Genomic DNA, 57,671 nt, shown 5'->3' on the forward strand with positions numbered 1-57,671 from the left:
CCCCCACTCACGCTGCGATCCGCCGCCCAAAAAGCAAAACGGCGATGTGGCTTCTTTCGAAGCTCACACCGCCGTTCTGGCTATGCGGAAAAAGCGTGCTTAGTGCAGCTTCTTCGGCAGCATCTGGCTGCGCAGGCGCTTGTGCAGGCGCTTCACAGCAGCAGCCTTCTTGCGCTTACGTGCCGTGGTCGGCTTTTCATACGATTGGCGCTCACGCAGTTCAGCGATCAGGCCATTCTTTTCGATCGCGCGACGAAAGCGGCGAATCGCCACTTCGAACGGCTCGTTTTCCTTCAGAAGAATCGTCGTCATGTAATTCCTAACTCAATCACTTGATACGGGTTAATTGCGTGGCGGGAGACCGCTCACGCGCCGGCCCTCCGGTCGTGTCGATTCATGGCCAGTAACAGGCAAACGCGGGCAGAACCCGGCCAAACCACGAATGAAACGAGAGGCAAAGCGGCCACGGAGGCCGGAAAAGAGAGGTGTGGAGCTCACCGCGGAACGCGGACAGACGTACCGAAAAGCCGCGCCTGCTGCCGTTTCGCCAACCTTTCATCAACAATAAAACATTGACGAAACAGGCAAAGATCTCAATTCACTCCCGATCATATCAGGAAACTCTCCATGCTACCAGGGGTTTAGGGATTGCGCCAGGCCCTCCGGCGGCGTTCAGGCGCTGGCGTCGTCGAGCTCGCGGATGTCGGCGCTCGTCAGCGTCAAACGAACGGCGGCCACGAGACTCTCGAGCTGCTCGAGCGACGTGGCGCTGGCAATTGGAGCCGTCACGCTCGGCCGCGCGATGAGCCATGCCAGCGCGACGGTCGCCGGCGTGCTCCCGTGCCGCGCCGAAACCCGATCGAGCGCCCCGAGAATCCCCAAGCCGCGCGCGTTCAGATATTTTTCGACCCGGCTGCCCCGCGTTTTATTGGCGAGATCCTCCCGCGAACGGTACTTTCCGGACAGAAATCCGCTCGCGAGACTCCAGTACACGACGACGCCGAGCTGATGGGCGAGCGCCACAGGTTCGATGTCGGTCTCATATTCCGCGCGGTCATACAGGTTGTACTCCGGCTGCAGCACCTGATACTCGGGCAAGCCATGCTGGCGCGACACAGCGAGCGCTTCCTCGACGCGCGCGCCGCTGTAGTTCGACGCGCCGATCATCCGCACTTTGCCCGCTTCGATCAGCCTCTGATATGCCCCGAGCGTCTCGGCGAGCGGCGTCTGTGCGTCGTCGTCGTGGGAAAAGTAGACGTCAATGTAATCGGTTTGCAAGCGCCGCAGCGAGTCTTCGACTGCCGCCTCAATGTTCGCAGCCGACAGCCCCTTGCGCTGCGGATGCTTCGACACCTTCGTGGCGAGCACGATCCTGTCGCGCTTGCCGCTGCGCCGGAACCACTTGCCGATGACGGTCTCCGACTCGCCGCCCTGATTGCCGGACGCCCAGGCGGAATAGACGTCGGCGGTATCGATAAAGTCGAGACCGGCGTCGACGAAGGCATCGAGAATCGAAAATGAAGTGGCTTCATCGACGGTCCAGCCGAATACATTGCCGCCGAACATAAGCGGTGCGACCTGCAATTGCGAGCGTCCAATACGGCGCTTTTGCATGACTTCTCCCGCTTTTCCTCAAGAGAAAAAGAGCATACGCCGCCTTTTCGAATCCCGCAGCGCATGCGCCAGGCAAGGCTGCAAGCCGTTCAGCGCCGGCGCCCGCGTGGCTCGTCAGGCAAAACAATTGGGTCGCAATGACAGAAAGTCCCTCAAGTTTTTTTTAGGAGGGCCGTCAACCTTCACTGAGGCGGCCAGCAATGAACGAGTGCTTCCGCCGATGCCAACGTGGCGTATTGGGCTCAGGCTTATTTAGGAGATTTTCCATGCTCGGAATCAATAGCAATATCAACTCGCTGGTTGCACAGCAAAACCTCAGCGGCTCGCAAAGCGCCCTGTCGCAAGCCATCACCCGCCTGTCGTCGGGCAAGCGCATCAACAGCGCAGCTGACGACGCAGCCGGTCTGGCAATCTCGACCCGTATGCAAACTCAGATCAACGGTCTGAATCAAGGCGTGTCGAATGCGAATGACGGCGTGTCGATGATCCAAACCGCGTCGAGCGCCCTGTCGTCACTGACCTCGAGCCTGCAACGTATCCGTCAATTGGCCGTGCAGGCATCGACTGGTTCCCTGTCGTCGAGCGACCAGGCCGCTTTGCAGAAGGAAGTTTCGGCACAGATCTCGGAAGTGAACCGTATCGCGTCGCAAACGACGTACAACGGCACTAACATTCTGGACGGTTCTGCAGGCAGCATCTCGTTCCAGGTCGGCGCGAACGTCGGTCAGACGATCAGCCTGGATCTCAGCCAGTCGATGTCGGCTGCGAAGATCGGTGGCGGCCTCGTGCAGACGGGTGCAACGGTCGGCACTATCGCCGTGAGCCTCACCTCGGCGGGCGCTTACACGGCAACCGGCGCGGCCATCACGTCGATCAACGTTCTGTCGGACGGCAAGGGCGGTTACACCTTCACCGACCAGAACAATCAGGCAATTTCGTCGGCCGCGACAAGCGCGATCTTCAGCGCAGGTACGGCAGCAGGCTCAGGCACCGCTATCACCACGCTCGCACTGAGCAGTGCCGCACTTCCGACGACTGGCGCAGCGTCCGCAGCAGCCATCGCGTCTGTCAACCAGATCAACGCGATCAACAGCCCGCCGGCAGTATCGGGCCTCGACATCAGCACGGTCACCGGCGCAAACCAGGCAATGGTTTCGATCGACAACGCACTGCAGACCGTCAACACGCTGCAAGCATCACTCGGTGCGGCGCAAAACCGCTTCACCGCGATCGCGACGTCGCAGCAAGCTGAATCGACCGATCTGTCGTCGGCACAGTCGCAAATCACGGACGCCAACTTCGCACAAGAAACGGCGAGCCTGAGCAAGGCGCAAGTGCTGCAACAAGCCGGTATCTCGGTCTTGGCGCAAGCTAACTCCAACCCGCAGCAAGTTCTGAAGCTCCTGCAATAAGAGCTCACGCAGTAACGGCTGTGCGCTTCGCGCAAGCAGGCGCACAGCCGCATTTCAAGCAACGGGAGGCATGCCTCCCGCTGTGCATTTGCCTCATCCGGTGATGTAGCATCGCGCAATACCTAATACAGAATCCCAGACGCCTGGAGCCTCCGCATGTCCACGATCTCAACCACGTCTTCCACTGCGAGCGCGAATGCCGCGCTTCAGTCAGCCGCTCAGTCGATTATCAGCGGCTCGACGGGCAACTCGTCGATGGATGTGTCGACGCTCGTCTCGGCGCTGGTGAACGCGAAGACGGCAGGACAAACCGCGGCCCTTGCGGCACAACAAACCAAAGACAGCACCACGCTGTCCGCCTACGGCGCATTGAGCTCCGCGCTCAGCGCTTTGCAGTCGGGCATTGCGGGCCTCGCTAACGGCACCACGCTGTCCACCTTCGCCGCGACTGCCAGCGGCAAGGGCTTGACCGCGACAGCAGGCGCGGGTGCCGTCGCTGGCAGCTATTCGGTCAACGTCACGCAGATTGCCGGTTCCCAGGCTTTGTCTTCTGCTGCGTTCGGTGCCAGCACCAAACTCGGCACTGGCACGCTCACGATATCGCTCGGCGGCACGCCAATGAGCGTCAATCTCGACGACACCAACAACACGCTGGCCGGCATCGCGTCGGCCATCAATTCGAACGGCAGCAACCCTGGCGTCACGGCCACCGTCGTAACCGGCACGGACGGCGCTCACCTGGTGCTGCGCTCGTCGAACACCGGGGCGGCCAACGTCATCGATGTTTCCACCAGCAACATCACGACCGATAACGGTCTATCCAGCCTGGGTGTGACATCGACCGCAAGCACGACCGGCGGCGTTTCGACAATCGTCTCGTCAGATACGAGCAACGCCTGGACGCAAAGCGGCGTGGCACAAGACGCGTCGTTCTCGGTCGGCGGCATTGCGGCGACAAGTGCGAGCAACACTGTGACGACAGCGATTGCCGGTGTCACGATGAACCTGACGGCCGACTCCGTCGGCACAACGCAAACGCTGACGGTCTCACAGGACACGACAGCGCAAAACACCGCCATCACCAATTTCGTCAGCCTGTACAACACCGTTGTGACGACGATGGCCTCGCTGAGCTCGTTTACCGCCGGCTCCAGTTCGCAAGGCCCACTGCTGGGCGATTCGACACTTCAGACAATCAGGAATCAACTGGCAACGATTGTCGGCGGCTCGGTCGGCTCCGGCAGCACCGGCAGCACCTTGGCCGCGATCGGTATCAAGCTGAAGGACGACCCGGCGGACGGCACGATGGTCGTCGACAACAACGCGCTGAACGCGGCGCTTCAAAGCAGTCCGGCCACCGTCGCATCGCTGTTTAATTCGACCAACGGTATCGCTCAGCAGTTGAACACCGCCATCACGAGCTTCACGCAGACCGGCGGCATTATCGACACGCGCAACACCGCATTGAATGCCGACCTGAAGAGCATTACAACCCAGCAGACTTCGCTTGCCGACTACACGACGCAATTGACGAACCAATATCAGGCGCAGTTCACCGCACTGAATACCCTGATGGCGACGATGAACAACAACTCGCAATATCTGACGGCCCTATTCGGCGGCACCAACAGCGCGGGCGCGCTGGCCACCAACAAGAGCTAGGTAAAAGGAGCCGCCCAATATGAACCAGACGGAATTGGTCGAACAGTTGCTCGCCATGACAGAGGCAATCAAGCAAGCAGCCTCGCTCGCCGACTGGCCGCAAGCGGCTCGTCTGACCGAGGAACGCGTGCCGCTGCTGATGTCGCTCAGTGCGGACCAGCAACCGGGCGCGCTCGACATGATTCGCCGGATTCAGGCAATCGACGCCGGGCTGATTGCCGATGCACATACCTTCCGCACCGAGCTCGAGTCGGAGTACAACGCCGCGATGACTCGTACGAAGGCTGCCGGCGCCTATCAGCAAGTCGCCCGCTTATAGAGGCGCGCGCGCGAGCCGCCCGACCCGTCGGCCGCTTGACCGAACAATAAGAACTACGTGCCAGATGCAATGGCACACTCGTTCTCTCAGCCCGCCTTGCGCGGGCTTTTTTCTTGCCGCCCGGTCCTCGGCTCCTGCGCCATACGCTAAACAGGCGGGCTTTTCACCGTCATCTCCGCGCATCGGAAACCCCTGCCCGGTCGCACAATTTCTTCCATAGACCATTCCGCGTTGAGACCATGACTTTCCTGTACGAACAGCCGACCGTTGAATTTTCGACGCCCGAGCAGCAACTCGAGCAGGACATTGCCCTCGTGTTGCAAACCGCACTGGCTCATCATCACAAGGGGGAATTCAGCGACGCGGAAGCGCTTTATCAAGCGATCCTGGAGGCGAAGCCGCAGCACGCGGACGTTCTCTACAACCTCGGCGTGCTGCTGGGTCAGACAGGCCGTTCGAAAGACGCATTGGCCCACTTCGAATTGATTCTCGGCCTGCAGCCGAATAACGGCCAGTACTGGGCGGCGTACATCAGCGCGCTCATCGACGCGGGTGAGACCGCCGCCGCCTGGCTCGCGCTGGAAATGGGCCAGAAGCAAGGGCTGAGAGGTCCGGCGGTGGACGGGCTGATTGTTCGGATGTCGAACCCGGGCAGGGTCATCGCGACGCGTCCCATCTCGCCAGAACCCGAACAGGCGAAGAACGGCGCGAACGCCGGAACAGACGCTGACACGGTGAACGCAGCGTCAGAGCAGGGAAAGTCCACCATTGCAGCGGGGCGGCGGATAAGCCAGCAGGAAACCAGCCGATTCACCTCGCTGTATAACAAAGGACAAATCGCCGAGGCCGTCAAGCTCGCAAGCACCTTTACCCAGCGCTTCCCTCTCGACGGTAACGCCTGGCGTTGGTTAGGAATCGCGCTGCACCGTCTTGGCAAGTACGACGAGGCGCTGGTCCCGTTGCGCAAGGTTGCTGAACTGCTGCCCGACGAACTGGAAAGCCGCACGGTCCTCGCTGACATACTTCGTTTGAAGGGACTTCCTAAGGACGCTGAAGAGGTCTGTCGCGCGATCCTTGCAATCAACGTTGACCATGCCGAAGCACATCGAATCATCGGTATGTCGCTGCTGCAACAGGGGCGTGTGGCCGAGGGCCTGGCCGCCTCGCGGCGCGCAATCGAATTGGCGCCGGATAATTCCAGCATGCTCAACACGCTCGGTGTGCTACTGCTCGATCTCGGCCTGGTGACAGAGGCTGAGCAAAGTTTTCGGGTTGCGCTGGAGAAGGACCCGAAAGATGCCATCGCGGCCAACAACTTTCTATTCGCGTTGACTCATGATCCTGAAGTCGATCACGAGACGCTTTTCGCGGAACACCGCAACTTCGCCAAACAGCACGAAACACCATTGCGCCCGCAATGGCCGCGCCATGCCAACAAGAAAACGCCGGACCGAAAGCTGAAGATCGGCCTGGTCTCAGGCGACCTGTTCCGGCACGCCGTCGCATCCTATTTGCTGCCCATCATGGAGCTTCTGGCGAAAGACCCGAGCGTGTCGCTTCATGTGTACAACAATCACATTGCTGAAGACGACTACACTCACTTGCTTCGAAACTGCGCCGATGAATGGCACCAGATCACTGGCATGCCGGACGCCCGGTTGGCCAACAAGATTCGCGACGAGCGCATCGACATTCTGATCGACCTGTCCGGCCACACTGGCCGCAATCGGCTCCTTACGTTCGTGCGCAAGCCCGCGCCAATCCAGGTGAGCTGGCTGGGCTATCCCGCCACGACCGGCCTTAGCTCGATGGACTATTACCTTGCGGACAGGTTCGGCGTGCCGTTCGGTGCTGCCGAGCGCCTGTTCTCGGAAAAGATTGTCCACTTGCCGGCGAACGCCACGTTCCTGCCGGAAAAGAGCGCACCACCGGTCAATATCCTGCCGGCCATGCACAACGGCTATGTGACTTTCGGCAGCTTCAACCGGTTGAACAAATTGCGCGCTGACGTGATCGCGCTCTGGGCCCAGTTGCTTCACGCCCAACCGACGTCGCGCATGTTGCTGGGCGCCATTACAACCGACGAAGATGAACAGCTTCTGATCAAATGGTTTGCCAATGCAGGCATCGGTCCTGAGCGTCTCATGTTCCGCCGCCGCTCGAGTATTCCGGTCTACCTGCAACAGCACTTTCACGTTGACATCTGCCTCGACACCTTCCCTTACACGGGTTCGACCACGGTGCTGAACTCGCTGTGGATGGGCGTGCCGACGTTGACCATTGCGGGAGACACATTGCCCAGCCGCGCCGGCACCACGTGGATGTCGCACGTCGGGCTAGAACAGTTTCTTGCCGCGGATAAAGAAGATTTCGTCAGGAGGGGCGTTGCATTATCTTCGGACCTCCCCGCACTCGCCGCGCTTAGAACTGGCTTGAGAGAGCGCTGCAACGCGTCGGCTGCATTCCGGCCAGAGGTGGTCGCCTCGGGACTCTCGCAGGCGTTGCGAATTATGTGGAAACGGTGGTGTGAAGGCCTGCCGGCCGTCGCTTTCCAGGTGTCCACGGAAGAGGCTATTGCCGCCACCGCCACGGTCGGCGTGAACGCGCCGTGCGAAACAGGGGAAAACAAGTGAACGCTGCCTTACCGCACGGCGCCATAGTGCCACGCATCGACGAGCGCATTTACGTCACCCAGCCACATCTTGCGCCGCTAGAAGAGTTCATTCCCTATCTCCAGCAGATCTGGGACAGCAAGGTGCTGACCAATGGCGGTCCGTTTCATCAACAGTTCGAAGCGGCGCTGTGCAAATATCTCGGCGTCCGTCATCTCGCGCTGTTCACAAACGGCACGCTTGCACTGCTCACCGCTCTCCAGGCGCTACGCATAACCGGCGAAGTGATAACAACGCCTTACTCGTTTGTGGCTACCGCTCACTCGCTGGTTTGGAACGGCATCAAGCCTGTCTTCGTAGACGTCGATCCCCAGACGCTCAACCTCGATCCAGCCAAAATCGAGGCAGCGATCACCCCGCAAACCACCGCTATCATGCCTGTGCACTGCTATGGGAAGCCGTGCGACGTCGACGCGATTCAGAAGATCGCGGACAACTATAACCTCAAGGTGATTTACGACGCGGCTCACGCTTTCGGCGTGCAGACGGAAAGCGGCAGTGTGCTGGAGCATGGCGACCTCGCCGTGCTGAGTTTCCATGCAACGAAGGTCTTCAATACGTTCGAAGGCGGCGCAATCATCTGCCAGGACGCCAAGACAAAACAGCGCATTGATCACCTGAAGAACTTCGGATTTGTGGACGAGGTGACCGTTGTGGCGTCCGGCATCAACGGCAAGATGAGCGAAATCAACGCTGCTTTCGGCCTGTTGCAACTGCAACATATTGACGAGGCACTGGCACGGCGCGCCCAGATCGACGCGATCTATCGCGAACGGCTGCGTGACATACCAGGCATTCGCTGCCTGCCTAAGGCCGGAGAAAAAGTGGCGAACCACTCATACTTCCCGATTCTCGTCGGCCCGGAATTTCCTCTCAGCCGTGACGCGCTGTATCAGAAGTTTCGCGACCACGATATCTTTGCGCGCCGCTATTTTTATCCGCTGATTTCGGACTTTCCAATCTATCGCGGCCTGCCTTCCGCGAGCCGCGATAACTTGCCTGCCGCTCATGCCGCGGCACAACAGGTACTGTGCTTGCCGATTTTTCCAGCGCTGACAGACGGCATGCTCGACCGCATTATCGGACTCATAGCGGATTGCTGAACGTCATGAAGCTTGCAATCATGCAGCCCTATCTGTTCCCGTACATTGGATATTTTCAGTTGGCGGCGGCAGCCGACAAGTTCGTCTTTTACGACGACGTCAACTTCATCAAGAACGGGTGGATTAACCGCAACAGGGTGTTGCTGGGCGATGAAGTCCGTTATCTGACCGTGCCGCTTAGCGGCGCAAGCCCTTTGCTGAAGATAAACGAAGTCAGGATCGAGCCACATGAGCGCTGGTTGCGCAAGTTGCTCGAATCCATCCGCCACGCCTATGCGAAAGCGCCTCAATATCCAGCGGTTAGCGCATTGATCGAGCGGATCCTTACGACGCCTTTTGAGACTATCGCTGCACTCGCCTCGCAGACGGTCGTGGAAATCTGCAAGTACTTGGGCGTCGGCCCCGAATTCGTGCCCTCATCGGCAAAGTACTGCAACGCAGAACTGAAGGGAATTGATCGGGTACTCGACATCTGTGAAATAGAACAGGCGACCACATACATCAACCTTCCTGGAGGCCGAGCGCTTTACGACAACCACGCGTTTTCCGCGCGCGGCATCGAGCTCGCTTTTATCGAACCGAACCTCCGCCCATATGCACAATTCAACCACGACTTTCGTCCCGCACTTTCGATTCTCGATGTACTGATGTTCAATAGCGCACAGCGCGTCAGAGACATGCTGCCGGTAGCGGTGGACGCATGAATCCACGCGAGCCGCGCGCCATCGGCGGATATTTTGAGCTGGAGCTGGCCCCGTCCGCGGCCACTCTTCACGCCGGATCGCTGCGCTTTCAGTCGTCCCGCGCAGCATTTCTAGCGCTGCTTCGTTCCATGCGTCCCACTGCCGTCTGGATGCCTTGGTACATTTGCGATGCAATGCTCGAACCCCTCCGCATGAGCGGCACACCGATCAAACGCTACGGACTCGATTCGACGCTGCGCCCGCAACCGGTCGAACTTGCGCGCGACGAGTGGTTCGTCTACGTCAATTATTTTGGCCTATGCGGGCACCAGGTCAGCGACGTACTCAGTCGGTTCCCGAGGGAGCGCGTCGTGATCGACAATGCTCAGGCGTTGTTCGCACAGCCGACCGATTGCCTCGCCACGCTTTACTCGCCGCGAAAATTCCTCGGCGTTCCAGACGGGGGATACCTCGTGACGCAGCAGCAGATTGAAATGCCAACCGCGATTGACGATGCCTCGCTGCTGCGTTGCAACCATCTGCTGACCCGACTCGCGAAAGATGCCGAAGCGGGTTACATCGACTACGCGGCGGCCGAAGAGAGCCTGAAACACCAGGAGCCGCTGCGAATGTCGGCATTGACTCGTCGCCTGCTCGCCGGCATCGACTACGAAGCCGTGCGCGCACGCCGAGTCGCCAATTTCGCTTTTCTGCACGAAACGCTGCAACGCTATAACTCCTTCAAGTTTCCGTACGACCCCGAGGCAGTACCGCTCTGCTATCCGTATTTCGGAGCGCCGTCCGGACTGCGCGAAGAACTGCAGGCCGAGCGCGTCTACACGCCCACGTATTGGCCGGACGTTGCATCCGCAACAGGGGTGCCGGCGTTCGAACGCGATCTGCCGGGTTCCGCGCTGTTTCTGCCGTGTGATCAACGCCTCTCTCGCGAAGATCTCTTCCCAATAGCACGACGCTTGCTGAGTCGAGTAGCATGAGCAACGACATGATTTTTTTGCGCGAAATCGAGCGCGGCGACTTGCCGACTATCAATGCGTGGCGCGCAGATAAAGCACTGGTCGGTCTGTTAGGCGGCGCCTTCCGTTACGTAGGCGCCGAGGTCGACAGTAAATGGTTCGACACTTATCTCTGTTCCCGCGCAGGTAATGTTCGACTTGCAGTGTGTCTTGCGTCCACAAAAGAAGTGGTTGGCGTGACGTATTTGCTGGGGATCGACTGGGTGAACCGTTGTGCGGAATTCTCTATTCAGATCGGTTCGCAGCCTGCGTGGGGGCGCGGGATTGGCGAGGCCGCGACGCGCCTGACGCTCGAGCACGCATTCGACGACCTCAATCTTCGCCGCATCTCGTTGACGGTGCTGGCGTCCAACACTCGTGCTATCGCTCTGTACGAGAAAGTGGGTTTTCGTACTGAGGGTCTGCTTCGCGAGGCTGTCTTTAAGGGCGGCAAGTACGTCGACGTCATTCCGATGGCCATACTGGCCACCGATGTATCGTGACTCCTTCACTTTGTCCGCTGCCGCGCCTAATTCATGAATACCACTGACGCCCAACACGACATCGAGCTTGCCACCGCAGGCTGGACAATTATTCCCCGGCTGATCGCCATTACGCTGATTGATTCGTTGATCGGCGCGCTTCCTTCTTCGCTGGCGCTGCGCGACGAAATCAGGCAGCGCAATGGCGTGCTGGAAAATAGTGCGGGCACCCTGCACCACCTGCTGATGGACGATGAGTGTTACGTCGAATTGCTAGCGCAACTGGCGGTGCTGCAACCAATTTTTCGGCATTTTTTCGCGGGCAACTTTGTTCTTAATTCATATGGCGGCGTCATCAATGAGCGCGAGTCCCGGTCCTACGTGCAAAGCGTGCATCGCGACATCCGCTTTGGCTCCGACTCGCGGCGCTTCATGCTGAACGCGTTGATCATGCTCGACGATTTCACGTTGGAAAATGGCGCGACGCACGTTCTCTCGCACTCTCAAAACGTTCAACAGCAGCCGGCCGACGAAGACTTTTATGCCAATGCCTCGCGCGCCATCGGCGAACGCGGCTCAGTTCTACTATTTGATTCGCGGATGTGGCACGCCACCGGACGCAACATGACAAGCGCGCCTCGCCGCGCGCTCACATTGACGTTCACGAGCCCATTTTTTAAACCGCAGTTGGACTACGCTCGCTTATTTGGCTATAACAATCTCGATCGCTGCGACCCTTGGATGCGTCAGGTACTTGGCTTCAACGCTCGTGTGCCGACGTCGCTCGATGAGTTCTATGTTCCGTTGGAGCAGCGTTTCTATCAACGTGGACAGGATTGATTACATGGCCAGGGACTACAACGCGGAAGCACGGAATCATCCAGACCATCGCTACGCTTACGAATTCGACTATCTGATGCACGAGTACATGCTTCGGACATTGTCTCCGTTTTTCGTTGAGGGCAACGCGCTGGAACTAGGGTGCTTCGAGGGCCATTTTTCTCATCTTCTGGCACAGCGTTTTGCTTCCGTGGAAGTCGTCGAAGCATCAGCGGACTGCATACCGGTCGCCTCAGAGAAGGTCAAACGGTCGGTCAAATTCCATCACTCGACGTTCGAGAAGTTCGAACCGACGCGACGATATGACAATATTTTCCTGATCCACACGCTCGAACATCTCGATCATCCGGTAGAGGTCTTGCGCAGGATCGCCGGCTGGTTATCCGAAGGCGGCCGCCTGTTTGTCGCAGCGCCGAATGCGCGCGCCGGATCGAGGCAAATCGCTGTCAAGATGGGGCTGATCGACCATCCGGCTGCAGTGACAGCAGCGGAAGCGGCACACGGTCACAGGGTGACATATTCAATCGACACGCTGTGCGCCGATCTACGCGCCGCCAAGTTGCGCCTGGTTACGGAAGGTGGCGTTTTTTTTAAGGGTCTTGCCAACTTTCAGATTGATGCCGCATTGCGTGCCGACATCATATCCAAGGAGTATCTTGACGGCTGTTTTGAGCTAGGGCGCGTTTATCCCGACCTGTGCTCCAGTGTGTACGCGATCTGCGAACGCGATATTCTCAAGTGATCCGCATGCGGGAACATACGTCCGGTTCGACTGGCGATGACCCGGGATGGAAGCTCGCCTACTTGATCAGCGGCTCAACGTAATCGCCAGATAAGTGGCGTAAAGCACACCACAGACGAGCAGCGCCCACACCGGCACCCCGCGCTCACGCGCGTTGGTCCGAAGCCATGCGGCCGCCGCGAGCGTAATGACGATACCCGTCACGACCTCGATGCGCGGCGTCCACGGCGTGAGCAGAATGCCGATCGCAGGGAGCAGCGTGCCCTGAAACACCATCGCGCCGGTGATGTTGCCGAACGCCAGCGTGTCCTTGCCACGGCGAATCCACAGGATGCTGTTCACCTTCTCCGGCAGCTCGGTGGCAATCGGGATGATCAGCAACGACAGCAGCAGCGGAGACACACCGAACACCTGCGACACGCCCCGCACGCCATGGATGAAGCCTTCGGCGCCCCACACCAGCAAGGCGACCGCGAGCGCGAGCTGGATCGCGATAGTCGCGAGATTGGTCGGCACCCCAAGGCGCGCCAGCATCATCTTGCCGGGGGCCTCAGTCCCGTGGCCCGCGTCCACCAGATCGTTCGAAGCACGGAAGGTCGCCACGACATACGCGACGTACACGCCGACGAGCGCGACGCTGAACAGCGCGCGGACGATTCTCTGCTCATGCGGCACGTACATGGCGGCGGCGGCCAGCAGGAACGCGAAGAGGAAATAGTTGAGGTCGCGCGTGAAACCCGAGCGCTCGGGCGCGACGCGCCCGCCGATGCCGCGTGAGCGCAGAACGGCGAGTGTCATCAGAAAGGTGGACAGCGTGGAAAGCATCAGCGGTGCGCCGAGGATTGCGCCGACGCCGATTTCCTCGTTGACGGCATGATCAGCCGTGCCGCCGATGATCGCGATCAGCGGCACCAGCGTCTCGGGCAACGCGGTGCCGACCGCTGCAAATAGTGAGCCGGTCACGCCTTCGGAGATATGGAGGCGCTCGCCAAGATGTTCGAGCGCGTTAGTAAAAAGCTCGGCCGCCACCAGAATGACGACCAGCATGACGGCCAGTTCGAAGAGAAGACTCGTCATGCGCGGCTCCCGGCATCGACGGGAAAGGCGCGGCGCGGCAGATGGCGCGGGATGAAGCTGGGCAGGGGACAACGTGATTTCACAGTGGCTCCGCGGTCGGACGTAAGACGAACCAATGACGCACCGCGACTCGTCCGACCCGAACGAAGCAGTACGCCAATGGTCTCGCCAAACCGACCGGTCGAACGCGCCATGACCTGCAGGCCAAGTATGTTGACGCGCTCTCCTTCATGCGTTGCGTGAAGGAAGGCTACTCCCCAGTGACCCGGGGGATTCTAACGGGAGTGGGCGTGGGCAACAAGCTTGTGGGGGGCAGAAGCGGGGCTGAGTCGTGCTGAAAATGAAAAAGGGCTTAGGCGCACAGACCTGAATAAACCCTTGATGCTGAACCAACGTTTGTTGGTGCGCCCGGCTGGGATCGAACCAGCAACCCCTGCCTTCGGAGGGCAGTACTCTATCCATTGAGCTACGGGCGCTTCAACACGAAAGCGCGGCAACCTGAGCGGATGCGGCGCCAAAGCGAGACCGAAAGGATACCCGGTTTCGGCCATACCGTCCACCGGACGGCCCCGGCGGCCATTTCCGGCGCTTTTCCGCGCCTTCCCGCCACTTCGCGCGATGCGGGTAAACGCCTGCTGAACGCCTCGCCGCGCCCCTCGCCGCCGTCGAAAGCTTGCGTCTATAATCGTCCCTGGCTGATTAAGAAGAAGAAGTTGCCGTCGCGCTGTACCGCTCACATACCCACGGAGACGAGACAAGCATGAGCGAAGCACCACACGGAGCCCCGATCAAAACCCCAGGACAGCTCATCGCCGCGGTCATCGCCGGGTTTGCTGTGCCGATCGTCATCATTGTTCTGCTGGCTTACTACGTCGACAATTCGACCCGCACAGGCGCCGGCACAGACAGTCTCTCCGAAGCCGAGGTCACGGCTCGCATCAAACCCCTCGCCCAGGTCGACATTCGCGACGCCAACGCGCCGCGCGTCTACAAGACGGGCGAAGAAGTCTACAAGGCGGTCTGCGCGGCCTGTCATGCGTCGGGTGCGGCAGGCGCGCCCAAATTCACCAATACCGCCGACTGGGCGCCGCGCATCTCGCAGGGCTTCGATACGCTGTTGCACACGGCGCTCACCGGCAAAGGCGCCATGCCCCCGCGCGGCGGCACCAGCCCGGACGATTACAGCGACTTTGAAATCGCCCGCGCAGTGACCTACATGGCGAACAATTCGGGCGCGAGCTTCCCGGAACCGGCGCAACCGGCCTCGGGCGCAGCAGCGGCATCGGGCGCAGCGGCATCTGGCGGGGCTGCGGCGTCTGGTGCTGCTGCAGCAGGTGCATCGGATGCTGGCGCGGCTCAAGCCGCCGCTGCAATCGCAGCCATGGCAAGCGTGCCGCAAGCCGCCGCGCCGGCAGCCGGCGCGACGCAAAGCGCGGATGCATCGCAGGCAGGCAAGGCCTTGTATCAGCAGGTTTGCCAGGCATGTCACGCGGCCGGCGTGCTGAACGCGCCGAAGTTCGGTGACAAGGAAGCCTGGGCCCCGCGTCTGAAGGAGCCGATGGACACGGTCTACAACTACGCGTTGCACGGCAAGGGCGCCATGCCACCCAAAGGCGGCTCGACCGCCTCAGACGCGGACGTGAAAGCCGCTGTCGATTACATGGTCAGCGCGGTGAAGTAACGCCCGTTCACTACCCACGCATAGACATCGGCGGCGCTTGCCGCACAGCAAAATCCCTGCAACGCAGTCATGCGATGCAGGGATTTTTTCATGGGCGATGAATTCAGGCGCGTGACTGTCCGCTCTCAGGCGCGTCGGCGGGACAACTGAATGCTTCGACAAACGTGAGCGCCGGCGTACTGCGCGCATGCTCGGTGAAACGCGTCTGCAAGTCGGCCGGCGCGAGCCACGGATAGCTCAAGCCGCCCTGCAACGCGTGAAGCAAAGCGCCATCGGCGTCGGGCACCACGTCCATGCGAGCAATGTGAATGTGAAAACGGCTGACGGCGGGCGTGTCATCGAAAGCCCATCGATACACGCCGTGGCCCACGCGTAATGCACCGGTCGCCGGTTCGCGCATCATTACGAGCCACGGCAGCGGGTCGATCGCGCCCTCGCGTACCGTGATCGAATCGCACACGTAATACGTGCGGCAACGCGTGTACGTCGCGCCGAAATCGGTGACAAGCGTCTTCGTGATCGCGTCGATGCCGACCGTGCGCGCGGGAAACGCAATGTTCGACGTCGCCAGAGAAATGGTGAGCACGGCGTCAGAAGTGAACGCGTCGGACATGCGTTGCGCGCGCGTGTTGTCTTTTGCGTCGATGTAGGCTTCGAGGGCGCGGCGATACGGCGCGAGCGGCAGCGAGGTCATGCGGGCGGTCTCCGGTTGGCGTGCTCGAAGGTGCGGGAACGTGCGACCGACTAGCCGCGCCACTGTAGCGCGCACATCCACGGAAACAGCCGAAGCACCTGCCGCGCGCGGGGTCTTGTCGCTTGAACCAGGCGCGGCCGGATACGCGTCCTTCAAGGCTTCTGCAACAGCGCCTTCAAACTCGCGAGCCGGTCTTTCGGCGACATCGGCGCTTCCTCGGGCGTCGGCGGCGGCGCATCGTCGAGCAGCATTTCGGGGATGAACCGCGACGGCTCGCACACTACCGTCTCCCGCGCGCGCTTGCGCTTCTTGCACCAGTTGAGATGCAGGCTGCGCTGCGCGCGCGTGATCGCCACATACATCAGGCGGCGCTCTTCCTCGATGCGCGCGTCGTCGATCGGTTCGTCTTCGGCACCGCCCCGATGCGGCATGATCCCTTCTTCGACGCCCACAAGAAACACGTGCGGATACTCGAGTCCCTTCGACGCATGCACGGTCGAAAGCCGCACCGCGTCCGGATCTTCTTCGCGGCCTTCGAGCATTGACATCAGCGCCACCGTCTGGATTAGGCCCAGGAGATTCTTGCCGGTATCGCCGAAACCGTCGGCGGTGTCGTAACCGGTTGCCTCGCTGTTCGCCGAACCAGCCGAGCCCGCCGAACCCTCGGGCTCAGCCTTGGTGCCCTTGCGCTTTAACCATTCGATGAACTCCAGCACGTTCTGCCACTTCGATTGCGCCTGACGTTCGTCGAAGGCGTCATAGAGATACGCTTCGTAGTGGATCGCGTCCATCAACTCGTCGAGCAGCGTGCCGGCCGCGTCTTTTTCGGCGCGATCGGTGAGGCGCTGCATGAAGTCGCAGAACACGCGCATCGGTTCGATCTGCCGCGGCGACAAACGCGCTTCAATGCCGCCCATATACACCGCTTCGAACAACGACACCTTCGCCTGCCCCGCGAACGAGCCGAGCGCTTCGAGCGTCGTGTTACCCACGCCACGTCGCGGCGTCGTGATCGCGCGGATGAACGCGGGGTCGTCGTTCGCGTTGGCGATCAGGCGCAGGTATGCGCAGATGTCCTTGATCTCGGCTTTGTCGAAGAACGACTGGCCGCCCGACAGCACATACGGAATCCGCTCACGGCGCAGCACCTGTTCGAAAATGCGCGCCTGGAAGTTGCCGCGATACAGAATCGCGTAATCGCGGAAATTCGCGCGACGCTCGAACTTGTGCGCGGACAGACGAAACACGACCGATTCCGCTTCGTGCTCTTCGTCGTTGCACCCCGTGACGGTGATCGAGTCACCCATGCCGTGCTCGGACCACAGCTTCTTTTCGAAGAGCTTCGGGTTGTTCGCGATCACGTTGTTCGCGGCCGTGAGAATGCGCACTGTCGAACGATAGTTCTGCTCGAGCTTGATGAGATGCAGCTTCGGGAAATCCTTGCTGAGTTGCCCGAGATTTTCCAGCGTCGCGCCGCGCCAGCCGTAAATCGCCTGATCGTCGTCACCGACCGCTGTGAACGCCGCGCGCTTGCCGGCCAGCAGCTTCACCAGTTCATACTGGCACGCGTTGGTGTCCTGATACTCGTCGATCAGCAGATAGCGCAGCTTGTTTTGCCAGCGGTCTCGCACCTGTTCGTTCTTCGCAAAGAGTTCGGCGGGCAAGCGGATCAGATCGTCGAAATCGACCGCCTGGTACGCGTGGAGCGTCGCCACATAATTGCGATACACGATCGCCGCCTGATGCTCGTCCTCGTTCGCGGCAATCGCAATCGCCTCTTCGGGCATGATGAGCCCGTTCTTCCACAGCGAAATGATCGACTGGATCTTGCGGATGAAACCCTTGTCCGTCGAGCCGACCTGCTCCTGGATCATGCCGAAGCAGTCGTCGGAATCCATGATCGAGAACTGCGGCTTGAGCCCGACGTGCTCCGCTTCCTGCCGCAAAATCTGCACGCCGAGCGAGTGGAACGTGCAGACCGTCAACTGGTTGACGGGCACTTTGCGGCCTTCCTTGCCGGGCGTCGTCAGCGTCTTGCCTTCGAGCAGTTTGCCCACGCGCTCGCGCATTTCCGCCGCGGCTTTGTTCGTGAACGTGACGGCGGCGATATGGCGCGGCTCGAAACCCTTGGCCTCGATCAGGTGCGCGATTTTCTGCGTGATCACGCGCGTCTTGCCGCTCCCTGCGCCGGCGAGCACGAGACATGGACCGTCAAGATAACGGACCGCTTCATTTTGAGCGGGATTCAGGCCTGCGGACATCGTCTGTGGATGGGATGCTGTTGAAAAACGGCGGTTGAAAAACGGCTGTAAAAGCGGCAGTTGAAAGCGGCGCTTGAGGGCGCTGCGGTGCGCAGCTTGCTGGCGGTGAACCCGGCGGTAAACCGCGCGGCGCGCGCTGCGAGAACGCCTGGCCCGCACGGTGCGAGGCCCGTCCAGCCCGCCGCGGTTCGCGCGAGAGGAGCGATGTTAACACGAGCAGGCGACGGAGGAATCGGCGGATAAAATCCGCGCATCAATTCGGCGGATGAAGCCGCTCGATCAACAGCGCTGCCACGACGTCGCGCGAAAAACCGACGCGTGGCGCCGCCGCAGTTCGCGTGCAACACATGCCACAATGACGGCGTTGCGCGCCGCCGCCGCGGTGGCAAAGCGGCGCGCCGTTTTTGCAGGAAGACACGCATGTCCGCATCGCTGAAAATTGGATTGATGGGCTACGGATTCGCCGGCGCGACGTTCCATGCGCCAGTGATCGAGCACTGCGGGCGCGCGAGCGTCGCCGCCATCGCGACCGGCAAGCCCGAACTCGCGCTTGCCGATTATCCGCACACCAAGGTGGTGGCCGACCTGGACGCGCTGCTAGCGCTCGACGACCTCGACTGCGTGGTGATCGCCACGCCCAACGACACGCACTTCGACCTCGCGCGCCGTACGCTGGAAGCGGGCAAGCACGTCGTGGTCGACAAGCCGGTGACGCTCACCGCCGCCGAGGCTCACACGCTTGCCAACATCGCACTCGCGCGGGGCAAGCTCTTCGTGCCGTTTCACAACCGTCGCTGGGACGGCGATTTCCTGACCGTGCGCGATCTGCTCGCGAGCGGCGAGTTGGGGCGCGTCACGCACTATGAATCGCATTTCGACCGATTCCGGCCCGAAGTGCGTCAGCGTTGGCGGGAGGAAGCTTCGCGCGGCGGCGGCTTGCTGTTCGATCTTGGGCCGCATCTGATCGACCAGGCGCTCGCGTTGTTCGGCGCGCCGCAGACCGTGTCGGCGTCCGTGCGCACGCATCGCGATCAGGCGAGCGCTCCTGACTACGTGCATATCCAGTTGGGCTACGGCGAATTCGAAGTAGTGCTGCACGCGAGCGCGCTGACGGCGATCGTCGCGCCGAGGTTTGCCATTCACGGCACGCGCGGCAGTTACGTGAAGTACGGGCTCGACACGCAGGAAGATCAGTTGAAAGCCGGCCTGCGTCCCGGCGACGATGGCTTCGCCGCCGGCAATGCCGCGGGCGTGCTGCGCGTGCTGGACGGCGATCAGGAAGTGGAGCGCGAATTGCCGACGCGCAATGGCGACTATGTGAGCTTCTACGTCGCCCTCGCCGATGCGATTCAACACGGCGTGAAGTTCCCCGTCAGCCCGCAAGACGCCGTCGACGTGATGACGATTATCGAGCTCGCCGCGCGCAGTTCCGACGAAGGCATTCGCTTGCCGTTCGAGCGGATTCGCTAAACGGCGTTGCGGTTTTGCGGTTTTGCCGGCGTAACGCGAAATGCCGCGTCGGCAAAACTGACAAACCCGAAAGCAATATAACGTTACAAATGAGCCGGCCTTCCGGGTCAGCGTTCCTCCTCCGTGATCCGTTGCTACGCCTGAAGCACCGCAAAACCACAACGACTTCACGGAGAGTCCATGCCACATCCCATCCGCGCCCTCGCCGCATGCGCGTTGCTCAGCTCGCTCGCCGCCTGTGTGGTCGCACCGCAGTCCGCGCCGACGCCGCGCCCAAACCCGCAGCAAATCGCCGATAAACGTCTGCATCAGGTCGACGGCCGCATCGACAATCTCAGCCGCCGTATCGACAATCGCGTGAATCAAGGCTATTACCCACCACCGCAAGGCGACGCGTTGCATCATCGGCTGGATGTGATCCATCGCGAGGCACACGACATGGCCGGACAACACGGCGGAGGCTTATCCGCCGACGAACAGCGCGTGCTGAACCAGGAACTGGACAGCGCGGCGCATGCTATCGGTGAATAACGACAAGTAAGCCCTTTATTTGACAAGCCCCCGGGCCTCGCGTAAATTCGCCGCACGCGTCGGGAGAGCGCGCTGGCTGCTGAATTGGCAGGCCGCGCCGCCGAAGGGGCACACCCGCAAACTCTCAGGCAAAAGGACCGAACGCGTCGAAAAACCCGCGCCCACGTAGTACTCGCAACATCAAGGCGCAGTTTTTCGCACTCTGGAGAGCGGCAGTAGCCGTCTGCATCGCATATGTCGTGCAGATTCTGGCAAGCTGCCCACCGAAGGGGCGCGCGTTTCACCGTGACCAATCATCGTCACGGCAGCGCAATCTCTCAGGTATCGAGGACAGAGGGGCCATGCAGAACCACGCTCGCAGCCAGTAGGCCGCGAGGCGCGGCGCCGCATGGCCTTTTTTGTTTCGCGAGACGCCCGAGGCCCCATGACCGAACTCAAACACACTCCGCTCAACGCCACCCATCGCGCGCTCAACGCCCGCATGGTCGATTTCGGCGGCTGGGACATGCCCGTCAACTACGGCTCGCAGATCGACGAACACCGCGCCGTACGCACCGACGCGGGCATGTTCGACGTCTCGCACATGTGCGTCGTCGATTTCACCGGCGAGCGCGTGCGCGCCTTCTTTGAATACGCGCTGGCCAATAATGTGGCGAAGCTACAAACGCCGGGCCGCGCGCTGTACTCGTGCCTACTGAACCCGAACGGCGGCGTGATCGACGATCTCATCGTCTATTACTTCGGGGAAGAACATTTCCGCGTGGTGGTCAACGCGGGCACCGCCGATAAAGACATCGCGTGGTTCAACCAGCTCAACGAAGGTGGCTTCGGCCTGACCATCACGCCGCGCCGCGATTTCGCGATCGTCGCCGTGCAAGGCCCGAACGCGCGCGAGAAAGTCTGGCAAACCGTGCCGGTCATCCGCGCCGCCACCGAAGCGCTCAAGCCCTTTAACGCCGCGCGCATTGAAGCGACGCCGTTTGGCGAACTGACAGTCGCCCGCACCGGCTACACCGGCGAAGACGGCTTCGAGGTCATCGTGCCGGCGGATCACGTCGTCGCGTTGTGGAATGCGCTGCAAGCGCAAGGCGTACGCCCGGCCGGTCTCGGCGCGCGCGACACGCTGCGTCTCGAAGCCGGCATGAACCTGTACGGCCAGGACATGGACGACAACATCTCGCCGCTCGACGCCGGCCTTGCGTGGACCGTCGACCTCACCTCCCCGCGCGAGTTCGTCGGCAAGAGCAAGCTGGAAGTGGACGGGTCGCGCGCGGCGTTCGTCGGTCTGATCCTGTTGAAGGAAAACGGCAAGGCCGCAGGCGTGCTGCGCGCGCATCAGAAGGTCGTCACGCCGCATGGCGAAGGCGAAATCACCAGCGGCACCTTTTCCCCGACGATGCAGGAATCGATCGCCTTCGCGCGCGTGCCGAAAGGCGTGCAACCGGGCGACACCGTTCACGTGCAGATTCGTGACAAATCCGTTCCTGCAAGCGTGGTAAAACTGCCGTTCGTGCGCAACGGCAAAGTGCTCGTGGCGAGTTGAACCACTGCAAGCAGCCGGCGCGTGCGTCTCATTCCAGTCTTTAGTCCATACCGAATTACACCGCATAGGAGCATCCGATGAGCATCCCGGCCGATCTGAAATACACCGAATCGCACGAGTGGGTCCGCACCGAAGCGGACGGCACGCTGACGGTCGGCATTACCGACCACGCGCAGGAAGCGCTCGGCGACATCGTCTTCTTCGAAGTCCAGGAACTGGGCAAGACCGTGACCGCCGGCGACACGGTCGCGGTGATCGAATCGGTGAAAGCCGCTTCGGACATTTACGCGCCGGTTTCGGGCGAGATCATCGAAGCGAATACCGCTGTCGCCGATACGCCTGATTCGGTCAACAGCGCGCCGTACGAAAGCTGGCTCTTCAAGATCAAGCCGGCCGCGGACTCTACGCAAGAGCGCCTGATCGACGCCGACGCGTATACCAAGTCCATCGGCGCCTGATTCACATCTCGTTTAACCGTCAGGTGCGGCGGCCGCGAACATCGCGCGCCGCACCGCCAGGAACACCATGAAGCTCGAACACCCGGATCGTCTGATGAACCGCACTCCTCTCTCGCTCGCCGCGCTCGAAGTGCATGACGCCTTCGCTGAACGGCACATCGGCCCCGATGCGGCCGACCAGCATGCGATGCTGGAAGCCCTCGGCTTCGCGTCGCGCGCCGCGCTGATCGACGCCGTCATTCCGAAGACGATCCGCCGCACCGAACCACTGCCGCTCGGACCCTTCACGCAACCGAAGAGCGAAGCGGAAGCGCTTGCCGCGTTGCGCGAACTCGCGGACAAAAACCAGGTGTTCCGCTCGTACATCGGACAGGGTTATTACAACGCGCACACGCCGACGGTGATCCTGCGTAACGTGCTCGAGAATCCCGCGTGGTACACGGCCTACACGCCGTATCAGCCGGAGATTTCGCAAGGCCGCCTGGAAGCGCTGCTCAACTTCCAGCAGATGATCGTGGATCTGACGGGTCTCGCGATCTCGAACGCGTCGCTGCTCGACGAAGCCACCGCCGCGGCCGAAGCAATGACGCTGCTGCAACGCGTTGGCAAGCCGAAGTCGAATGTGTTCTTCGTCGCCGACGACGTGCTTCCGCAAACCATCGAAGTCGTGAGAACGCGCGCCACGCCGGTCGGCATCGAAGTGAAAGTTGGCCCCGCGGCCGAAGCCGCAAACGCAAATGCGTTCGGCGTGCTGCTGCAATATCCGGGCGTGAACGGCGACGTGCGCGACTACCGCGCGCTCACCGAAGCGATCCACGCAGCGGGCGGCCACGTGGTGGTCGCCGCCGACCTGCTCGCGCTGACCGTTCTCACGCCGCCGGGCGAATGGGGGGCGGACGTGGCCGTCGGCAATACGCAGCGCTTCGGCGTGCCGGTCGGCTTCGGCGGCCCGCATGCGGCATATCTCGCGGTGCGCGACGAATTCAAGCGCCAGATGCCGGGCCGTCTCGTCGGCGTAACCGTCGACGCGCAAGGCAACCCCGCACTGCGTCTCGCGCTGCAAACGCGCGAACAGCACATTCGCCGCGAAAAGGCGACGTCGAACGTGTGTACCGCGCAAGCGCTGCTCGCGATCATGGCCAGCATGTATGCGGTCTATCACGGCCCGCGCGGTCTGAAGACAATAGCGCTGCGTGTGAACCGTATCGCCGCGTTGCTGGCCGAGGGCGCGAAGCAGCTGGGCTACTCGCTCGTCAACGAAACCTTTTTCGATACGCTGACGTTCGACGCCGGCACGCGCACGCAAGCGCTGCACGACGCAGCGAAAGCGAAGCGCATCAACCTGCGCCGCGTGAGCGATACGCAAGTGGGCGTGTCGATCGACGAAACCACCTCGCGTCGCGATCTTTCCGATCTGCTGGCCGTGTTCGCCGAAGCCGCCGGCGCGAAAGGCGTGCCGCAGGTTGACACGCTCGACGCCGCCATCACGGCTTCGAATACGGCCTCGGTGCCCGCCGCGCTTGAACGCACGAGCGCGTATCTCACGCACCATGTGTTCAACCGTCATCATTCGGAAACGGAAATGCTGCGCTATCTGCGCAGCCTGTCGGACAAGGATCTCGCGCTTGACCGTTCGATGATCCCGCTCGGCTCGTGCACGATGAAGCTGAACGCGACCTCCGAAATGCTGCCGGTCACGTGGCCTGAGTTCGGCCAGATTCATCCGTTCGCGCCGGCTGAGCAAACCGTCGGCTACCGTGAAATGATCGATCAGCTCGAAGCGATGCTGGTCGCCGCAACCGGCTACGCAGCGGTGTCGCTACAACCGAATGCGGGCTCGCAGGGCGAATACGCGGGTCTGTTGATCATCCACGCATACCATGCGTCGCGCGGCGAAGCGCATCGCAACGTCTGCCTGATTCCCGCTTCGGCGCACGGCACGAACCCGGCGTCCGCGCAAATGGCCGGCATGCAGGTCGTGGTGGTGGCCTGCGACGCGCAAGGCAACGTCGATATTGAAGACCTGAAGAAGAAGGCCGATCAGCACGCCGACAAGCTCGCGGCGATCATGATCACGTATCCGTCCACGCATGGCGTGTTCGAGCAGAACGTCCGCGAAATTTGCGAGATCGTGCATGCGCGCGGCGGCCAGGTCTATGTGGACGGCGCGAACATGAACGCGATGGTCGGCCTGACCGCGCCGGGCCAGTTCGGCGGCGACGTCTCGCACCTGAACCTGCACAAGACCTTCTGTATTCCGCACGGCGGCGGCGGACCGGGCGTCGGTCCGGTCGCGGTCGGCGCGCATCTCGCACCGTTTCTGCCGAATCAGCTTTCGTCGGGCTATGAGCGCGCGCCGAACGGCATCGGTGCAGTGTCGGGCGCGCCGTATGGCTCCGCGTCGATCCTGCCAATCTCGTGGATGTATATCGCGATGATGGGCGCGAAGAACCTCACCGCTGCAACCGAAACCGCGATCCTCAATGCGAACTACGTCGCGAAGAAACTCGCGCCGCATTATCCGGTGCTGTACTCGGGCCCCGGCGGACTCGTCGCGCATGAGTGCATTCTCGATCTGCGTCCGATCAAGGACACGAGCGGCATCACCGTGGACGATGTCGCCAAGCGCCTCGCCGACTACGGCTTCCATGCGCCGACCATGAGCTTTCCGGTGCCGGGCACGCTGATGGTCGAGCCGACCGAATCGGAATCGAAGGAAGAACTCGACCGCTTCATCGAAGCGATGATTGCGATTCGCGAGGAAATTCGCGCTGTCGAAGAAGGCCGCTCGGACCGCGAGGACAATCCGCTGAAGCACGCGCCGCATACGGCAGCCGTCGTGATCGCGGATGAGTGGAAGCATGCGTACGCGCGCGAAACGGCTGCATATCCGCTGCCCACGTTGATCGCGAAGAAGTACTGGCCGCCGGTCGGTCGCGCGGACAACGTGTATGGCGACCGCAACCTGTTCTGTTCCTGCGTGCCGGTTGCCGATTACGAGTAATACCTGGCGTTGCCGCGCATCGCCCGCGCGTTGTAAGCGGGCGGTGCACGGTTCTGTCGCTTCACGCCGCAAACGGCTAACATCACACACCGAATCAGCCCAACGAGGAGTTTCGCATGGTGCGAAAGGTGCGATTGATGCAAAGCGCGGCCGAGGCAACGCGAGTACAGACGTGGCGGCAAGCCTGCGTGTTGCTGCTCGCCGGCGCAAGCGTGTTGCTGCCGATGCGGCAAGCTCAGGCCGCGATGAATTTTTGTGCGGCACCCGCATGGCAAACCAGCGAGCGCACGAACGCCGATCCGGGCGTCAAGGCATTGGTGAGCAATGTGCTGGCGCATCTGAACGACCAGCCGCACGCGCAGGTCAAACTGCACACCGAAGGCACGCTGCAGCACGAGGGCATCTACGATCAGAGCGTCGAAGCGGAGAAGGATCTCGCTTTGCTGCGCGACGCCGCGCTTGCCTGGCGTGCCACCAGCGACGACCGCTACCTGAAGCTGGTTGACCGCTTGCTGTATGCATGGGTCACGACCTATCAGCCGAGCTTCAATCCCATCGACGAAACGCATTTCGAAGGGCTGATTCTCGCGTACGACATGACCGCGAGCGCACTGCCCGTGAAAACGCGCAACGCGTCGATGGCGTTCCTCACGAAGCTCGCGAACGGCTATATCGCGGAGATCGACGATCAGCCGCGTCCTTTGAAAGGCACTTACCGGAACAATTGGCAGAGCCACCGGATCAAACTGATAGCGATGGCCGCCTTCACGCTCGACAACCGCAAGATGATCAACGCGGCGCAGCGTCTCTTTGTCGAGCATGTCGGCGACAACATCAAGCCGGATGGTTCGACGATCGATTTCACCGAACGTGACGCGCTGCACTACGTCACGTACGATCTCCAGCCGCTCGTCACGGCCGCGCTCGCCGCGCGCCGCCACAGCCGCAACTGGCTGCCGGAGAAGGGCGCGAACGGCGCGTCGCTGCAAGCCGCGCTCAACTGGCTCGCGCCGTATGCAGCGGGCAGCAAGACGCATGAGGAATTCGTGCATTCGAGCGTCGCATTCGACGCAAAACGTCGCGAAGCCGGCATGCCCGGTTATTCGGGTCAGTGGGATCCGAATAACGCGACGGAACTGTTTCATCTGGCGGCGCGTCTCGACGGACGCTATACGCCGATCGCGCTACAGCTTGCACCGACGCCGCCTGCGTGGCTGGCCGTGTGTTTGCCGATGCCGGCGCGCTAAACCAACTTTCATCAGCAGGGAGCAGTAAATGGCAGTCAGCGTGTTTGATCTCTTTAAGATCGGCATTGGTCCGTCAAGTTCGCATACGGTCGGGCCGATGCGCGCGGCGCTGATGTTCGCGCAAGGGCTCGAACGTGACGGGCTGCTTGCGAACACCGCGTCGGTGAAAGTCGATCTGTATGGGTCGCTCGGCGCGACGGGCAAAGGGCACGGCACGGATCGCGGCGTGATGCTCGGTCTGATGGGCGACGCGCCAGACACCGTCGACCCCGACACCATCGCGCAACGGCTCGAAGCCGTGCGCGCCACGCGCAAGCTCGCATTGCTCGGCACGCATGAAGTGCCGTTCGTGCAGAAGGATCACATTTCGTTTTACCGGCAGGCGCTGCCCGAACATCCGAACGGGCTCAAGCTGCGCGCGTTCGACGCGCAAGGCGAGACGTTGCGCGAGTCGACGTATCTGTCGGTGGGCGGCGGCTTTGTGGTGACGGCCGGCGCAGCGAACACGAGGGTGCTCGCCGCCGTCGATCAATTGCCGCATTCGTTCCGCACGGGCAATGAGTTGCTCGCGCTGTGCGAATCGACCGGCAAAAGCATCGCGCAATTGATGTGGGAAAACGAGCGCGTCTGGCATACCGAAGAAGAAACGCGTGCGGGCCTGCTGAAGATCTGGGATGTCATGCAGTCATGTGTGTCGCGCGGCTGCGGCATCAACAATCCGGATGCGGACGGCAATTTGCCCGGCCCGTTCCAGGTGAAGCGCCGTGCGCCGCAGTTGTATCGCACACTGTCGGGCAACCCTGAGCTTGCGCTGCGCGATCCGCTGTCGATGGTCGACTGGATCAATCTCTATGCAATTGCCGTCAATGAAGAAAACGCCGCGGGCGGTCGGGTCGTCACTGCGCCGACCAACGGCGCGGCCGGCATCATTCCCGCTGTGCTGCATTACTACACGCGCTTCATGCCCGGCTCGAACCAGCAAGGCGTGATCGACTTCCTGATGACGGCCGCCGCGATCGGCATTCTGTACAAGCTGAACGCGTCGATTTCCGGTGCGGAGGTGGGCTGTCAGGGCGAAGTGGGCGTCGCATGCTCGATGGCTGCCGGCGCGCTCGCCGCGGTGATGGGCGGTACGCCGAGGCAGGTCGAAAACGCGGCGGAGATCGGCATGGAGCATAACCTCGGGCTCACGTGCGATCCGGTCGGCGGCATGGTGCAGATTCCGTGCATCGAGCGCAATGCGATGGCGTCGGTGAAGGCGGTCAACGCGGCGCGTATGGCGTTGCGCGGCGACGGCAGTCATTACGTGTCGCTCGATTCGGTCATCAAGACCATGCGCGAGACCGGTGCGGATATGAAGACGAAGTACAAGGAAACCTCGCGCGGCGGATTGGCGGTGAATATCGTCGAGTGTTGATTGGTGGATGCTGGATGCTGAATGCCGCGTGTTCTGCGGCGTACGAAACGCGGGCCTTCGGGTCCGCGTTTTTTATTTGCGCATTTGTGGATCGCGCCCGCTGCGTGAGCACGCATTGCGCTGCGCCGTGACACTGAGCGCGCTGTCGGCGTAAGCTGTTGAAGCGCCGGTCGGCTGACTGTCCAGTCGATGCGGCAACGTCACCGCACTCATGTACAGCCTGGAGACCTCATCGCAATGTCGCTGCCGAACGCTCCCGTTTCTGATACTGCCGCCGCTCGAACCACTGGCGCGCGCCTCGTAGTCGATGCTTTGCTCACGCACGGTGTTGAGCGTGTTTTCTGCGTGCCCGGCGAGAGCTTTCTCGCGGTGCTCGATTCGTTGCATGACGAGACTGAGGGCATCCAGACGATCGTCTGCCGCCATGAAGCAGCGGCCGCAAATATGGCGGAAGCAGTGGGCAAGCTGACCGGACGGCCGGGCGTCGCGCTCGTCACGCGAGGACCGGGTGCAACGCATGCATCGATCGGCGTGCACACCGCGTTTCAGGACTCGACACCGATGATTCTGCTAATCGGCCAATGCGCGCGCGAGCATCTCGATCGCGAGGCTTTTCAGGAGATCGACTATCGGCGCATGTTCGGTCAGATGGCGAAATGGGTCGCGCAGATCGACGATCCGAAACGCATTCCCGAGTATCTGAGCCATGCGTTTCACACGGCGACATCAGGAAGGCCGGGGCCGGTGGTGTTGTCATTGCCCGAAGATGTCTTGAGCGATGCATGCGACGTCGTGCCCGGCGCACCGGCTTATCAGCGCGTCGCCGCGTCGCCGTCAACGGCGCAGATCGGCAAGCTACGGGAGTTGCTGGAAAGCGCGCAACGGCCGATGGTCATCGCGGGCGGCAGCGGTTGGACGCCCGACGCATGCGCGGACTTGCAACGCTTTGTCGAGAACTGGCAATTGCCGATCGGCCTCGCGTTCCGCTTTCAGGACACGCTCGATAACGAGCATCCGAACTATGCCGGCGATGTCGGCCTCGGCATCAATCCGGCGCTGGCACAGCGTATCCGCGACGCCGACCTGCTGCTCGCGCTTGGGCCGCGCCTCGGCGAGGCGACGACCAATGGCTACACGCTGCTCGACATCCCGAAGACGAAGCAGACGCTGGTTCACGTGCACCAGGGCGCGGAAGAGTTGGGACGCGTTTATGCCGCCGATTTGCCGATCGTCTCCGGCATGCCGGAACTCGCGACGGCGCTAGCGGCGTTAAAGCCTTCTGCCGACAAGCTGACCTGGGCGGGCGCTGCGCAAGAAGCGCATCGCGCGTATCTCGACTGGCGCAAACCTCGTCCGATTCCGGGCGACGTGCAGATGGGCGAAGTCATCCAGCAGTTGCGCGCGCATCTTCCCGACGACGCGATTCTGACTAACGGCGCGGGCAATTACGCGACGTGGTTGCATCGGCACTTTTCGTATCGTCACTACCGCTCGCAACTTGCGCCCACGAGCGGCGCCATGGGCTACGGTGTGCCGGCGGCGATCGCGGCGAAGTCGATGTATCCGCAGCGCGCGGTGGTCGCGCTGGCCGGCGACGGCTGCTTCATGATGGCTGCGCAAGAACTCGCGACGGCGATGCAGTACGACCTGCATGTGCTGTTCATCGTCGTGAACAACGGCCACTTTGGCACGATCCGCATGCATCAGGAGCGGCATTATCCGAACCGCGTGCACGGCACAGGACTTACGAATCCGGACTTTGCGGCGTTCGCGAGATCGTTCGGCGCGCATGGCGAAACCGTTGAACGCACCGAAGATTTCCTGCCGGCGTTGCAGCGTTCACTGGAAGCGAAGCGCGCGGCGGTGATCGAGATCAGGATGCCGCAGGAGGCGAGCACGCCTGGCGCGACGTTAGAGCAGATCCGCGAGCAGGGGAGGAAGTTGCGAGGGGAGTAATTGCAAAGTTCCGGGCACCTGGCGCAGCCGCGCGAACCATAAAAAACCCCGCCGAAGCGGGGTCCTGACGTCAAAGCTCGCTGCAAAAACAGCTTACTTGCCGCCCACGCTTTGCAGCGTCGTCCACTTGCCGTCGACAACCTTGTACAGCGTGATGCCGCCGTTCTTCAGGTCGCCCTTGCCGTCGTACGAGAGGTTCGACGACGTCACAGCGGGCATCGACGTCTTCGCGAGCACCGGCAGATACTTCGCCGGATCCGTCGAGTTCGCCTTCTTCATTGCGTTGAACATCGCCATTGCGCCGTCGTACGCGTACGGCGAGTACGTTTGCACGTCTTCGTTGAAACGCTTCTTGTACTTCGCGACGTAGTCCTTGCCGCCCGGCATTTCTTCCAGCGGCAGGCCGGCGAGCGATGCCACCGTGCCGTTCGCTGCGTCGCCCGCAATCTGGATGAACGTCGGCGTGTGAACCATTTCGCCGCCCATCAGCGGCGCCTTGATGCCGAGCGCCTTCATCTGTTTGACCATCGGCGCGGCTTGCGAATCTGCACCGCCGTAATAGATCAGATCCGGATTCACTGCCTTCAACTTGGTCAGGATCGACTTGAAGTCCACGGCCTTGTCGTTCGTGTATTCACGATCGACGATCGTGCCGCCCGCTGCCTTCGCCGCCTTTTCGAACTGATCGGCAAGACCCTGGCCGTAAGCCGTGCGGTCGTCAACGATCACGATCTTCTTCACGCCCAAGGTCTTGACCGCGAACGTGCCGGCGACCGAACCTTGCTGCGTGTCGGACGTCATCATGCGGAACGTGGTCTTGAAGCCTTGCTGCGTGTATTCAGGCGCCGTCGCCATCGCGATTTCAGGAATGCCCGCGTTCGCGTAGATGCGCGAAGCCGGAATCGTCGTGCCTGAGTTGAAGTGGCCGAGCATGCCCTTGATGCCTTCGTCCACCAGCTTTTGCGCGACGGTGGTGCCGGTGCGCGGGTCAGCCTGATCGTCGGCCGCGTCGAGCACGAAGCGAACCTGCTTGCCGCCGATCACCGGCTTGGTGGCGTTCATGTCTTCCACTGCCAGCGTGATGCCGTTCTGGAAGTCCTTGCCGTAGTGCGCCTGCGCGCCCGTCATCGGACCGGCGAAACCGATCTTCACGTCTTCCGTCGATTGAGCATTGGCCGTCCCCGCCAGCGACATCGCCGCAACCAGCGCTGCGCCTGCCAGCTGTTTCATCTTGTGTTGCATATCTTCTCCTTGGTACCAGGTGTGGATGGAGCGGTTTTCGGGATCGCCGTACCGCTTCCGTTCTATTGAGGAAATCGATGAGGTTCGCTCAACCGATCGTCATCAAATTCGCATTACCGCCTGCGGCTGCTGTATTCACGCTGACCGAGCGCTCCGTCAACAGACGCTCGAGCGCGTAGTCTTCATCGCCGCTTTCCAACGCACGCGACGCGGCGCCTTGCACTGACACGATCGGCCCGGGGCGCTTCGCCACTTCCTTCACCAGCGTCAGCAGTTCGTCGCTATCGCCTTCGAACAACACGGCGTCGAAAGGCGTATCGGCGTTATTGCGCGCGCTCGCGTATGACTTCAGCGAGGCGGGCAATTGCGCCACCAATTGTTCACCAGCAGCGCCATCGAACAACGCTCGATTTCCCGTAGCCAGCGCCGCGGCAAACTGCACGCGCGCGCCGCTCGCCGTCGACGCAATACACAGCACCGTGCCGCGTGCGCCCAGCGTGTAGGTGTTGCGCTCGCCGGTCGGCCCCGAGAGAACCGCGGTCGCGCCCGCCGGCATATGCGACAGATAACCGTCGCAGCGCGCCGCCAGTTGCGGCTCGCGTTCGGCGATCAGCCAGTCGCGCAGCGCGCTCAGCGCAGCGGACGGATTGTCACCCTTTTCGACGGCTTGCGGTACATCCGCGACAAGCGCCTGCGCAAGCGACTTCGGCAAGCCCGCCGGACGCGTCGCCAGCAAGCGTTGCAGATAGAGCGCGCCGCCGGCCTTCGGGCCCGTGCCCGACAGACCTTCGCCGCCGAACGGCTGCACACCGACCACCGCGCCGATTACGTTGCGGTTCACATAGATGTTGCCGACGTGCGCGCGGCTGATCACGTGAGCGATGGTTTCGTCGATCCGCGTATGGATGCCGAGCGTCAAGCCATAACCCGTCGCGCGGATCTGTTCGAGCAGCGTATCGAGTTGGCTGCGGCGGTAACGCACCACATGCAGCACCGGGCCGAACACTTCACGCTTCAGTTCGTCGATGCTGTCGAGCTCGATCAGCGTCGGCGGCACGAACGTTCCGGCGGCGCAGTTCTCCGGCACCGGCAGTTGCTCGACCTTGCGGCCTTTCTCGCGCATTGCCGCGATATGCGCGTCGATACCGCGCTTCGCTTCGACATCGATCACCGGGCCGACGTCGGTCGACAGACGGTCCGGATTACCCACGGTCAGTTCGCGCATCGCGCCCGTCAGCATTTCGAGCGTGCGGTCCGCGACGTCGTCCTGCAAGCAGAGCACGCGCAGCGCCGAACAACGTTGACCGGCCGAATCGAACGACGACTGCATCACGTCCGCCACCACCTGCTCCGCGAGCGCCGACGAATCGACGATCATCGCGTTCTGACCGCCCGTTTCGGCGATCAGCGGAATCGGCTTGCCTTCCGGATCGAGACGGCTCGACAGCGTCTTGTTGATCAGACGCGCGACTTCCGTCGAACCGGTGAACATCACAGCACGCGTGCGCGCATCGCCCACCAACGCAGCGCCAACCGTTTCGCCGTCGCCCGGCAGCAGTTGCACGGCGCCCGCCGGCACGCCGGCTTCGCGCAGAATGCGCACGGCTTGCGCGGCGATCAGCGGCGTTTGCTCGGCCGGCTTCGCGAGAACGGTGTTGCCGGCAGCGAGTGCGGCCGCCACCTGACCCATGAAAATCGCGAGCGGGAAATTCCACGGGCTGATACAGACGACCGGCCCAAGTGGTCGATGCGTGTCGTTCGAAAACTCACTGCGAATCTGCGTGGAGTAGTAGCGCAGGAAGTCGATCGCTTCGCGGATTTCCGACACCGCGTTGGCGAGCGATTTACCCGCTTCGCGCACGACCAGCCCCATCAGCGTATGCATCTGCGCTTCGAGCAGATCAGCGGCACGCGCGAGGCAATCGGCGCGCGCTTCGACCGGCGTCGCCTGCCAGATCGGCGCGGCGGCAACCGCGTGCGCCAATGCCGCGCTCACATGCTCCGCGCTCGCTTCGACAACCGTGCCGACGAGATCCCGATGATCCGCCGGATTGCGCACGTCCCGCGCATTGCCCGGGGCGACCTGATCGTCGGCGAGCATCGGCGCGGCACGCCACGGATGATTCGCGCTCGCCAGCAACGCCGACGACAGCGACGCCAGACGATGCTCGTTCGACAGATCGAGACCCATCGAATTGGGGCGCTCGGCGCCGTACAGATTGCGCGGCAGCGGAATCTTCGCGTGAGGCGCGCCGAGCGGGACGATCTTCGACGCTTCTTCGACCGGATCGGCGATCAGGTCCTGAATCGCGACGTTTTCATCGGCGATGCGATTCACGAACGACGTATTCGCGCCGTTCTCCAGCAGACGGCGCACGAGATATGCGAGCAGCGTTTCATGGGTGCCGACCGGCGCGTACACGCGGCACGGACGGTTCAGCTTTCCAGCGGACAACGGACCGGTGACTTCCTCGTACAGCGGCTCACCCATGCCATGCAGGCACTGGAATTCGTACTGACCGGGATAGTAGTTGTTGCCGGCAAGATGATAAATCGCCGACAGCGTGTGCGCGTTGTGCGTGGCGAACTGAGGATAGACCGCGTCCGGCGCGCCGAGCAGCTTCTTCGCGCACGCGAGGTACGACACGTCCGTATAAATCTTGCGTGTGTAGACCGGATAGCCTTCGAGGCCGTCCACTTGCGCACGCTTGATTTCGGTGTCCCAGTATGCACCCTTCACGAGGCGCACCATGATGCGGTGACGGCTACGGCGCGCGAGATCGACAATGTAGTCGATCACGAACGGGCAGCGCTTCTGATACGCCTGCACCACGAAACCGATACCGTTCCAGCCGGCCAGCTCCGGATCGAAGCACAGTGCTTCCAGCAGATCGAGCGAGATTTCGAGGCGGTCGGCTTCTTCGGCGTCGATATTCAGGCCAATGTCGTAGCGGCGCGCGAGGATCGCGAGCGAGCGCACACGCGGCAGCAGTTCGCTCATCGTGCGTTCCTGCTGCGAACGGGAGTACCGCGGATGCAGCGCCGAGAGCTTGATCGAGATGCCTGGACCTTCGTAGATGCCGCGGCCGCCGGCGGCCTTGCCGATTGCGTGGATCGCCTGCTCGTATGACGCGTAGTAGCGCTGCGCGTCGGCTTCGGTCGTGGCGGCTTCGCCGAGCATGTCGTACGAGTAGCGGAAACCGCGCGCTTCGTATTTGCGGCTGTTCGCCAGCGCTTCCGAAATGTTCTCGCCCGTAACGAACTGCTCGCCCATCAGGCGCATTGCCATGTCCACGCCCTTGCGGATCAGCGGCTCGCCGCCCTTGCCGATCAAGCGCGTGAGCGCCGACGAGAGGTTCGTCTCGCTGTTGGTCGTGACCAGCTTGCCGGTGATCATCAAGCCCCAGGTCGCGGCATTGACGAACAGCGACGGTGCCTGGCCGACGTGCGATTTCCAGTCGCCCTTGCTGATCTTGTCGCGGATCAGTGCGTCGCGCGTCGCGCGATCGGGGATGCGCAGCAAGGCTTCGGCGAGGCACATCAGCGCGACACCTTCCTGGCTCGACAGCGAGAATTCGTGGATCAGCCCTTCGACGCCACCGCCACGGCTCTTGCCGCGCAGCGTTTCAACGAGCTTGCCGGCGAGCGTTTGCACGTCGTCGGCGAGCTTGGTCGGCACGCGCGCCTGGCCGAGCAGGAGCGGCAGGCATTCCGGCTCCGGCCGACGATAAGCCGCCGTGATCGCCGCGCGCAACACCGATTGCGGTTGCACGTTTTGCGCGAAGTCGAGGAACGGATGCGCGGCACCGTCCTCGTCCTGTTCGACTGACGCGCCGTCGGCCATATCGGCCGAACCGACCGCGCCCGACAGTTCCGGCGGCAGTTGGCCCTGCTCGATCTTCTCCAGGTACGCGAAAATCGCCTGCTTGATGAGCCAGTGCGGAGTGCGTTCGAGGCGGGTGGCGGCATCTCTCAGCCGGGAACGCAGGAGGTCGTCGACCTTGACGCCAAGGGTGGTGCTAGCCATGTTTCCTCTTCGGATGCCAGACGAAGTGCTGGCAAAAGACTAAAAGTTGGGCGAATCGTACGCTTCTCAATAAAAAGGTGCAACCGCAACGCGCGCACGGTTGCACCTTCATGAAACCCTTATTAGACGGGGCTTTGCGCCGGGTGGCGCCGCCCGCGGAAGTGGCGGCAAGGATCGGTGTTTTCCCTGGCGTGATTCTTTTACGTCGAACCCTTATCAAAGCTGGCGGCGCGCCGTTATAGAACACATAGCGGGCGCGCTCTCACGGCGCGCATAAAAACGGTAGCGGGTTTGAGGACAGGCGAAATGGAAAAGTGGCTGATCGTATTGGGCATCTGGGCGATGTGCGCGACCTGCGCTGTGCTGTTCATCCGTGGCGCGACCGGCCGTTCGGGCAAAGGTGCGACTTCCGAAGGACGCGCACGCGCGACGTCGAACGCATCGGCAGGCGAGGGGCGGGCTGCACTGAACGATTGAGCGCAACGGCTGACAACGGCTGACTTTAGCCGCGGGAGTTTCAGGCGCCTTTGCCGGCCGCCAGTGCTCGGAATGCGAAGAAGTGAACACTGCGAGATCCACCATGCTTTGCTCCAGCGACTACCGGTCTTCCGCGCGTTATCGGCAACTCGCGCCGCGCGGCGCGCATGCTTCCTCGCGTGCATCGGCGGTGTTGGGAACGCGGACCGCCACGCGCGTCGCGATTCCTGCCGCGAGCTATTCGAATACCGTGCGAGCGCGCGCACGGACCGCGCGCAGCCGGTGTCGATATTGATGGTTTAGTCTGCCGCGCAGATGGAAAGCGGCGTCACGCAGGGCTCAGATATCGAGCGGATCGACTTCAAGATTCCAGCGCAGCACGCCCTTCAGGCCGCGCAGCAACGGCTGCCACGCTCGTAAAGTGGCCTGCAGCGCGGCCCGCGAAGCGCTTTCGATCAGCAACTGCGCGCGGTGCACGTGCATGACCTTGACGATGGTGAGCGGCACGGCGTCATAGACGGTCACGCGTTCGGCGGCGGCGATCCCCGTCAGCTCGGCGGCGGCCTGCTGTAGAAAGGCGAGCGCGGCTTCGAGCGTGCGGCCCTCCGCCCTCAGCAACGCCTGGTAGACGAACGGCGGCAAGTGCGCGTCGCGCCGCTCGGCGAGCGTCGAATTGGCAAAGCCGACGTAATCGTGACGCCCAAGCGCGTGATAAAGCGCATGGCGCGGATAACGGGTTTGCACCAGCACCTCGCCGGGCAAACCGCCCCGGCCGGCTCGGCCGCTTACCTGCATCAGTTGCGCAAAAAGGCGCTCGCTCGCGCGAAAGTCGTGGGAAAACAGCGCGGTGTCGGCGTTCAACACGCCCACTAGCGAAACGCGCTGAAAGTCGTGCCCCTTCGCGATCATCTGCGTGCCGACGAGAATGTCGACTTCGCCGGCGTGCACATCGGAAAAGAGCGCCTGCGCGCTGCCTTTACGGCGCGTGCTGTCGGCATCGATGCGCAGCACGCGGGCACCCGGCACGGCGCTCGCCAGCGTTTCTTCGACGCGTTGGGTGCCGCGGCCCATCGGCGCGATGTCAACATTGCCGCACTCAGGGCACGAGCGCGGAATGCGCGACTCCCAGCCGCAGTGGTGGCAACGCAGCGCGCGCTCGGGCTTATGTAGCACGACATACGCACTGCAACGCGGACAGCCGGCGACCCAGCCGCACGCATCGCAGGCGAGCTGCGGCGCGTAGCCTCGCCGGTTCAGAAACACGAGGCTCTGCTCGCCGCGCTCGAGCCGCGTCTTCAGCGCTGCGACCAACGGCCCCGACAAACCTTCCACCGATGCACGCCCACGCCGCCGTTCGTCTTCGAGATCGATCAGCCGGACGGTGGGCAGCACGGCGTCGGCGACCGCGCGGCGCGACAAGGTGAGCCGCTTGTAGCGTCCCTGATCGGCCTGCCACCAGCTCTCCAGCGACGGCGTAGCGGACCCGAGCACCACCGGCAGGGCGAGCTGCTTCGCGCGGTAGATGGCCAGATCGCGCGCCGAATAGCGCAAACCTTCCTGCTGCTTGTAAGCCGGATCGTGCTCTTCATCGACGACGATAATGGCGAGCCGCGGCAGCGACGCGAGCACCGCGAGGCGCGTGCCCAGCACGATTCGCGCGCGGCCCGTGTGTGCCGCGAACCAGCTTCGGGCGCGTTCGCCTTCCGCGAGACCGCTGTGCAGCGTGACGATCGCGGTATCCGCGAGCGCGGCGAAGCGCGCGCGGAACGCCGCCTCGAACTGCGGTGTCAGGTTGATTTCCGGCACGAGTACGAGCGCTTGGGCGTCGGGGTTCGCGGCAAGAATCTCGGCGAGCGCGCGCAAATACACTTCGGTCTTGCCACTGCCTGTCACGCCGTGCAGAAGGAACGGCGCAAAGCCGCGCGCATCGCGGATCGCTTCGACGGCGGCGGCCTGTTCGTCGGTGAGTGTGGGGAGCGTTTGCGGCGGCGTTGCCGTCGATGCCGGCGCCGGCAGCACCGTGGCTGCTTCGACCACATCGAGCGTTACCCAACCTTCGGCTTGCCATGCGATGAGTGTGGCGATGGCCTTCGGGTGAAGCGCGCGAGCGTCGGCGGCGGTGAGAAACTCCGTGGCAGCAAGCGCCTGCGCCAGGTTCCTGAGCGCACTGGCGCGTGCCGGCAACGCATCGGGCAAAGCGGTGCGGCCTTCCGGCGTCAGCTTGTAACGCTCTTCCGGCGCGAGCAGACGCGGCCAGCGAGAGGCGTCGCGCAGCGCCTGCGGCAGCGCCGGCAACGCAACTTCACCAAGGCCGCGTTGGTAGTAATCGGCGGCGAAGGTGGCGAGCGCCAGCCATTCGGCCGAGACCGGCGGACACGCGTTGCAAATGCTGTCGACGTTGCGCAGACGGTCAGCGGCAAGGTCGCTCTGGGCGGTCACTTCGCAGACGAGCCCCACCACGTGGCGCTTGCCAAACGGCACGCTGACCAGCATGCCAGGCGCGGCGGGCTGCGGCGCATCCCAGCGGTAATCGAACAAGGTCGGCAGCGGGTGATCCAATGCGACGCGGACGAACATTTCACTCATTCGGCAGCGCGGACTTTCGGATACTCGGATGGCAAAAAAGAAGCGTCGTAGCGTCGCAGCGCGCGGTCGCCGTCGCGCGGCAATGCGCGGCCCCGTCGAAGTTAAAGTAAAACTTCAATTTCGGCGCTAAGTTTTGGATTCGGCTGAACAAATGTGTCGACCCCGTCTGCCTGTGGATAACTTTGTTGAGAACTTCGCTCCCACGGCCCGGGAACCGCGCCGCAGCGGCCTTCTGTGGGGTTCCACACACTTCTCGCAAAGGCCGCCAAACCCTTGCCAGACAAGGCTGAGATCAAATGCGCCCGCACTGTGCAAGGGTCGGGACGCGACTAAAGCTTCTACCGCGCCGCAGCGTGATGAATGTGTATAAGTCAAGTCTTGACAATCGCAAGACCGCCATCTGGCGGCCCAACCCGTACGAAATTTCCCTTAGGCCCAGAGCCCGGCGCGCTGCAATGCAGCAAAAAAACGGTAACGGTTACAGTGTCATTGCGGTGCACGCGCGCCGCTGCGAATCGCGCGGCTATGGCGGTGCACTTCGTCGACGAGTTCGGCGACGTTCTCCGGCGGAGTGAACTGCGAGATGCCGTGACCCAGGTTGAAGACGTGACCCGGATGATTGCCGAAGCTGTCCAGTACGGCGCGCGCTTCCATGCGGATGGCCGCCGGCGGCGCGAACAACACAGAGGGATCGATATTGCCTTGCAAGGCTACCTTGCCGCCGACGCGCTCGCGCGCATTGCGCAGGTTGACTGTCCAGTCCAGACCGACGGCGTCCACGCCGGTTTCGGCGATCTCGTCGAGCCATAGTCCGCCGCCCTTCGTGAACGTGATGACCGGCACCTTTTCGCCGTCATGCTCGCGCTTCAACTGGCTCACGACCTGCTGGATGTAGTGCAGCGAGAAGCGCTGATAGGCGCCGTCGGCGAGCGCACCGCCCCATGTGTCGAAAAGCATCACGGCTTGTGCACCGGCTTCGATCTGTGCGTTCAGATAAGCCGCAACCGAGTTCGCGTTGATCTCGAGAATGCGATGCATGAGATCCGGCCGCGCGTAAAGCATCGACTTGACAGTGCGGAAGTCCGCCGAACCGGCGCCTTCAACCATGTAGCACGCCAACGTCCACGGGCTGCCTGAAAAGCCGATAAGGGGCACGCGTTGACGGCCTTGCGCATCTGTCAGCGCCTTACGGATCTCGCGCACCGCGTCAGTCACGTAGCGCAATGTGGCGTCGATGTCCGGCACGGCGAGGCGCGCCACGTCGTCTTCGCTGCGCACCGGCCGAGCGAATGTGGGGCCCTCGCCGGTGACGAACTCGAGGCCGAGGCCCATTGCGTCCGGGACCGTCAGGATGTCGGAGAACAGAATGGCCGCGTCGAGCGGATAGCGCTCGAGTGGTTGCAGCGTGACTTCCGTTGCGAACGCCGGATTCTTTGCGAGCCCGAGGAAACTGCCCGCGCGAGCGCGCGTGGCGTTGTATTCGGGCAGATAACGGCCAGCCTGGCGCATCAGCCAGACCGGCGTGTAGTCAGTCGGCTGGCGCATCAACGCGCGCAGGAAAGTGTCGTTCAGGAGTTTATGGGCCACGTTGCATACGACTGAGGGCAAAGGAGCATTTTACCGGACAGCGCCCGCGCATCCCGCTCGATGCCGGCAATAAACTGCGGCGCGCCGTTCTCGGAGCCAGCTTCGGCAATGAGGCGCGGCACCGCAACCTGGCCGAACGGCCAATGTTCAACCGGAAATTGCCGGGCTATCATCCGACAGCCTTATTACACAACCACGCGCAACCAAGGAGACTCAATGAAGAAAGCAGCACTCGCACTGCTCGGCGTCCTCGCAGGTATTCTGATGCACACCGGCGCGGCTCATGCGCAAACTTCAAACACGGCCCAGCCCGCTTCGCGGCTCGACGAAATTCTCGCTCGCGGCACGCTGCGCGCTTGCACGACCGGCGACTACAAACCTTACTCGTTTCACAAAGGAGACGGCCAGTTCGAAGGGATCGACATCGACATGACGGAGTCGCTGGCCAAGTCGCTCGGCGTCAAGGTGGAGTACGTCAAGACTTCGTGGTCGAACCTGATGAACGACTTCGTCGCCAAATGCGATATCGGCGTGGGCGGTGTTTCGCCGACGCTGGAGCGGCAAAAGCGCGCGTTTTTCACACAGGCGTACATGGTCGACGGCAAGACACCGATCGCCCGATGCGACGACGTCAACAAGTATCAGACCGTCGCGCAGATCGACCAGCCAGGAACACGCGTGGTCGTCAATCCTGGCGGCACGAATGAACGTTTCGCGAAGCAGTTTTTTCCGCACGCCAACTTGACGGTCTACCCGGATAACGTGACGATCTTCAAGCAGATTCTCACCGGCAAGGCCGATGTGATGGTCACGGATGCGTCGGAAACGCTGCTCCAGCAAAAGCTGAATCCAGGCCTTTGCTCGGTGCATCCGGACAAGCCGTTCCAATACGGCGAGAAGGCGTGGCTGCTGCCGCGAGGCGACGTGACGTTCCAGCAATACGTCGATCAGTGGCTGCATCTTGCACGCGCGACTGGTGAGTATCAGGCCGTTTCGGACAAATGGTTGAAGTGACGTAGGCGGCTTCCGGCCACCCGCTTTTTCTTGACGCGCTCGAAACACTGGCGGCCGGGAACCCAACAGCAAGGTTGGTCAGCGCAATCGTGTAACGCGGCACGCGCACGCGGCACCGAAGTCAAACAATGGCGGTGGTTTGAGGTCCGCTGAACCGGCCCTTAGGCGCTGGCGGTTTGTGTGTGCTGTTTGTTGCGCCGCACCTGATGTCGCCAGGGATCCTCTTGCGATGGTCGGTTAGCGCGAACCGGTTGTAACAGCGGCGGTTTTTGAGCGTAACGATGAAGACGCAACCATTTCATGCGGTATCGGCTTAACAGTTTATGCGGCGCTATGCTTCTCGAATAGCATCAAACGGGTGTATTAAATTGCCGCGCAGTCATCGGTAGATGTTACTGTTTAAACGTTTCGATTTCGCAAAATGTCCCGGAGCGCCTTATCTGGCGGGCGTTACAACCTGAAACACTTTGTTACGGCGCTCCCAGCTTAATTCGCCCACAATGCCCTCAACGGTTTCAACACGGATGTGGCTGGGTGCGTGGTGTGAGCGGATACGATGCACTTGCCGGTCGGCGTATGCCGAAGCCCTGTGAAGGGGCATCCCTGCTGGGGCCGTAGTCGACGCAGGGTCGTCGTCTCAGTCGGTTCCTACTTTGGTCTCCTCGCGCTAACCCCGTAGCGTGTGGTTTTTAGCGGGCTCCAGGCCCGCTTTTTTTTCGTCTGGCCAAACGTTTGCGCACTGAAGAATGGCGCGTCTTACGTGCTTTTAGCGGTCGCTTGCTGTTTGGATCGCGCTTCCCGATTCCGGTTTGCCCTGATGGCTGCGCTTGAAATGGGCGCGCGTGGCGCACGCTTTCCCTCCAGCTGACGGTTCAGGCTGTCTTACCTTCCTCCAGCTTCAACTCGCTGATCATGCGTTCACGCATGACGAACTTCTGCACTTTGCCCGTTACCGTCATCGGGAGTTCGTCCACGAAGCGAATGTACTTCGGCACCTTGTAGTGCGCGATCTGGCCATGGCAGAACTGCTGGATTTCTTCCGCCGTCGCCTGTTCGCCCGAACGCAGCACGACCCACGCGCACACTTCTTCGCCGTACTTCGCGTCTGGCACGCCAAACACCTGCACGCTCTGAATCTTCGGGTGGCGAAACAAAAACTCTTCGATCTCGCGCGGGTAGATGTTTTCGCCGCCGCGAATCAGCATGTCCTTCAGGCGACCGACGATGTTGCAATAGCCTTCTGCGTCAAGCGTTGCCAGGTCGCCAGTGTGCATCCAGCCATCCACGATGCTCTCGCGCGTTTTCTCTTCGTCGTCCCAATAGCCTTGCATGACGGAATAGCCACGCGTGTAGAGCTCGCCCGTCTCGCCCACCGGCACGATGTTGCCGAGCGGATCGACGATCTTCACTTCCAGATGCGGCTGAATGCGGCCCACGGTGGTAGTACGCTTGTCGAGCGGGTCGGTGGTCGAGCTCTGGAACGAGACCGGACTCGTTTCAGTCATGCCGTAGGCAATGGTGATCTCTCTCAGGTGCATCCTGGAGACGACCTTCTTCATCGTTTCGATCGGGCATGGCGAGCCCGCCATGATGCCGGTGCGCAGCCGCGAAAGGTCATAGGAGGCAAAATCCGGATGATCGAGCTCGGCGATGAACATGGTGGGTACGCCATGCAACGCCGTGCACTGCTCTTCGGCGACTGCCGCGAGCGTCGCGGCCGGGTCGAACGCCTCGCCCGGAAACACCATGTTTGCGCCCACCGACACGCAAGCCAGTACCGCGAGCACCATCCCGAAGCAGTGATACAGCGGGACAGGAATGCACAGGCCGTCCTGCTCGCTCAGGTTCATGGCCATCGCAATGAAGCGCGCGTTGTTGACCACGTTGCTATGCGTCAGGGTCGCGCCCTTCGGATTGCCCGTCGTGCCGCTGGTGAACTGGATGTTGATGGCCTCGTGACACGAGAGCGCCGCGCCGATCGCGTCGAGCTTCGCGACGTCGAGCGTGGCGCGCCCCTGCTCGATCACGTCGGAGAAGCTCAGCATCCCGGGCGTTTCCGTGTCGCACATGCGGATGACGTAGCGCAGCTCGGGCAGCCTTGCGGCGTGCAGTTGTCCGGGCGCTTGCGTCGCGAGTTCGGGCGCGAGTTGCTGCAGCATTTCCAGGTACATCGACGTCTTGAACCGCTCCGCCGCGACGATAGCCTTGCAGCCAACCTTGTTCAACGCGTATTCGAGTTCGGCGAGCCGGTAAGCCGGGTTGATGTTGACGAGCACAGCGCCGATGCGCGCCGTCGCGAACTGGGTCAGCAGCCACTCCACGCGGTTCGGCGACCAGATGCCGACGCGGTCGCCCTTCGCAATACCGAGCGCCAGAAAGCCGGCGGCGAGCACGTCCACTTCTTCGGCGAACTCCTTCCACGTCCACCGAATCCGCTGTTCGCGAAACACCACCGCTGGCCGATCAGGAAAGCGCTCGACGGTGCCGCGCAGAAACTCGCTGATCGTCGCTTCGCTCAACGGAATCTCAGTCGATCCGCGGACATACGACAGGCCATCTTTCGGTTCGATGATTGCGCCTTCGCCTGACACTTGCGTTGCCATGGTGCTGTCTCCGGTGAGCGAATAGCCCTATTGAAATGAATTTGAAACCGATTGTGCCACCGGCGTGGGTCCGTCCGGCATCAAGTCTTACCCGCAGCGCTTCGCTGCGGCGGGCACTCGGCGCAGCTGCTTACTCGCTGCGCAATTGGAGCGCCGGCACACAATTTCGCTGACCTTTCCGTAAACGTCAAGTAAAGGTCAAAAAAAAGCAGCCGCGAGGGCTGCTTTCTCTCTGATACGTATTGCTTAGCTTTGACCGCGCAGTTTGCGCAGGCGCTGGATCGCAGCGAGTTGAGCCGTCGCGTACGCCAGTTCCGCTTGCGCGGTCGCGTATTCGAGGTTCGAGCCCGTGTTTTGCAGCGCTTCTTCTGCACGTTTGCGCGCATCTTCGGCCTTGGCTTCGTCGAGGTCCTTGCCGCGAATTGCCGTGTCGGCGAGAACCGTCACAGCGCCCGGCTGGATTTCGAGAATGCCGCCAGCAACAAACACAAACTCTTCGTCGCCGTTTTCAGCCTCAATGCGCACCGCACCCGGACGAATCCGCGTGATGAGCGGCGTGTGGCCCGGCAAAATGCCGAGTTCACCCGCTTCGCCCGGCAGCGCGACGAACTTCGCCTGGCCCGAGAAGATCTGCTCTTCCGCGCTGACGACGTCTACTTTAATGGTTGCCATAAGTGTCGACTCCTGTGGCGACAAGAGTAAGCGCTTTAGCGTTTACTCTGGCCCCATGCAAAGCTCGACGAGAGTTAGCGTTTTAGCGCTCGCTCTCGTCCCATGCAAGGCTGGGTTGAGCGTAGTGAGAAGCGCCGGGTCTGCGAAAAACTACCGGTTCGGTAGTCATTGCGCGCGGACTTCGGCGCCCGCTTCGTTACACCCGACCTTTACTGGATCTTCTTGGCCTTTTCGAAGGCTTCGTCGATCGTGCCGACCATGTAGAAGGCTTGTTCCGGCAGGTGGTCGCACTCGCCCTCAACGATCATCTTGAAGCCGCGGATCGTTTCCTTCAGCGGAACGTACTTGCCCGGCGAGCCCGTGAACACCTCAGCAACGTGGAACGGCTGCGACAGAAAACGCTGGATCTTACGAGCGCGCGCTACGGCGAGCTTGTCTTCGGGAGCCAGTTCGTCCATGCCCAGAATCGCGATAATGTCGCGCAGTTCCTTGTAGCGCTGCAGCGTTTGCTGCACGCCGCGCGTGATCGAGTAGTGCTCTTCGCCAATCACGTTCGGGTCGATCTGACGCGAGGTCGAATCGAGCGGGTCCACTGCCGGGTAGATACCCAGCGAAGCGATGTCACGCGACAGCACGACTGTTGCGTCCAGGTGGCCGAAAGTCGTAGCCGGCGACGGGTCGGTCAAGTCGTCCGCAGGGACGTACACGGCCTGAACCGACGTGATCGAGCCGGTCTTGGTCGACGTAATGCGCTCTTGCAGCTTGCCCATTTCTTCAGCTAGCGTCGGCTGATAGCCCACTGCCGACGGCATACGGCCGAGCAGTGCCGACACTTCGGTACCGGCAAGCGTGAAACGGTAGATGTTGTCGACGAAGAACAGCACGTCGAGGCCTTCGTCACGGAAGTGCTCAGCCATCGTCAGGCCGGTCAGCGCGACGCGCAGACGGTTGCCCGGCGGCTCGTTCATCTGGCCGTACACCAGCGCGACCTTGTCCAGAACGTTCGAGTCCTTCATTTCGTGATAGAAGTCGTTCCCTTCGCGGGTACGCTCGCCAACACCGGCGAACACGGAGTAACCACCGTGTTCCTTGGCGATGTTGTTGATCAGTTCCATCATGTTCACGGTCTTGCCCACGCCGGCGCCACCGAACAGACCCACTTTACCGCCCTTTGCAAACGGGCAGATCAGATCGATCACCTTGATGCCGGTTTCGAGCAGTTCAGTCGACGGCGACAGTTCGTCGAACGCCGGAGCCTTCTGGTGAATGCCGCGAACCACGTCCGAGTTGATCGGGCCGGCTTCGTCGATCGGGCGACCCAGAACGTCCATGATGCGGCCGAGAGTCGGCTTGCCGACCGGCACGCTGATCGGGTTACCGGTGTTCTTCACGACCGTGCCGCGACGCAGACCGTCCGATGCACCCAGACAGATGGTACGGACGACGCCGTCGCCCAGCTGTTGCTGGACTTCGAGGGTCAGTTCCGAACCTTCGAGAATGAGCGCGTCGTAAATCTTCGGCATGTCCGAACGCGGGAATTCCACGTCGATCACCGCGCCGATGCACTGTACGATCTTGCCTTCTACCAAAGCAGTAGTACTCATCGCTTTTCCTTTAGATACTCAATTCTTCACTCGCGCAAAGGCGCTGTTTCGATGGAATCGCCCAGACCGGTTGCCTGGACGGTGCGCCTTGTGGGCGCACACGAAGCGGTGCAACTGACCGTCAAGGTCAGACCGCCGCCGCGCCACCGACGATTTCCGATAGTTCTTTCGTGATCGCGGCCTGACGGCTTTTGTTGTACACAAGCTGCAGTTCGTTGATAACCGTCTTCGCATTGTCCGAAGCGGCCTTCATTGCGACCATACGGGCCGACTGCTCCGATGCCATGTTTTCCGCGACGGCCTGATAGACCAGCGCTTCGACATAACGCACCAGCAGTTCGTCCACCACTGCCTGCGCATCCGGCTCGTAGATGTAGTCCCACTGGGTGCTCGGCGTCGCGCCCTGCTCTTCCTTGCGCTCGAACTGATCCGCCGACAGCGGCAGCAGTTGCTCGATCACCGGCTCCTGCTTCATCGTATTGACGAAGCGCGTGTACGCGAGATACACCGCCGAAACCTTGCCTTCCGAGTACAGGTCGAGCTGCACCTTCACCGCGCCAATCAGCTTTTCCAGATGCGGCGTATCGCCCAGATGCACGACATTCGACACCACCTTGGCGCGCAAACGGTTCAGGAAACCCAAGCCCTTCGTGCCGATCGCAGTGGCTTCGATCGTCTTGCCCTGGCCTTCCAGTTCCTTGAACTTCTGCAGCGCCGCACGCAGCACGTTGGTATTCATGCCGCCGCACAGACCCTTATCGGTCGTGACGAGGATGATGCCCGCCGTCTTCGCGCCTTCGTTCGCCACCATGAACGGGTGACGATACTCGGGGTTCGCACGGCTCATGTGTGCAGCGATATCGCGGACCTTGTCGGCATACGGGCGAGCAGCGCGCATGCGCTCCTGAGCGCGGCGCATCTTCGATGCGGCCACCATCTCCATCGCTTTCGTGATCTTGCGCGTGTTTTGCACGCTCTTGATCTTGCCGCGAATTTCCTTCATTCCAGCCATTGCTTGCTCCTTGTCGGCCCGAGTTAGCGCTTCAGCGGCGCTTACCCGGGTCCCATGCAAAGCGATCGAAGCAGCGCGGGAACATTCGCATGCGGCCCGCGCCGCTTCAAGGTCCGTTTATGCCTTGCGGATCACTCGCGGATCAATAAGCGCCGGACTTCTTGAAGTCTTTGAGGGCCGTGTGCAGCAGGCCTTCGTCGTCCTTCGAGAGTTCCTTGTTGTCTTCGATGCGCTTGACCAGGTCAGCGTGGCTCGACTTCAGATATTCACGCAGGCCCTTTTCGAACGGCAGGACTTGCGACACTTCCAGATCGTCGAGGTAGCCGTTGTTCGCGGCGAACAGCGAAATAGCCAGTTCCCACACTTGCAGCGGCTGGTATTGCGGCTGCTTCAGCAATTCCGTCACGCGGCGGCCGCGCTCCAGCTGCTTGCGGGTTGCTTCGTCGAGGTCCGATGCGAACTGCGCGAACGCTGCCAGTTCACGATACTGCGCGAGGTCGGTACGGATACCGCCGGACAGCTTCTTCACGACCTTGGTTTGAGCCGCACCACCGACGCGCGACACCGACACACCGGCGTTAATTGCCGGGCGGATACCTGCGTTGAAGAGGTCGGTTTCCAGGAAGATCTGACCGTCGGTAATCGAAATCACGTTCGTCGGAACGAAGGCGGTCACGTCGCCGGCTTGCGTTTCAATGACTGGCAGTGCCGTCAGCGAACCGCTCTTGCCCTTGACTTCACCGTTGGTGAACTTCTCGACGTAGTCTTCCGAGACGCGAGCAGCACGCTCAAGCAGACGCGAGTGCAGATAGAACACGTCGCCCGGATAAGCTTCACGGCCCGGCGGGCGGCGCAGCAGCAGCGAGATCTGACGATATGCCCAAGCCTGCTTGGTCAAGTCGTCATAAACGATCAGTGCGTCCTGGCCGCGGTCGCGGAAGTATTCGCCCATCGTGCAGCCGGCGTACGGCGCCAGGTACTGCATGGCAGCCGATTCCGAAGCCGAAGCGGCGACGACGATCGTGTATTCGAGCGCGCCGGTTTCTTCCAGCTTGCGGACCACGTTCATGATCGACGAAGCCTTCTGGCCGATCGCGACGTAGATACAGAAGAGGTTCTTGCCCTTCTGGTTGATGATCGCGTCGACTGCGACTGCGGTCTTGCCGCACTGGCGGTCGCCAATGATGAGCTCGCGCTGACCACGGCCAACCGGCACCATCGCGTCGATCGACTTCAGACCGGTCTGAACCGGTTCCGAAACCGACTTACGCCAGATCACGCCCGGAGCGATCTTTTCGATTGCGTCGGTCTTCTTTGCGTTGATCGGGCCTTTGCCGTCGATCGGGTTACCCAGTGCGTCGACCACGCGGCCGAGCAGTTCGGGGCCAACCGGCACTTCCAGAATGCGGCCCGTCGTCTTGACGATGTCGCCTTCCGAGATGTGCTCGTACTCACCAAGAATCACGGCGCCGACAGAGTCGCGCTCGAGGTTCAATGCGAGACCGAACGTGTTGCCCGGGAATTCGAGCATTTCGCCCTGCATCACTTCCGACAGGCCGTGGATGCGCACGATACCGTCGGTCACGGAGATCACGGTGCCCTGGTTGCGAACGTCTGCGCTCGCTTCAAGGCCCTGGATCCGGCTCTTGATCAGCTCGCTGATCTCAGAGGGATTGAGTTGCATTATTCGCTCCTGATAGTCAATTCTGTTGCGTGCCAGCCGCTTCAGCGCGAGGCGCTTCAGGCCGTCAGAGCCGTTTGCATGCTGGCAAGCCGCGCGCGGACCGAGGTATCGAGCACTTCGTCGCCGACCGTCACGCGTACGCCGCCGATCAACGACGAGTCGATCTCGACCGTCGGCTTCAGCTTGCGTTTGAACTTGCGTTCGAGACTTGCGACGAGGTCGTTCAATTGCGCGCCTTCGAGCGGGAATGCGCTGACGATCAGCACATCGGCCGCCCCTTCGCGGGCGTTCTTCAACTCTTCGAACTGTACGGCGATTTCCGGCAGCAATTGCAGGCGATGGTTGTCCACCAGCATTTGCACCAGATTCTTCGCTTGCGCGTTGTCCTTGAGCGGCGACTTGACCGCGGCCAACAGCAGTTCGCTGACCTGGGCGCGGCTTACTTTCGGGCTCGAGGAGATCGACAGCACTTCGGGCAGACGCGCAACCTGTGCCAGCTCCTGCACGAGCGTGGACCAGGCGGCGATGTCACCAGCTTCGGCCACGCCAAACAGCGCTTCTGCGTACGGACGGGCGATGGTTGCAAGTTCGGCCATGATCAGAGCTCGGCTTTCAGTTGATTCAGCAGGGCAGCATGCGCTGCCTGGTCGACTTCGCGCTTCAGGATCTGTTCAGCGCCCTTCACAGCCAGTGCGGCGACTTCGCCGCGCAGCGTTTCGCGCGCCTTCACAACTTGCTGCTCCGCGTCGGCCTTCGCTTGCGCGATGATGCGAGCGGCTTCAGCCTGTGCTTGAGCCTTGATTTCGTCAGCGACTGCCACTGCGCGCTTTTCTGCGTCAGCAATACGTTGCTGACCGTCGTTGCGTGCCTGGGCGAGTTCCTGGTCGACGCGCTTGTGAGCGGCTTCCAGTTCTGCCTTGCCCTTTTCAGCAGCCGACAAACCGTCAGCGATCTTCTTTGAGCGCTCGTCGAGGGCGTTGATCAGCGGCGGCCACACGAACTTCATCGTGAACCACGCGAGGATCAGGAACACGACCATTTGCGCAAACAGGGTTGCGTTGAGATTCACGGTGTTTCCTTAAACGTTGCTAGTTCGGAAAGTGAAACGGCAAGGCGCTCATCGATTCTGTATTCGATCAGCGCCCAAGTGCCCGTTCCGCCCTGCGCCTTTACCAGTTATAGCTCAGGCGCAAACTTCCGAGGAACCTCAGCCTGCCAGCTTTGCCAGCAGCGGGTTCGCAAACGCAAACAGCATTGCCACACCAACGCCAATCAGGAACGCCGCATCGATCAGACCAGCCAGCAGGAACATCTTGGTTTGCAGCGGGTTCATCAGTTCCGGCTGACGAGCACATGCTTCAATGTACTTGCCGCCCATCAGGCCGATACCGATACAGGCGCCGATTGCACCCAGGCCGATGATGATGCCGATACCGATGGCGGTCAGACCCTGGATGTTGGCGATGAAAGCTTGCATGATCACTCCTTTGTGAAAAGTCTTTTTAGAACTGGTTGGAACTGGGATTTAAAAACTACGATTCTTTAGCGACAACGCGGATCAGTGCGTGTCGTGTGCCTGGCCGATGTACACCAGCGTCAGCATCATGAAAATGAACGCCTGCAGCAGAACGATCAGGATGTGGAAGACTGCCCACACGCTGCCGGCGATCACATGGCCGATGAAGCCAAGCACCGTCGTGTCCGCGCCGAAGCTCCAGATGCTGCCGAGCAGGGCAATCAGCAGGAACAACAGTTCGCCCGCGTACATGTTGCCGAACAGCCGCATGCCGAGCGAGACCGTCTTCGCGACGAACTCGATGATGTTCAGTGCAAGGTTCGGGATCCACAGAAGCGGATGCGCGCCGAACGGAGCGGACAGCAGTTCGTGCACGAAGCCGCCGGCGCCCTTGATCTTGAAGTTGTAGTAAATCATCAGCGCGAACACACCGAGAGCGATGCCGATCGTGCCGTTCAGGTCGGCAGTCGGAACAATGCGGTGGTGCGGGATGGCTTGCGACAGACCCAGCCAGTCGATTACGTGGCCCGGCAAGTCGACGGGGATAAAGTCGAGCGAGTTCATCAACGCGACCCAGACGAACACGGTCAGCGCCAGCGGTGCGATGAACGTACGCGTGCCGTGGATCATCGACTTCGATTGATCTTCGACCATTTCGACCAGCATTTCGATCGCGCACTGGAAACGGCCCGGCACGCCGGACGTTGCCTTACGGGCAGCAAAATGCAGGATAAGAATAGTGGCCAGACCGCAAACGATCGACCAGAAAAGGGTGTCCAGATTCCACACGTGGATGTCGAAAATCGACGTCTGGTGCCCGGTGGAAAAGTTCTGCAAGTGGTGCGCGATGTACTCGGACGGATCCATTGCGCGCGTGCCTTCGCTAGCTGCCATATCGTTAAAGCCACCCAAATTGTCGAAAATCGTCTTAGGCCGCGCCCGCCGAAAGCTCTATTGCGGGAACGCGCCGGGTGCGGACCGTGTCATCCGCACACTCTTACCGGCGCCTCGCGCCGGCTTCAAATCTTTTGCTGTTACCTCGTTGCTACTTCGCGGGGTGTCAACGCCACGCCAACGCAATCCAGTACGTCTTGAGCGCGATGAGATAAGTCACGAGCAGCGGAACCCAGCGTACGTCGTGATACCAGAAGGCGATGGCTACAAACATCGCGATCGTTGTCCCCATCTTGAGCGCTTCGCCGATCATCCAGCTCATCACTGTTTCGGCGCCACTCAGCGTTCTCAGCCGCGCCGCGAACAATGCGCCCGGCACCCAGCAGATCGCCCCCCCCAGGAACGCGGACAGCGCAGCAGCGCCCGGCGGCTCATAGAACAGCCACCACACCAACGTTGCACCCAGGGACAAGACCATTTGCGCCGCCACGACCTTGAAAGGCGTAACGCGCGATGGACGACTCACATTGGGACCAAACAGCTTTTCAGCTTCGGCCCGCGTGAGCGGAACGATATTGTTATCTTGCTCGGCATCCCACGGTTCTTCGTGCGTGGCATGCTGACCGGAGGACGCATCCGAAACGGTGCGTTCATCGCGGTGTTCGTCGCGCCCACTTTTCGGCGCTTGATTCGACGCTTTGACAGCCATCGCAGTGTTCCGAAAGTCTCGTTCCGAGCAGCGAGCTTTCGCTGCGCTTACGGGGTTGCCGTGCAATTAAATCCGGGCGATTGTAAGCGATAGTTGCAGGCAATTCAAGACTTTAGGCCGTTCAATAAACGGAGCGAAACGACGCTTCGCGATGTGGAAAAGCCTTCATGGCAAAGGGCAGCACGTCAAATGTAAGGCGGCTGGACAGGGGCAAAACATGCGCATGGAATGATCTCATTCCACTTTCGTCGATTGGCCTGAAAAACGTTGCGGTGGACGTCTCGAAAATGCAACAAACAACTATTGTGATTTGCTCCGGGCACGGCGAGATGCTTTTTGCGGGGTCGCGCCTGCATGAGGCCCCCCTTCTCTCCCCTTGGACGCGCGCCAAGGGCGCAGCGAGCGTATTATCGTCGATGTCGAAGTTAGTTAGGATTCCCGGATACTTTCGGCGCGCGAGCAAATTGGTCCACCGACAACTCGCCAGCACGCCGCGACTCAATGCCACTGCATCACGGAAGCGGCGCGCAAGCAATTCGCAGCGCCGCTCACGTAGTCAATCTCAAGCAATCAAAAGCTTAAGCTGTGGCATTTCCGCGCAGCCGCACAAGAATGCCTTCCAGCGCGTCCAGATCGCCGAAGTCGACAAGCACTTGTCCGCGACCGCGCCGGCCGAGCTTGATCTTCACCGTCGAGGCGAGCAGATCGGACAACTCTTCTTCCAGGCGTCTAGTATCGCGGCCGCCGTCCGGATTGGCGCGCGCCTTGACCGTCGGCGCCGCTTTTGTTGTTGCCGTCACCAGCTTTTCGGTCTCGCGCACGGACATGCGCTTGTTAATGACCTGGTTGGCCAATGTGATCTGCGTCGCCGCATCTACTGCGAGCAATGCGCGCGCGTGACCCATGTCGAGATCGCCGGCGAGCAACATCGTTTGAACCGGCGTTGCGAGGTTGAGCAGACGTAGCAGGTTCGACACGGCGCTGCGCGACCGGCCGACCGACTCTGCCGCCTGTTCGTGCGTGAAATTGAACTCGTCGAGCAAACGCTGGATGCCCTGCGCTTCTTCCAGCGGATTCAAATCCTCGCGCTGAATGTTCTCGATTAGCGCCATGGCTGCGGCGGCCTGATCGGGCACGTCCTTGACCAGCACCGGCACTTCTTCCAGACCCGCCAGACGAGCCGCGCGGAAACGTCGCTCGCCGGCAATGATCTCATACTTGTCCGCCGAAACCGGCCGCACGAGGATCGGTTGCATCAATCCCTGAGCACGGATGCTGGCCGCCAATTCCTGCAATGCGCCTTCATCCATGCGCGTGCGCGGCTGATACTTGCCTGCCTGCATTTTGCTGAGCGGCAGCACGTTCGGCGCACCCTCGATCACCACGGCCTCGGTGATGTCGGCACTACCGCCGAGCAACGCTTCCAGGCCGCGGCCCAATCCCTTCTTTCTTGCTACTGCATTCATCGTGCTTCCTCGATCCGCTTAGGATGCCAGGGGCGCGTCATTCAGTGCGCGCACCCGCTCAATCATTTCCGCGCCGAACTGCACATAGGCTTGTGCGCCACGCGACGCCCGGTCGAACACCACGCCCGGCAAACCATAACTGGGCGCCTCGGCAAGACGCACATTACGCGGAATCACCGCGTCGAACACCTTGTCGCCGAAATGCTCTTTCAATTGATCAGAAACCTGCTGTTGCAATGTGATGCGCGGGTCGTACATGACGCGCAACAAGCCGATCACCTTCAAATCACGGTTGAGGTTGGCGTGCACCTGTTTGATCGTGTTGACCAGATCGGACAGCCCCTCGAGCGCGAAGTACTCGCATTGCATCGGAATCACCACGCCATGTGCGGCGCACAGGCCGTTGAGCGTTAGCAGAGACAAAGCCGGCGGACAGTCGATCAACACGAAGTCATATTCGCTTTCGATCGCGACAAGCGCGACCTTTAGCTGACGTTCGCGGTTTTGCACGCTGACCAGTTCGACCTCGGCGCCGGCGAGTTCCCGGTTGGCGGGTAGCACGTCATAGTCGACAGCTTCCGGCCGCATCCGCGCGTCAGCCGCGGAGACGCCATCCACCAGCACTTCGTAGACGGTGTTTGCGCATGCCGCCTTATCGATTCCGCTGCCCATGGTGGCGTTGCCCTGCGGGTCCAGATCGATAAGAAGCACTCGCTGTCCCTGCGCTGCCAGGCTCGCCGCCAGATTGACTGTCGTCGTCGTCTTGCCGACGCCACCTTTCTGGTTCGCAACGCAGAAAATTTTTGCCATCGTCGGAGTGTCCCTTTTCTGCTTCAAGAAGTAGTTACGTTGTCAGTTCTGGATAGCGGCGCGCGCGAGCGGCGACGCTTAGCTGGCTTCATCCACTAGCACCGTGATCAGATGGCGCTCGGCGTCGAGGAACGGCACGTTCAGTCGAACGATCTTTTTCACGTGGGCGCCTGCCGGCAGGCGCTCGATCTCGCCGTCCGGACGCACCCCTTTCATCGCCAGAATCGCGCCCTGCTCCGCAACCAGATGACGGGCCAGTGTAACGAAATCGGCGAGCTCTGCGAATGCTCGCGAGACGATTACGTCGAACTTTGCCGGTACTTCGGCGCCGGGCTGCAACGTCTCCACACGCCCCGTGACAACTGAGAGATTAGCGAGCCCGAGTTCGACCTTGGCCTGAGCCTGAAAAGCCGTCTTCTTGTGGACGATGTCGTTCACTGTGACGCTCCAGTCGGGCCGAACGATCGCCAGCACGATGCCTGGCAAGCCACCGCCTGAACCGACGTCGAGCACCGAGCGCGGGCTGCGCTCCGCCAGATGCGACACGATCGAAAGCGAATCGAGGATGTGCTGAATCAGCATCTGGCCCGGATCCCGGATCGCCGTCAGGTTGTAGACGGCGTTCCATTTAGCCAGAAGCGCCACATAGTCGAGCAGCTTGCCCAATTGCGCGTCGCTCAACTCGAGGCCGAGTTCCCGCACGCCGTCTGCGAGAACTGGCGCCAATGCTTCCCGGTCGCTTCCTTTGGACTTCGACGTCATTGCGCCACCGGCTTGCTGTCCGCGCCCGGTTCGGCGGGCTTCGCCGGACGACGCCCCAAGCCGCGTTTGAGATGAACCATCAGCAATGAGATGGCCGCCGGCGTGATCCCCGAGATGCGGGACGCTTGACCAATAGTCTCGGGACGAAATTGCGTGAGCTTTTGACGGGCCTCGAACGACAGCCCTCTAACTTCCGCATAGTCAAACGCGTCAGGCAGCCGCGTACTTTCGTGCGCTTCGTTACGCTCGATCTCATCCGCTTGGCGGTCGATATAGCCCTGATACTTGATCCCGATTTCGATCTGTTCCTTGACCTGAGCCAGCAATACTTCGTCGTCTGCCAAGGTTTCAGGCGCGGCACAGGCACCGCCGCGGAGCCCGCAGACTCCGTCGTACGTTACGCCCGGGCGACGCAAGAGATCGGCGAGGCTGTACTCGTGATCGATGGGCTTACCGAGCAAGGCAGTCGCTTCGTCAGCGGCTAACGTCTTAGGATTCACCCAAGTTACCCGCAATCGCTCTGTTTCACGTGAAACAGCGTCGCGCTTGCGGCTGAATGCATCCCAGCGCACGTCGTCCACGACGCCAAGCTGCCGGCCCATTTCTGTGAGCCGCATGTCGGCGTTATCTTCTCGCAGGCTTAACCGGTACTCTGCCCGGCTGGTGAACATTCGATACGGCTCGGACACGCCTCGCGTCACCAGATCGTCGACCAGCACGCCAAGATAGGCCTGGTCGCGACGCGGGCACCATGCGTCCTTGCCCTGAACGAACAGACCCGCGTTGATGCCAGCCAGCAGACCTTGCGCCGCCGCTTCTTCATAGCCCGTCGTGCCGTTGATCTGGCCCGCAAAAAACAGGCCATCTATCACTTTAGTTTCGAGCGACGCCTTCAGCCCGCGCGGGTCGAAGTAATCGTATTCGATTGCATAGCCCGGCCGCAGGATATGCGCGTGCTCAAGACCGCGCATCGACCGCACCAGTTCAAGTTGCACGTCGAACGGCAGGCTCGTAGAGATTCCGTTCGGGTAGAACTCGTTCGTAATCAGGCCTTCCGGCTCCAGAAAAATCTGGTGCGATTCCTTCGACGCAAAGCGGTGAATCTTGTCCTCGATGGACGGGCAATACCGCGGCCCCACCCCTTCGATCACGCCCGTGTACATCGGCGAACGGTCGAGCCCGCCACGGATAATGTCGTGCGTGCGCTCATTCGTATGCGTGACCCAGCACGGCATTTGCCGCGGATGCTGCTCGGCGCGGCCCAAAAACGAGAACACCGGAACCGGGTCAAGATCGCCCGGTTGCTCTTCGAGCTGAGAGAAATCGATCGTACGGCCATCGATACGCGGCGGCGTCCCTGTCTTGAGGCGGCCTTGAGGCAGCTTCAATTCCTTGAGACGTGCCGATAACGACACAGCCGCCGGATCACCGGCGCGGCCGCCCGTGTAGTTGTTCAATCCCACGTGGATCTTGCCGTCGAGGAAAGTCCCCGCCGTCAGAACGACGGCGCGCGAGCGGAAACGAATCCCCACCTGCGTGACTGCGCCGACGACGCGATCGCCTTCCACCAACAGATCGTCCACCGCTTGCTGGAAAAGCCACAGGTTCGACTGGTTCTCCAGCCGATGACGGATCGCCTGCTTATAGAGCAGACGGTCGGCCTGCGCACGCGTCGCGCGTACGGCGGGGCCCTTGGACGAATTGAGGATCCGGAACTGGATACCGCCCTCATCCGTCGCGGCCGCCATCGCACCGCCGAGCGCGTCGACTTCCTTGACCAGATGGCCCTTGCCAATGCCGCCAATCGACGGATTGCAGCTCATCTGCCCGAGCGTCTCGATGTTGTGGGTCAGCAGGAGCGTCTTATTGCCCATGCGCGCCGAGGCCAAAGCCGCCTCTGTGCCAGCATGACCTCCGCCGACGACGATTACGTCAAATTCTGTGGGAAAAAGCATCGCGGATCTCACGCCGCATCGCCGCGTGAGCCTTCTAGGAAAAATGTATTGGCGAATTATAGCGGGTTCGGTTTCGGCCCCGAATTCGGCGGAATGGCCAAGACGTAAAAAAACGGCGTGTTTCACGTGAAACACGCCGCTCTCGACTACTCAACGGCAAGTCACGCCGCCTTTTTTGCGAGCCCTAGATACGTTTCGATCACCCGAGGATTCTGCGCAAGCTCAGCCGCCGCCCCTTCGAGCGCCAACTCCCCTGTCTCGAGCACGTAGCCATAGTCGGAAATCTGCAACGCTGCGCGAGCGTTCTGCTCGATCAGGAGCGTCGCCACGCCGGTCTGACGCAGCGCGTTAATGATGTGAAAAATCTCCTTCACGATCAGCGGCGCCAGACCCAAGCTCGGTTCGTCCAGCATCAGCAAGTCCGGTTTGCCCATCAATGCTCGACCGACCGCCAGCATCTGGCGTTCGCCCCCTGACAACGTCCCCGCCGCCTGCTTGCGGCGTTCCTTCAGGCGCGGAAAAAGCTCGAATACTGGCTCGAGCTGGTCCAGAAAGTTGCGCTCACCCGCGCGCTTGCGCCGATACGCGCCGAGAACGAGATTGTCCTCGACTGTCATCGACGCGAATAGCTCGCGCTTTTCCGGCACGAGGCACATGCCACGGGCCACGCGCTTCTCGACCGGCACCGCACTGACGTCTTCGCCTTGGTACACCACCGCGCCCTTCGCGTGACCCGTGGTCGGCAAAGCGCCCATGATTGCGTTGAGCAGGGTGGATTTTCCCGCGCCGTTCGGACCGATTACCGACACTATTTGACCAGGCCGCACCGTGATCGCCGCGCCGTGCAGCGCCTCAACCTTGCCGTACCGGACTGACAAACCGTTCACGTCGAGAATCGGTGCGGCAGCATTCATGATGTTGTCCATTACTCCACCCCACCGAGATACGCTTCGAGCACCGCCGGATCCTGCTGCACTTCCTGCGGCAGACCTTCCGCGATACGCGTGCCGAATTCCATGACGACTAGCCGATCGGTGAGATTCATCACGAAGTCCATGTCGTGTTCGACCAGTAGCACGCTCATGCCCTCCGCCTTTAGCCGGCGCAGCAGATCTGCCAGTTGCAGCTTTTCCTGGTACCGCAAACCGGCCGCGGGTTCGTCCAGCAGCA

46 protein-coding genes, 1 tRNA gene and 3 riboswitches (1 of these 50 running past the window's edge) are annotated in these 57,671 nt (G+C 61.5%); of the genes, 21 read left to right on the forward strand and 26 right to left on the reverse strand.

The features are described from left to right. Positions 1 to 99: 99 nt before the first annotated feature. Positions 100 to 312, reverse strand: coding sequence for a 30S ribosomal protein S21 (rpsU, locus tag C0Z16_RS22395; protein ID WP_006050883.1), 213 nt, complete (start codon positions 310 to 312; stop codon positions 100 to 102). A 360-nt stretch (positions 313 to 672) separates the two neighbouring features. Continuing rightward, the gene (locus tag C0Z16_RS22400; protein ID WP_102634274.1) at positions 673 to 1,614 is read right to left on the reverse strand and encodes an aldo/keto reductase; all 942 of its coding nucleotides are present in this window, start codon (positions 1,612 to 1,614) and stop codon (positions 673 to 675) included. Positions 1,615 to 1,880: 266 nt separating this feature from the next. On the opposite strand from C0Z16_RS22400, the gene C0Z16_RS22405 reads away from it, so the two are divergent. The 10 genes from C0Z16_RS22405 to C0Z16_RS22450 all read left to right on the forward strand — a co-directional run bounded on the left by C0Z16_RS22405 (position 1,881) and on the right by C0Z16_RS22450 (position 12,542). Continuing rightward, positions 1,881 to 3,026, forward strand: coding sequence for a flagellin (locus C0Z16_RS22405; RefSeq protein WP_102634275.1), 1,146 nt, complete (start codon positions 1,881 to 1,883; stop codon positions 3,024 to 3,026). Positions 3,027 to 3,182: 156 nt separating this feature from the next. Next, positions 3,183 to 4,688 (forward strand): flagellar filament capping protein FliD, encoded by a 1,506-nt coding sequence (fliD, locus tag C0Z16_RS22410; RefSeq protein WP_102634276.1) that lies wholly within the window; start codon positions 3,183 to 3,185, stop codon positions 4,686 to 4,688. A 19-nt stretch (positions 4,689 to 4,707) separates the two neighbouring features. Continuing rightward, positions 4,708 to 5,007 (forward strand): flagellar protein FliT, encoded by a 300-nt coding sequence (locus C0Z16_RS22415; RefSeq protein ID WP_102634277.1) that lies wholly within the window; start codon positions 4,708 to 4,710, stop codon positions 5,005 to 5,007. Positions 5,008 to 5,246: 239 nt separating this feature from the next. Then, entirely contained in the window at positions 5,247 to 7,640 is a 2,394-nt protein-coding gene (locus tag C0Z16_RS22420) for an O-linked N-acetylglucosamine transferase, SPINDLY family protein (RefSeq protein ID WP_102634278.1), read from the forward strand. After that, the gene (vioA, locus tag C0Z16_RS22425) at positions 7,637 to 8,782 is read left to right on the forward strand and encodes a dTDP-4-amino-4,6-dideoxy-D-glucose aminotransferase VioA (RefSeq protein ID WP_102634279.1); all 1,146 of its coding nucleotides are present in this window, start codon (positions 7,637 to 7,639) and stop codon (positions 8,780 to 8,782) included. The genes C0Z16_RS22420 and vioA overlap by 4 nt, the downstream gene beginning before the upstream one ends. Positions 8,783 to 8,787: 5 nt before the next feature. Beyond that, on the forward strand, positions 8,788 to 9,486 hold the full coding sequence (locus tag C0Z16_RS22430; RefSeq protein ID WP_102634385.1) for a WbqC family protein: 699 nt from the start codon (positions 8,788 to 8,790) through the stop codon (positions 9,484 to 9,486). 173 nt (positions 9,487 to 9,659) lie between these two features. Further along, entirely contained in the window at positions 9,660 to 10,460 is an 801-nt protein-coding gene (locus C0Z16_RS22435; RefSeq protein WP_244201323.1) for a hypothetical protein, read from the forward strand. After that, positions 10,457 to 10,981, forward strand: coding sequence for a GNAT family N-acetyltransferase (locus tag C0Z16_RS22440; RefSeq protein ID WP_102634281.1), 525 nt, complete (start codon positions 10,457 to 10,459; stop codon positions 10,979 to 10,981). The genes C0Z16_RS22435 and C0Z16_RS22440 overlap by 4 nt, the downstream gene beginning before the upstream one ends. Before the next feature lie 33 nt (positions 10,982 to 11,014). Beyond that, positions 11,015 to 11,800: a phytanoyl-CoA dioxygenase family protein gene (locus C0Z16_RS22445; RefSeq protein ID WP_102634282.1), complete on the forward strand. Its 786-nt coding sequence runs from the start codon at positions 11,015 to 11,017 to the stop codon at positions 11,798 to 11,800. A gap of 4 nt (positions 11,801 to 11,804) precedes the next feature. After that, positions 11,805 to 12,542: a class I SAM-dependent methyltransferase gene (locus C0Z16_RS22450; protein WP_102634283.1), complete on the forward strand. Its 738-nt coding sequence runs from the start codon at positions 11,805 to 11,807 to the stop codon at positions 12,540 to 12,542. Positions 12,543 to 12,608: 66 nt separating this feature from the next. Here C0Z16_RS22450 and C0Z16_RS22455 read toward each other — a convergent pair whose 3' ends face one another. Together C0Z16_RS22455 and C0Z16_RS22460 are read right to left on the reverse strand one after the other, a co-directional pair. Continuing rightward, the gene (locus tag C0Z16_RS22455; protein WP_102634284.1) at positions 12,609 to 13,619 is read right to left on the reverse strand and encodes a sodium:calcium antiporter; all 1,011 of its coding nucleotides are present in this window, start codon (positions 13,617 to 13,619) and stop codon (positions 12,609 to 12,611) included. 92 nt (positions 13,620 to 13,711) lie between these two features. Next, a riboswitch (yybP-ykoY riboswitch) is annotated at positions 13,712 to 13,890 on the reverse strand. A gap of 129 nt (positions 13,891 to 14,019) precedes the next feature. Beyond that, a tRNA-Arg gene (locus C0Z16_RS22460) sits at positions 14,020 to 14,095 on the reverse strand. Between the two features lie 284 nt (positions 14,096 to 14,379). Here C0Z16_RS22460 and C0Z16_RS22465 point away from each other — a divergent pair. Further along, positions 14,380 to 15,300 carry a c-type cytochrome gene (locus tag C0Z16_RS22465; protein ID WP_102634285.1) on the forward strand — a complete coding sequence of 307 codons (921 nt, stop codon included), beginning with the start codon at positions 14,380 to 14,382 and terminating at the stop codon, positions 15,298 to 15,300. Positions 15,301 to 15,403: 103 nt separating this feature from the next. Here C0Z16_RS22465 and C0Z16_RS22470 read toward each other — a convergent pair whose 3' ends face one another. Further along, positions 15,404 to 15,994 (reverse strand): hypothetical protein, encoded by a 591-nt coding sequence (locus tag C0Z16_RS22470; protein WP_102634286.1) that lies wholly within the window; start codon positions 15,992 to 15,994, stop codon positions 15,404 to 15,406. Between the two features lie 152 nt (positions 15,995 to 16,146). After that, positions 16,147 to 18,255 (reverse strand): UvrD-helicase domain-containing protein, encoded by a 2,109-nt coding sequence (locus C0Z16_RS22475; protein ID WP_102634287.1) that lies wholly within the window; start codon positions 18,253 to 18,255, stop codon positions 16,147 to 16,149. Positions 18,256 to 18,675: 420 nt separating this feature from the next. Between C0Z16_RS22475 and C0Z16_RS22480 the strand changes: the two genes are divergently transcribed. The 8 genes from C0Z16_RS22480 to C0Z16_RS22515 all read left to right on the forward strand — a co-directional run bounded on the left by C0Z16_RS22480 (position 18,676) and on the right by C0Z16_RS22515 (position 29,881). Then, a complete protein-coding gene (locus C0Z16_RS22480; RefSeq protein ID WP_102634288.1) occupies positions 18,676 to 19,725 on the forward strand; it encodes an oxidoreductase in 1,050 nt (349 codons plus the stop codon). A 180-nt stretch (positions 19,726 to 19,905) separates the two neighbouring features. Next, positions 19,906 to 20,256, forward strand: a complete 351-nt coding sequence (locus C0Z16_RS22485; RefSeq protein WP_102634289.1) for a hypothetical protein — start codon at positions 19,906 to 19,908, stop codon at positions 20,254 to 20,256. 51 nt (positions 20,257 to 20,307) lie between these two features. Then, positions 20,308 to 20,406, forward strand: a riboswitch (glycine riboswitch). A 42-nt stretch (positions 20,407 to 20,448) separates the two neighbouring features. Continuing rightward, positions 20,449 to 20,600, forward strand: a riboswitch (glycine riboswitch). 80 nt (positions 20,601 to 20,680) lie between these two features. After that, a complete protein-coding gene (gcvT, locus tag C0Z16_RS22490) occupies positions 20,681 to 21,799 on the forward strand; it encodes a glycine cleavage system aminomethyltransferase GcvT (RefSeq protein WP_102634290.1) in 1,119 nt (372 codons plus the stop codon). Positions 21,800 to 21,876: 77 nt separating this feature from the next. Beyond that, positions 21,877 to 22,257, forward strand: coding sequence for a glycine cleavage system protein GcvH (gcvH, locus tag C0Z16_RS22495; RefSeq protein ID WP_102634291.1), 381 nt, complete (start codon positions 21,877 to 21,879; stop codon positions 22,255 to 22,257). A 67-nt stretch (positions 22,258 to 22,324) separates the two neighbouring features. After that, positions 22,325 to 25,261, forward strand: coding sequence for an aminomethyl-transferring glycine dehydrogenase (gene gcvP, locus C0Z16_RS22500; RefSeq protein ID WP_102634292.1), 2,937 nt, complete (start codon positions 22,325 to 22,327; stop codon positions 25,259 to 25,261). Positions 25,262 to 25,377: 116 nt separating this feature from the next. Further along, positions 25,378 to 26,508 (forward strand): alginate lyase family protein, encoded by a 1,131-nt coding sequence (locus C0Z16_RS22505; RefSeq protein ID WP_102634293.1) that lies wholly within the window; start codon positions 25,378 to 25,380, stop codon positions 26,506 to 26,508. Between the two features lie 28 nt (positions 26,509 to 26,536). Further along, the gene (locus tag C0Z16_RS22510; protein ID WP_102634294.1) at positions 26,537 to 27,925 is read left to right on the forward strand and encodes an L-serine ammonia-lyase; all 1,389 of its coding nucleotides are present in this window, start codon (positions 26,537 to 26,539) and stop codon (positions 27,923 to 27,925) included. 237 nt (positions 27,926 to 28,162) lie between these two features. Then, positions 28,163 to 29,881 (forward strand): thiamine pyrophosphate-binding protein, encoded by a 1,719-nt coding sequence (locus C0Z16_RS22515; protein WP_102634295.1) that lies wholly within the window; start codon positions 28,163 to 28,165, stop codon positions 29,879 to 29,881. Between the two features lie 93 nt (positions 29,882 to 29,974). On the opposite strand, the gene C0Z16_RS22520 is transcribed toward C0Z16_RS22515, so the two are convergent. Together C0Z16_RS22520 and putA are read right to left on the reverse strand one after the other, a co-directional pair. Continuing rightward, the gene (locus C0Z16_RS22520; protein WP_102634296.1) at positions 29,975 to 31,123 is read right to left on the reverse strand and encodes a branched-chain amino acid ABC transporter substrate-binding protein; all 1,149 of its coding nucleotides are present in this window, start codon (positions 31,121 to 31,123) and stop codon (positions 29,975 to 29,977) included. Between the two features lie 88 nt (positions 31,124 to 31,211). Beyond that, a complete protein-coding gene (gene putA, locus C0Z16_RS22525; protein WP_102634297.1) occupies positions 31,212 to 35,150 on the reverse strand; it encodes a trifunctional transcriptional regulator/proline dehydrogenase/L-glutamate gamma-semialdehyde dehydrogenase in 3,939 nt (1,312 codons plus the stop codon). Between the two features lie 306 nt (positions 35,151 to 35,456). Between putA and C0Z16_RS38230 the strand changes: the two genes are divergently transcribed. Beyond that, the gene (locus tag C0Z16_RS38230) at positions 35,457 to 35,627 is read left to right on the forward strand and encodes a hypothetical protein (protein ID WP_167403552.1); all 171 of its coding nucleotides are present in this window, start codon (positions 35,457 to 35,459) and stop codon (positions 35,625 to 35,627) included. Positions 35,628 to 35,966: 339 nt separating this feature from the next. Here the strand turns inward: C0Z16_RS38230 and C0Z16_RS22530 are convergent, their stop codons facing one another. Together C0Z16_RS22530 and hemE are read right to left on the reverse strand one after the other, a co-directional pair. Next, positions 35,967 to 38,213 carry a primosomal protein N' gene (locus C0Z16_RS22530; RefSeq protein WP_175130703.1) on the reverse strand — a complete coding sequence of 749 codons (2,247 nt, stop codon included), beginning with the start codon at positions 38,211 to 38,213 and terminating at the stop codon, positions 35,967 to 35,969. Positions 38,214 to 38,699: 486 nt separating this feature from the next. Then, positions 38,700 to 39,800, reverse strand: a complete 1,101-nt coding sequence (gene hemE / locus C0Z16_RS22535; RefSeq protein ID WP_102634299.1) for a uroporphyrinogen decarboxylase — start codon at positions 39,798 to 39,800, stop codon at positions 38,700 to 38,702. Between the two features lie 216 nt (positions 39,801 to 40,016). On the opposite strand from hemE, the gene C0Z16_RS22545 reads away from it, so the two are divergent. Further along, the gene (locus tag C0Z16_RS22545) at positions 40,017 to 40,814 is read left to right on the forward strand and encodes a transporter substrate-binding domain-containing protein (protein WP_102634301.1); all 798 of its coding nucleotides are present in this window, start codon (positions 40,017 to 40,019) and stop codon (positions 40,812 to 40,814) included. A gap of 872 nt (positions 40,815 to 41,686) precedes the next feature. On the opposite strand, the gene C0Z16_RS22550 is transcribed toward C0Z16_RS22545, so the two are convergent. From C0Z16_RS22550 to C0Z16_RS22625, 16 genes are all read right to left on the reverse strand, one after another. Further along, complete coding sequence (locus C0Z16_RS22550) at positions 41,687 to 43,417, reverse strand: AMP-binding protein (protein ID WP_102634302.1); 1,731 nt, start codon at positions 43,415 to 43,417, stop codon at positions 41,687 to 41,689. A 246-nt stretch (positions 43,418 to 43,663) separates the two neighbouring features. Continuing rightward, entirely contained in the window at positions 43,664 to 44,089 is a 426-nt protein-coding gene (locus tag C0Z16_RS22555) for a F0F1 ATP synthase subunit epsilon (protein WP_027799204.1), read from the reverse strand. A 209-nt stretch (positions 44,090 to 44,298) separates the two neighbouring features. After that, positions 44,299 to 45,693 (reverse strand): F0F1 ATP synthase subunit beta, encoded by a 1,395-nt coding sequence (gene atpD, locus C0Z16_RS22560; protein ID WP_020067427.1) that lies wholly within the window; start codon positions 45,691 to 45,693, stop codon positions 44,299 to 44,301. 127 nt (positions 45,694 to 45,820) lie between these two features. Further along, positions 45,821 to 46,705 (reverse strand): F0F1 ATP synthase subunit gamma, encoded by an 885-nt coding sequence (atpG, locus tag C0Z16_RS22565; RefSeq protein WP_102634303.1) that lies wholly within the window; start codon positions 46,703 to 46,705, stop codon positions 45,821 to 45,823. A 142-nt stretch (positions 46,706 to 46,847) separates the two neighbouring features. Next, positions 46,848 to 48,389, reverse strand: a complete 1,542-nt coding sequence (gene atpA, locus C0Z16_RS22570; RefSeq protein ID WP_102634304.1) for a F0F1 ATP synthase subunit alpha — start codon at positions 48,387 to 48,389, stop codon at positions 46,848 to 46,850. Between the two features lie 56 nt (positions 48,390 to 48,445). Next, complete coding sequence (locus C0Z16_RS22575; RefSeq protein ID WP_102634305.1) at positions 48,446 to 48,985, reverse strand: F0F1 ATP synthase subunit delta; 540 nt, start codon at positions 48,983 to 48,985, stop codon at positions 48,446 to 48,448. A 2-nt stretch (positions 48,986 to 48,987) separates the two neighbouring features. Continuing rightward, on the reverse strand, positions 48,988 to 49,458 hold the full coding sequence (locus C0Z16_RS22580) for a F0F1 ATP synthase subunit B (protein ID WP_102634306.1): 471 nt from the start codon (positions 49,456 to 49,458) through the stop codon (positions 48,988 to 48,990). Positions 49,459 to 49,596: 138 nt separating this feature from the next. After that, positions 49,597 to 49,866 (reverse strand): F0F1 ATP synthase subunit C, encoded by a 270-nt coding sequence (gene atpE, locus C0Z16_RS22585; RefSeq protein ID WP_006050844.1) that lies wholly within the window; start codon positions 49,864 to 49,866, stop codon positions 49,597 to 49,599. A gap of 81 nt (positions 49,867 to 49,947) precedes the next feature. Continuing rightward, complete coding sequence (gene atpB / locus C0Z16_RS22590; protein ID WP_102634307.1) at positions 49,948 to 50,799, reverse strand: F0F1 ATP synthase subunit A; 852 nt, start codon at positions 50,797 to 50,799, stop codon at positions 49,948 to 49,950. Between the two features lie 166 nt (positions 50,800 to 50,965). Next, positions 50,966 to 51,508 (reverse strand): ATP synthase subunit I, encoded by a 543-nt coding sequence (locus C0Z16_RS22595; protein ID WP_102634308.1) that lies wholly within the window; start codon positions 51,506 to 51,508, stop codon positions 50,966 to 50,968. Between the two features lie 578 nt (positions 51,509 to 52,086). Next, positions 52,087 to 52,974, reverse strand: a complete 888-nt coding sequence (locus C0Z16_RS22600) for a ParB/RepB/Spo0J family partition protein (protein ID WP_102634309.1) — start codon at positions 52,972 to 52,974, stop codon at positions 52,087 to 52,089. An 18-nt stretch (positions 52,975 to 52,992) separates the two neighbouring features. Beyond that, complete coding sequence (locus C0Z16_RS22605; RefSeq protein ID WP_102634310.1) at positions 52,993 to 53,784, reverse strand: ParA family protein; 792 nt, start codon at positions 53,782 to 53,784, stop codon at positions 52,993 to 52,995. 78 nt (positions 53,785 to 53,862) lie between these two features. Beyond that, positions 53,863 to 54,546, reverse strand: coding sequence for a 16S rRNA (guanine(527)-N(7))-methyltransferase RsmG (gene rsmG / locus C0Z16_RS22610; RefSeq protein WP_102634311.1), 684 nt, complete (start codon positions 54,544 to 54,546; stop codon positions 53,863 to 53,865). Then, on the reverse strand, positions 54,543 to 56,501 hold the full coding sequence (mnmG, locus tag C0Z16_RS22615) for a tRNA uridine-5-carboxymethylaminomethyl(34) synthesis enzyme MnmG (protein ID WP_102634312.1): 1,959 nt from the start codon (positions 56,499 to 56,501) through the stop codon (positions 54,543 to 54,545). The genes rsmG and mnmG overlap by 4 nt, the downstream gene beginning before the upstream one ends. 161 nt (positions 56,502 to 56,662) lie before the next feature. Next, entirely contained in the window at positions 56,663 to 57,415 is a 753-nt protein-coding gene (locus tag C0Z16_RS22620) for an ABC transporter ATP-binding protein (RefSeq protein ID WP_175130702.1), read from the reverse strand. Positions 57,416 to 57,426: 11 nt separating this feature from the next. After that, positions 57,427 to 57,671, reverse strand: the final stretch of a protein-coding gene (locus C0Z16_RS22625) for a branched-chain amino acid ABC transporter ATP-binding protein/permease (protein ID WP_102634314.1). It continues 1,540 nt past the right edge of the window; only the last 245 of its 1,785 coding nucleotides appear in the window; its start codon lies beyond the right edge, outside the window; its stop codon occupies positions 57,427 to 57,429.

It is taken from the genome of Paraburkholderia rhynchosiae, assembly GCF_002879865.1.
Lineage (GTDB): Bacteria > Pseudomonadota > Gammaproteobacteria > Burkholderiales > Burkholderiaceae > Paraburkholderia > Paraburkholderia rhynchosiae.

Coding starts and splice junctions, on each gene's coding strand:
- rpsU (WP_006050883.1), bottom strand. CDS start 312: ATGACGACGATTCTTCTGAAGGAAAACGAGCCGTTCGAAGTGGCGATT.
- C0Z16_RS22400 (WP_102634274.1), bottom strand. CDS start 1,614: ATGCAAAAGCGCCGTATTGGACGCTCGCAATTGCAGGTCGCACCGCTT.
- C0Z16_RS22405 (WP_102634275.1), top strand. CDS start 1,881: ATGCTCGGAATCAATAGCAATATCAACTCGCTGGTTGCACAGCAAAAC.
- fliD (WP_102634276.1), top strand. CDS start 3,183: ATGTCCACGATCTCAACCACGTCTTCCACTGCGAGCGCGAATGCCGCG.
- C0Z16_RS22415 (WP_102634277.1), top strand. CDS start 4,708: ATGAACCAGACGGAATTGGTCGAACAGTTGCTCGCCATGACAGAGGCA.
- C0Z16_RS22420 (WP_102634278.1), top strand. CDS start 5,247: ATGACTTTCCTGTACGAACAGCCGACCGTTGAATTTTCGACGCCCGAG.
- C0Z16_RS22430 (WP_102634385.1), top strand. CDS start 8,788: ATGAAGCTTGCAATCATGCAGCCCTATCTGTTCCCGTACATTGGATAT.
- C0Z16_RS22435 (WP_244201323.1), top strand. CDS start 9,660: ATGCTCGAACCCCTCCGCATGAGCGGCACACCGATCAAACGCTACGGA.
- C0Z16_RS22440 (WP_102634281.1), top strand. CDS start 10,457: ATGAGCAACGACATGATTTTTTTGCGCGAAATCGAGCGCGGCGACTTG.
- C0Z16_RS22445 (WP_102634282.1), top strand. CDS start 11,015: ATGAATACCACTGACGCCCAACACGACATCGAGCTTGCCACCGCAGGC.
- C0Z16_RS22450 (WP_102634283.1), top strand. CDS start 11,805: ATGGCCAGGGACTACAACGCGGAAGCACGGAATCATCCAGACCATCGC.
- C0Z16_RS22455 (WP_102634284.1), bottom strand. CDS start 13,619: ATGACGAGTCTTCTCTTCGAACTGGCCGTCATGCTGGTCGTCATTCTG.
- C0Z16_RS22465 (WP_102634285.1), top strand. CDS start 14,380: ATGAGCGAAGCACCACACGGAGCCCCGATCAAAACCCCAGGACAGCTC.
- C0Z16_RS22470 (WP_102634286.1), bottom strand. CDS start 15,994: ATGACCTCGCTGCCGCTCGCGCCGTATCGCCGCGCCCTCGAAGCCTAC.
- C0Z16_RS22475 (WP_102634287.1), bottom strand. CDS start 18,255: ATGTCCGCAGGCCTGAATCCCGCTCAAAATGAAGCGGTCCGTTATCTT.
- C0Z16_RS22480 (WP_102634288.1), top strand. CDS start 18,676: ATGTCCGCATCGCTGAAAATTGGATTGATGGGCTACGGATTCGCCGGC.
- C0Z16_RS22485 (WP_102634289.1), top strand. CDS start 19,906: ATGCCACATCCCATCCGCGCCCTCGCCGCATGCGCGTTGCTCAGCTCG.
- gcvT (WP_102634290.1), top strand. CDS start 20,681: ATGACCGAACTCAAACACACTCCGCTCAACGCCACCCATCGCGCGCTC.
- gcvH (WP_102634291.1), top strand. CDS start 21,877: ATGAGCATCCCGGCCGATCTGAAATACACCGAATCGCACGAGTGGGTC.
- gcvP (WP_102634292.1), top strand. CDS start 22,325: ATGAAGCTCGAACACCCGGATCGTCTGATGAACCGCACTCCTCTCTCG.
- C0Z16_RS22505 (WP_102634293.1), top strand. CDS start 25,378: ATGGTGCGAAAGGTGCGATTGATGCAAAGCGCGGCCGAGGCAACGCGA.
- C0Z16_RS22510 (WP_102634294.1), top strand. CDS start 26,537: ATGGCAGTCAGCGTGTTTGATCTCTTTAAGATCGGCATTGGTCCGTCA.
- C0Z16_RS22515 (WP_102634295.1), top strand. CDS start 28,163: ATGTCGCTGCCGAACGCTCCCGTTTCTGATACTGCCGCCGCTCGAACC.
- C0Z16_RS22520 (WP_102634296.1), bottom strand. CDS start 31,123: ATGCAACACAAGATGAAACAGCTGGCAGGCGCAGCGCTGGTTGCGGCG.
- putA (WP_102634297.1), bottom strand. CDS start 35,150: ATGGCTAGCACCACCCTTGGCGTCAAGGTCGACGACCTCCTGCGTTCC.
- C0Z16_RS38230 (WP_167403552.1), top strand. CDS start 35,457: ATGGAAAAGTGGCTGATCGTATTGGGCATCTGGGCGATGTGCGCGACC.
- C0Z16_RS22530 (WP_175130703.1), bottom strand. CDS start 38,213: ATGAGTGAAATGTTCGTCCGCGTCGCATTGGATCACCCGCTGCCGACC.
- C0Z16_RS22545 (WP_102634301.1), top strand. CDS start 40,017: ATGAAGAAAGCAGCACTCGCACTGCTCGGCGTCCTCGCAGGTATTCTG.
- C0Z16_RS22550 (WP_102634302.1), bottom strand. CDS start 43,417: ATGGCAACGCAAGTGTCAGGCGAAGGCGCAATCATCGAACCGAAAGAT.
- C0Z16_RS22555 (WP_027799204.1), bottom strand. CDS start 44,089: ATGGCAACCATTAAAGTAGACGTCGTCAGCGCGGAAGAGCAGATCTTC.
- atpD (WP_020067427.1), bottom strand. CDS start 45,693: ATGAGTACTACTGCTTTGGTAGAAGGCAAGATCGTACAGTGCATCGGC.
- atpG (WP_102634303.1), bottom strand. CDS start 46,705: ATGGCTGGAATGAAGGAAATTCGCGGCAAGATCAAGAGCGTGCAAAAC.
- atpA (WP_102634304.1), bottom strand. CDS start 48,389: ATGCAACTCAATCCCTCTGAGATCAGCGAGCTGATCAAGAGCCGGATC.
- C0Z16_RS22575 (WP_102634305.1), bottom strand. CDS start 48,985: ATGGCCGAACTTGCAACCATCGCCCGTCCGTACGCAGAAGCGCTGTTT.
- atpE (WP_006050844.1), bottom strand. CDS start 49,866: ATGCAAGCTTTCATCGCCAACATCCAGGGTCTGACCGCCATCGGTATC.
- atpB (WP_102634307.1), bottom strand. CDS start 50,799: ATGGCAGCTAGCGAAGGCACGCGCGCAATGGATCCGTCCGAGTACATC.
- C0Z16_RS22595 (WP_102634308.1), bottom strand. CDS start 51,508: ATGGCTGTCAAAGCGTCGAATCAAGCGCCGAAAAGTGGGCGCGACGAA.
- C0Z16_RS22600 (WP_102634309.1), bottom strand. CDS start 52,974: ATGAATGCAGTAGCAAGAAAGAAGGGATTGGGCCGCGGCCTGGAAGCG.
- C0Z16_RS22605 (WP_102634310.1), bottom strand. CDS start 53,784: ATGGCAAAAATTTTCTGCGTTGCGAACCAGAAAGGTGGCGTCGGCAAG.
- rsmG (WP_102634311.1), bottom strand. CDS start 54,546: ATGACGTCGAAGTCCAAAGGAAGCGACCGGGAAGCATTGGCGCCAGTT.
- mnmG (WP_102634312.1), bottom strand. CDS start 56,501: ATGCTTTTTCCCACAGAATTTGACGTAATCGTCGTCGGCGGAGGTCAT.
- C0Z16_RS22620 (WP_175130702.1), bottom strand. CDS start 57,415: ATGAATGCTGCCGCACCGATTCTCGACGTGAACGGTTTGTCAGTCCGG.